Here is a 57671-nt window from a genome sequence, read left to right as displayed (position 1 = left end):
GAGCGGATCATCGAGATTCGCGACGGCGAGATTATCGCCGATTCGCGTCCGGCACCGCAGGAGAATGCGCAGGCCAAACCGCTGGCGCTGGCCGCGGCGGCGGCTACCTGGCGGCAGGTGGGCGGCCGTTTCCGCGAGGCGCTGGTGATGGCCTGGCGTGCGATGGCGGCCAACAAGATGCGCACCGCGCTGACCATGCTCGGCATCATTATCGGTATCGCCTCGGTGGTGTCGATCCTGGTGATCGGCGACGCGGCCAAACAGATGGTGCTGGCGGACATCAAATCCATCGGCACCAACACCGTCGATATTTATCCTGGCAAGGACTTCGGCGATGACGATCCGACCTACCGGCAATCGTTGAAATACGGCGATCTCGATGCGCTGCGCGAACAGCCGTACATCAGCGCGCTGTCGCCGAGCATCAGCAGCAGCATGCGGCTGCGCTTGGGCAACGTCGACGCGGCGGCCAACGTCAACGGCGTCAGCGAGCAGTTCTTCCGCGTGTACGGCATGAGCTTTACCCAGGGCGTCGGCATCGATCCGCTGCAGGTGCAGTCGCAGGCGCAGACGGTGGTGATCGACGCCAATACCCAGCGGCGGCTGTTCCCGCACCAGAAGAACGTGGTGGGCGAGGTGATCCTGGTGGGCAACATGCCGGCGACGGTGGTCGGCGTGGCCAAGGAGAAGCAGTCGATGTTCGGCAGCAGCAAGACGCTGAACGTGTGGGTGCCTTACAGCACTATGGCCAACCGATTGATGGGCAACAATTATTTTGACTCGATCACCGTGCGCATCCGCGACGGCTACGACAGCAAGGAAGCGGAACAGCAGCTGTCGCGCCTGTTGACGCTGCGCCACGGCAAGAAGGACTTCTTCACCTATAACATGGACAGCCTGGTGCAAACCGCCGAGAAAACCACCCGCACGCTGCAGCTGTTCCTGACGCTGGTGGCGGTGATTTCGCTGGTGGTCGGCGGTATCGGCGTGATGAACATCATGCTGGTGTCGGTGACCGAACGCACGCGCGAGATCGGCATCCGCATGGCGGTGGGCGCCCGTTCCGGCGACGTGTTGCAGCAGTTCCTGATCGAGGCTGTGTTGGTCTGCCTGGTGGGGGGGGCGCTGGGGATTATGCTGTCGTTCGCCATCGGCCTGGCGGTGCAGCTGGTATTGCCGGGCTGGCAGATCAGCTTCCCGCCGGCGGCGTTGCTGAGCGCGTTCCTGTGTTCCACCGGCATCGGCGTGGTGTTCGGCTACCTGCCGGCGCGCAATGCCGCACGGCTGAATCCGATCGATGCGCTGGCGCGCGAGTAAGTAAAAGGCATAAAAAATGCCAGTCACACGGCGGCTGGCATTTTTATCGCAGTACGGTCAATGCAGCGCGACGCTGCCGGAAGCGTTTAGGACAGCGCCTCGCTTTCCACCGGCACAATAAGGCTGGCATGGTTCCCTTTTGGCCCTTGATGCACGTCGAAGCTGACCTGTTGGCCCGCCTTCAACGTTCTGTAACCATCCATCTTGATGGTGGAATAATGCGCGAAAATATCTTCGCCACCGCCGGCTGGGCAGATGAAGCCAAAACCTTTGGCGTTGTTAAACCATTTAACAGTACCCGTCTCCATGCTTTTACATCCCTCGCAACGCTATTTTAAGTGAGATGAATAACTGATTTCGCACCCGCCGTGGGCGGGTAGCAGCGTGGACAAAGGGTGGTTAAAAGACCACCAGCCACGAATTTACACTCTAGAGCAAATGATCGGGCCGTCAAGGGATCGGCTTTTGTCGGCGGGGAGCAGTTCACCAAAGTTTGAAGCAGGTAACGCTATTGCCACGATTCAGTCACAATTGGCCCGTTTTTTTGCGCACGTTACAGTGCGGCGGGACAAGGCCGAAGATGATAAAATAGTAACTATCCCCCACTTTGAATAACCGAAACCTGCCCCCATATAAGAGGGCAGAGCAGAGAAGATGAGCAGCGATGGGCAATAACAACGACTGGCTAAACTTTGAACACTTGGCCGAAGAAAAACAAATCGATGCGGTAAAACCGCCGTCTATGTATAAAGTTATACTTAACAACGACGATTACACACCGATGGAATTTGTGATTGACGTTCTGCAAAAGTTCTTTTCTTATGATATTGAACGCGCAACGCAACTGATGCTCACGGTCCACTATCAAGGCAAGGCGATCTGTGGTGTTTTTACCGCCGAGGTGGCGGAAACCAAAGTCGTCCATGTGAACCGGTACGCAAGGGAGAACGAGCATCCGTTGCTTTGTACGCTGGAAAAAGCCTGAATAAGGCAATCTATTGGGGAGGTGCTTATGCTCAATCAAGAACTGGAACTCAGTCTCAACATGGCGTTCGCCAGGGCGCGTGAGCACAGACACGAGTTTATGACCGTGGAGCACCTGTTGCTGGCGTTGCTGAGCAACCCTGCCGCGCGAGAAGCGCTTGAGGCATGTACGGTGGATCTGGCCGCGTTGCGCCAGGAGCTGGAAGCCTTCATCGAACAAACCACACCGACGCTGCCCGCCGGCGAAGACGAGCGCGACACTCAGCCGACGCTCAGCTTCCAGCGCGTGCTGCAGCGCGCGGTCTTCCATGTGCAATCTTCCGGCCGCAGCGAAGTGTCCGGCGCCAACGTGTTGGTGGCTATCTTCAGCGAGCAGGAGTCGCAGGCGGCCTATCTGCTGCGCAAACACGACGTCAGCCGTCTCGATGTGGTGAACTTCATTTCACATGGCACGCGTAAAGACGAGCCGGGCCAAGCACCGAATGCGGAAAACCCGGTGAACGAAGAGCAGTCCGGAGGGGAAGACCGTATGGAAAACTTCACCACCAACCTCAATCAGTTGGCCCGTGTGGGCGGCATCGATCCGTTGATCGGCCGCGATCGTGAGCTGGAGCGCGCGATTCAGGTGCTGTGCCGTCGTCGTAAAAACAACCCGCTGCTGGTCGGCGAATCCGGCGTCGGCAAGACCGCCATCGCCGAAGGCTTGGCCTGGCGTATCGTGCAGGGCGACGTGCCGGAAGTGATGGCGGACTGCACGCTGTATTCGCTGGATATCGGTTCACTGCTGGCCGGCACCAAATACCGCGGCGACTTCGAGAAGCGCTTCAAAGCGCTGCTCAAGCAGCTGGAACAGGATCAGAACAGCATCCTGTTCATCGATGAAATTCACACCATCATCGGCGCCGGCGCGGCTTCCGGTGGGCAGGTGGATGCCGCCAACCTGATCAAACCGCTGCTGTCGAGCGGCAAGATCCGGGTGATCGGCTCGACCACCTACCAGGAATTCAGCAACATCTTCGAAAAGGATCGCGCCCTGGCGCGCCGTTTCCAGAAGATCGACATCACCGAGCCGACGGCGGAAGAGACCGTTCAGATCATCAACGGCCTGAAGGCCAAGTATGAAGCGCACCACGACGTGCGTTACACCGCCAAGGCGATCCGCGCCGCGGTGGAGCTGTCGGTGAAATACATCAACGATCGTCATCTGCCGGACAAGGCGATCGACGTGATCGACGAGGCGGGCGCCCGCAGCCGGTTGATGCCGGCCAGCAAGCGCAAGAAAACCGTCAACGTGGCCGATATCGAATCCGTGGTGGCGCGCATCGCTCGCATCCCGGAGAAAACCGTGTCGGCCAGCGATCGCGACGTGCTGCGAAATCTGGGCGATCGTTTGAAGATGCTGGTGTTCGGCCAGGATCAGGCGATCGAAGCGTTGACCGAGGCTATCAAGATGAGCCGTGCTGGTCTGGGCCACGAGCGCAAGCCGGTCGGTTCCTTCCTGTTCGCCGGGCCGACCGGGGTCGGGAAAACCGAGGTCACCGTACAGTTGGCTAAGGCGATGGATATCGAGCTGCTGCGTTTCGACATGTCCGAGTATATGGAGCGGCATACCGTCAGCCGTCTGATCGGCGCGCCTCCGGGCTATGTCGGTTACGATCAGGGCGGGCTGCTGACCGATGCGGTGATTAAGCATCCGCATGCGGTGGTGCTGCTCGATGAGATCGAGAAGGCGCATCCGGACGTGTTCAACCTGCTGCTGCAGGTGATGGACAACGGGACGCTGACCGACAACAACGGCCGCAAGGCGGACTTCCGCAACGTGATCCTGGTGATGACCACCAACGCCGGGGTGCGGGAAACCGAACGCAAGTCGATCGGCCTGGTACAGCAGGACAACAGCACCGACGCGATGGAAGAGATCAAGAAGGTGTTTACGCCGGAGTTCCGCAACCGTCTGGACAACATCATCTGGTTCAACCATCTGTCTACCGAGGTGATCCAGCAGGTGGTCGACAAGTTTATCGTCGAACTGCAGGCGCAGCTGGATGCGAAGGGTGTCTCGCTGGAAGTGAGCGACGAAGCGCGCGACTGGCTGTCGGTGAAGGGCTACGACCGTGCGATGGGGGCTCGTCCGATGGCGCGCGTCATGCAGGAGAACCTGAAGAAACCGTTGGCCAACGAACTGCTGTTCGGCTCGCTGGTGGACGGCGGTTCCGTGAAGGTCGAGCTGGACAAAGACAAGAAACAGCTGACCTACCACTTCCTCAGCGCCGCCAAACGCAAGGCGGACGAGGGCGCGGTGCACTAAGGCCGCCTATAGGCAAAGAAAAAGCGATGCTTCGGCATCGCTTTTTTTATGGGTGAGATTCACCGTACAACAGAAACGAGTGAGCCCTCTCAGTTTACCTGCGCACCTGCAACCCGTTGTGTAACGTCGCTGCGGGGGTAAACGGAAAGGGCTCCCGAGGGATTACATCCTCGATGCCGCCAGCGTGTGGCGCGCGGTGAGCCGATTAACGGCTACGGAAGACAATGCGGCCTTTGCTCAGGTCGTACGGGGTCAGCTCTACAGTGACTTTGTCGCCCGTCAGGATGCGGATATAGTTTTTACGCATTTTACCGGAGATGTGTGCGGTTACCACGTGCCCGTTTTCCAATTCAACGCGGAACATGGTGTTCGGCAGCGTATCAAGAACGGTGCCCTGCATTTCAATATTGTCTTCTTTGGCCATCGAATCCTCTAGGTCTAACTACCTTAGTTTTTAACCGGCAAGATAATGCCGAAAAACCCCCATTATGTAAAGATGTGTCGGTGAACATTGCACCGTTTCCACCAATTAGTTTACTGGAGAGGGCGGTTCAGCCGGCTGTGGGGATATGACTTGCGGCTCCCAGCACGCCGGCGCCAAAGGCCGCCGTTGAAGGGTGCTGAGCTGCTGCAAAAATTGACGGCGCGGAATTTCACGCGCGCCAAGGCGGGCAGTGTGAGCGTTCAGCACCTGGCAGTCAATCAATTCCCCGCCATAAGCGGCAAAATGGCGGCAAAAGGCCATCGATGCGCATTTTGAGGCGTTGGTGACGCGGCTGAACATCGATTCGCCGCAGAACAACGCGCCCTGCGCCACGCCGTACATGCCGCCGACCAGTTGATCATCCTGCCACACCTCCACCGAGTGCGCATAGCCGAGGCGGTGCAGATGCTGATAGGCGCGCTGTACCTCCGGGCCGATCCAGGTGCCTTCATCCGGCCGGTGGGCGCAGGCGGCGATCACCGCGGCGAAGTCGTGATTGAGCGTGATGCGAAACGGATCGTGGCGCAAAAAGCGTTTCAGGCTGCGGTTGAGATGAAACTCTGTCGGGTACAGCACCGCACGCGGATCGGGCGACCACCACAGAATCGCTTCCCCTGGCGAGTACCAGGGGAAAATGCCGCGCTCGTAGGCCGCCAGCAGTCGCGGCGCCGTCAGGTCGCCGCCGATAGCCAGCAGGCCGTTAGGGTCGCGCAGGGCGCCCTCAGGCGAGGGAAACGCCAGCGACTGGGGGGAAAGTTTAACGATGCGCATACAGGCTCTCTGCGTCCTCTACGGGCCGATTACGGCGCCAGGTTGCTGATACGGTTGCGAAAGCGGGCATAGCGGCCCTGCCGGTGCATCAGGGTGACGTGATCGCCCTGTTCGACAATCCGGCCGTCATCCATCACACAAATGCGGTCGAGATGCTCCAGGCAGTACAGACGGTGCGTCACCAGGATCAGCGTTTTGCCCTGACAATGCCGGCGCAGCAGCGCCAGGATCTGCTGCTCGGTTTCGGCGTCCAGCCCTTCGGTCGGTTCGTCGAGCAGCAGCAGCGGGGCAGGGTGCAGCAGCGCGCGGGCGATGCCCAGACGGCGCTGTTCGCCGCCGGACAGCTGCCGGCCGCCTTCGCCCAGCCAGGCGTTCAACCCGCCGTCGCTGTCCAGCAATTTGCCCAGCCCCACCTGCTGCAGCACCTCGCTCAGGCGAGCGTCGTCGGCGTCCGGCGCGGCCAGCCGCAGGTTTTCCCGCAGCGTATCGCTGAAGATATGCACCCGCTGGCTGACGACCGTGGTCATCCGACGCAGCGTGGTTTCATCATAATCCTCCAGCGGTTCGCCGTTGAGCAGAATGTTGCCGCCGTCGGTGCGCCAGGCGCGGGTCAGCAGCTGCAGCAGGGTGGACTTGCCGCAGCCGGTGCGGCCGAGCAAGGCGATGTGTTCGCCGGCCGCGACCTCGAGCGTGACGTCGCGCAGCACCGGCTGCGGCTGGTCGGGGTAGGTGAAACTCAGCTGCTGCAGGCTAAGCTGAGCCCGATCGGCGGCGGCCGGGCCGGCGGCCGGGAAGGTGACCTCCGGCTGACGATTGATGATCTGTTTGACTCGCGTGGCGGAGGCGATCACCTGGCCGAGATGCTGGAAGGCACCGGCGACCGGCATCAGCGCTTCGAACGACGCCAGCGCGGCGAAGACAAACAGCGCGATCAGCGCGCCGGGCTGGGTATCGCCGCCGATGCCGGCGGCGGTCAGCCACAGCAGCAGCGTCACCGTCAGCCCGCTGGCGAGGATCATCAACGCCTGCGCCTTACCGCTCAGCGAGGCCTGCTGCCACTGGCGCCGTTGCCACCGCTGTTCGGTGGCGTTCAGCGTCTGGCGGAAGTCGTTGACGGCACCGAACACCACCAGCTCGGCCTGCCCCTGCAGCCAGGCGGTCAGGTCGGTACGGTATTGGCCGCGCAGGGCGGTAAGCTGGCCGCCGATCGGCTTGCCGGCGCGATAAAACACCGGCGGCACCAGCAGCAACAGCAGCAACAGAATGCCGCCCAGCGTCAGGGCGAGCGCAGGATCGAGCCAGCTCAGGCCGTAGGTGACCACCAGGATCACCACCGCCGCGCTGATCAGCGGCGAGATCACCCGCAGATAAAGATGATCCAGCGTGTCCACGTCCGCCACCAGGCGGTTGAGCAGGTCGGCCTGGCGGAAGCGGGCGATGCCGCCCGGCGTCAGCGGCAGGATCTTGCTGAAGGTGAACACCCGCAGATGCGACAGCACGCGGAAGGTGGCGTCGTGGCTGACGACTCGCTCGGCATAGCGCCCGGCGGTGCGGAAGATTGCCGCGCCGCGCACGCCGGCGGCCGGCAGCATGTAGTTGAAGGTCAACAGGCCCGCCAATCCGGCCAGCGACGAAGCGGCCAGGAACCAGCCTGATAACGCCAGCAGGCCGATGCTGGCCAGCAGAGTGACAATCGCCAAAAGGATGCCCAGGCTAATCAGCAGGCTATGGCGGCGATACAACGCCAAAAACGGCAGCAAAACGCGCATGATTAAAGCTCCCCGCGGCGATGGGCGATCAGAGTGGCAAACAGGCCCGGTTGGGCGCTGAGGGTGGCGTAATCGCCCTGTTGCACGATGCGCCCGTTATCCATCACCCAAATCTGATCGTAGTCTTCGGTATCTTCCAGCTGATGCGTTACCAGCAGGGTGGTTTGCTGATGCGAAGCGGCGTTCAACGCCTGCATCACCCGTTGTTCGCTGTGGGCGTCGAGGCTGGCGGCCGGTTCATCCAGCAGCAGCAGGCGGCGCGGGCCGATCAGCGCCCGGGCGACCGCCACGCGCTGCGCCTGGCCGACCGACAGGCGAGCGGCGTTGTCGCCCACTTCGGTGTCGAGCCCCTGCGGCAGGTAAGGGAGCAGTTCGCTGACGTAGGCGAGTTCCACCGCCTGCTGCAGCTGCGCTTCGTCGGCCTGCGGGCAGCCCAACAGAATATTGGCGCGCAGGGTTTGCGCCGGCAGGTGCGGGTTCTGGCCGACCCAGCTCAGCTGCTGGCGCCAGGTTTCGGCGGACAGTTCACGCAGCTCAATGCCGTTGACGGTCAACGACCCGCGATAGGGCAGGAAGCCGAGCAGCAGATTCAGCAGCGAGCTTTTACCGGCGCCGCTTAGCCCGACCAGCGCCACGCGCTGCTGCGGTTGCAGGGTGAAACTCAGCGGCCCGGCCAGCAGTACGCCGTTCGGCGACAGGATTTCCAACGCGTTCGCCTGCAGCGTCAGCGGTTGATCGGCGGGCAGTTGCCGCGTGCCGCTGCCCATCTGTTCGCCTTCGGCGCTGAGGAAGGTTTCCAGCGCTTCCGCCGCGCCGATCGCCTGCGCTTTGGCATGGTAGAAGGTGCCGAGATCGCGCAGCGGTTGGAAAAACTCCGGTGCCAGAATCAACACCAGAAAACCGGAAAACAGCGTCACGCCGAGGCCGTAGCTGCCGAAGTTGAGTTCGCCGAGGTAGGAAAAGCCGAAGTACACCGCCACCACGGCGATGGAGATCGAGGCGAAAAACTCCAGCACGCCGGAAGAGAGGAAGGCCAGGCGCAGCACTTCCATGGTGCGGCTGCGGAAGTCTTCGGAGGATTTGGCGATCTGCGCGGTTTCGGCCTGCGCGCGGTCGAACAGCCGCAGGGTGTCCAGGCCGCGCAGGCGGTCGAGGAAGTTGCCGCTCAATCGCGCCAGCGCCACGAAGTTGCGGCGGTTGGCGTCGGCGGCGCCCATGCCGACCAGCGCCATAAACAGCGGGATCAGCGGCGCGGTCGCCAGCAGAATGATCCCCGCGGCCCAATTGATCGGGAAGACGGCGATCAAAATCAGCAGCGGGATGAACACCGCCAGATACATCTGCGGCAGATAGCGCGAGTAATAGTCCTGCATATCCTCGATCTGCTCGACGATGATGCTGGCCCAGCTGCCCGCCGGTTTGCCCTGGATCCAGGCCGGGCCGAGCTGCTGCAGCTTATCCAGCACCTGTTGGCGCATGCGCTGGCGGATCACCTGCCCACACAGGAAACCGATCCGTTCCCGCAGCCAGCTTAACAGCGCCCGCAGCGCGAACGCAGCGGCCAGCCAGATAAACGAAGGGATCAGCTGTTCGCGCGGAGTATGCTCGATGATCAGGGCGTGCAGCAGGCTGGCCAGCAGCCACGCCTGCGCCACGATCAGCAGGCCGCTGAACAGCCCCAACAGCATGGAAAGGCGCAGCCAACGCTGCGCTAACGAACTCTGGGTTTTAAGCCAACGGGTTAACTGTTGCTGTCTGGTTTTTTTCATCAGATATGCGTCTGCGTCGCCGGCGCCCGTTTGTTACGGGCTGGGTTAACGTACTGTTAAATAATAGTGTTTGACGCAATCGGCGACAAACAAGCGAGGTTTCATGTTACCTCGTCACCCGGCAGACTGAAAATAATAAAGCGGCCAAATGTTGCTATAACAGACGTGATTGGGGGGGCGCAGGATAAAGGGACAAAAAAAGCGGCCCGAGAGCCGCTTTTTGCTGGTGGCGAGAAAGCCTTAGCAGACTTCTGCGCCGGCGATGCCGTCCAGGTAACGCTCTGCGTCCAGCGCCGCCATACAGCCGGTGCCGGCGGAGGTGATCGCCTGGCGGTAGATGTGATCCATCACGTCGCCTGCGGCGAAGACGCCGGGGATGGTGGTTTGGGTCGCATTGCCGTGAATGCCGGACTGCACCTTGATGTAGCCGTTTTCCAGCTCCAGCTGGCCGCCGAAGATGCCGGTGTTCGGGCTGTGGCCGATGGCGATGAACACGCCGGCCAGTTCCAGTTCACGGGTTTCGTTTTCCGCTTTGGTACTGCGGATACGCACACCGGTGACGCCCATTTCATCGCCCAGCACCTCGTCCAGCGTATGGTCGGTGTGCAGCACGATGTTGCCGCTTTTTACTTTCTCCATCAGCCGGTCGATCAGAATCTTCTCTGAACGGAAGCTATCGCGGCGGTGGATCAGATGAACCTCGGCGGCGATGTTGGACAGATACAGCGCTTCTTCAACGGCGGTATTGCCGCCGCCGACCACCGCGACTTTCTGGTTGCGGTAGAAGTTGCCGTCGCAGGTCGCACAGGCGGAAACGCCTTTGCCCTTGAAGGCGTCTTCGGAAGGCAGGCCAAGGTAGCGGGCTGAGGCGCCGGTCGCGATGATCAGCGCGTCGCAGCTGTATTCACCGCTGTCGCCGAACAGGCGGAACGGACGCTGCTGCAGATCGACACTGTTGATGTGATCGAAGACGATTTCAGTCTGGAACTTCTCCGCGTGTTCGCGCATGCGCTCCATCAGCGCCGGACCGGTCAGGCCTTCGGCGTCGCCCGGCCAGTTTTCCACTTCGGTAGTGGTGGTCAGCTGGCCACCTTGTTCCAGACCGGTGATCAGCACCGGGTTCAGGTTGGCGCGCGCCGCGTAGACGGCGGCGGTGTAACCGGCCGGGCCGGAACCCAGAATCAGTAATTTGCTATGTTTAGCCGTGCCCATGAATAACCTCTTTATTCCACAATGGCGGATAATGAAGCCGATTGTAGGGAAAATGGCGCAGTAAAAAAAGCGCCGGGCGACGTTGTTAACGATTTGTATGATAGTTGTCGCCTATTAATGCACCCGCTGTCGGCAAAACGTACGGCGAACGCAGAAATTTAGCTTATCAAAGCCGCATTCGGTTACCGAAGCGCCAACCGTGCAAAAACGGCGCACTCTGCAACCTCAGCCGCTTCCCACCGGGGTTTATCTGCCAGCGATTCATAACCAAAAATGGGATGCAGACTTTTCATGACGGTACGTTGTTCTGATTTTGCTTCTTTTACTTTGACAATCCGCTGCGCATTTGCGAAAACATCATAGGAAGAAGAAATTATCCCCGTAACACCAGCAAATCGTACGTATTTGCGCCGCGAGGCGGCAATGCGCAGTGGATGTGCGGAGCAGGGCGCGCAAGCGTTTGCTGATTTTTTCTCGACCTAAACGTCGTTACCGGCGTCGCGCGGGGTTGGACAGACAGGCTGCGCGGCGTGGAATGATGATAGTGAAGAAGCATATGACAGGCATCGGGTCTTCGCTTGGAACGAACCCTTACACATTGACGTTGGCTAGGGTGTGGCAAGTGCACGGAAGAAAATAAGAGAGACAATAATAATGGCAGACAACAAGAAACGCCCGGGTAAAGATCTTGACCGTATCGACCGCAACATCCTGAATGAGCTGCAGAAGGATGGGCGTATTTCGAACGTCGAGCTTTCGAAGCGCGTGGGGTTATCCCCGACACCATGTTTAGAACGCGTGCGCCGTCTCGAGCGCCAGGGTTTCATCCATGGCTATACCGCATTGCTCAACCCGCATTATCTGGATGCGTCCCTGCTGGTTTTCGTGGAGATCACGCTGAACCGTGGCGCGCCGGATGTGTTTGAGCAATTCAACTCGGCAGTGCAGAAGCTTGAAGAGATTCAGGAGTGTCATCTGGTTTCCGGTGATTTCGACTACCTGTTGAAAACGCGCGTACCGGACATGTCGGCTTACCGCAAGCTGTTGGGCGAAACCTTGCTGCGTTTGCCGGGGGTCAATGACACCCGTACCTACGTAGTAATGGAAGAAGTGAAACAGAGTAACCGTCTGGTTATCAAAACACGGTAAGGTACAGGTGCAAAACCTGATTAAATTGGTTACACTCCTGTTTATTCATACAGTTTCGGCGCCGGGGAAGCTTCTCGGCGCTGTTGCTATGTCAGCTAACAGGAACCTGGAGAGCATTTCTTGAGCCAGGAATATACAGAAGATAAAGAAGTTACCCTGAAAAGACTCAGCAGTGGCCGGCGTTTGCTGGAAGCTGTGCTGATCGTGGTAGCGATTTTTGCCGTTTACCTCATGGCTGCGCTGGTCAGTTTCAACCCGTCTGACCCAAGCTGGTCGCAGACCGCGTGGCATGAGCCGATTCACAATCTGGGCGGCGGTGTTGGGGCCTGGTTGGCCGACACGCTGTTCTTCACCTTCGGGGTGCTCGCCTACGCGATACCGCCGATCATGCTGGTTCTGTGCTGGGCGGCCTATCGCCAACGCGGCAACAGAGACTATATCGACTATTTCGCGCTCTCCCTGCGCCTGATCGGCACCCTGGCGTTAGTGCTCACCTCCTGTGGGCTGGCGGCGCTGAACGTTGACGATCTCTATTACTTCGCTTCCGGCGGCGTGATCGGCAGCCTGCTGAGCAACGCCATGTTGCCGTGGTTCAACGGCATCGGCGCCACGCTGGCGCTGCTGTGCGTGTGGGCGGCGGGGCTGACGCTGTTTACCGGCTGGTCCTGGCTGGTGATCGCCGAGAAGATCGGTGGGGCGGTATTGGGCGTCGCGACGGTGATGACCAACCGCTCGCGCCGCGAAGAACGCTATTTCGAGGATGACGAGCGTTACGTTGACGACGAGCCTGAGCAGGCAGGGAAGGTCGCCGCAACCGCCGCCGGGGCCGCAGCCGCCGATGACGACGTGCTGTTCTCCGCGCCTTCGGTCACCGAAAGTGCCAAAGAGGCGGCGGAAGACGCCGCCGATCCGTTGCTCAGCGGCCTGCGAGCCGACGATGGCGAGGTTGAAGCCGACGCCGCGCCAATCGCGCCGGCGGCTTCGCCTGCACCGGCGGTGACGGCAGAGATCCACGAGCCGGTTGCTGCACCGATCGCCGCTCAGGCGCCGTCGGTCACGGTGGCGCCGGCCGCGCCGACCTCGGTCAATCAGCACCCGGTAAGCGCACCAGCGCAAGACGCCACGCCGCCGCTGTACTCCTTCGAAATTCCGGAAGAAACGCCTGCGCCTAAGGCGACGCGCCCTGTCGATCCTTATCAGGACGACGATGAGCCGCGCTTGGGCAATTGGCAAGAGCCGGCTGCGGCGCAGCCGCCGGCGCGTTCTCCCTTTGATTTTACCGCCGCGCAGCGCGACAGCGCCGACGTCAGCGGAGCGGGTGGTTTCAGCGCCACCGGCGCCAAGCCACAGCTGGATACGGCAGCCGCTGCTGCTGCAGGCGCCGCAGCGGCGACCTTCATGCCGGCCTTCACGGCCACCAGCGACGGCAACCCGCAGGTTAAGCAGGGCATTGGCCCTGAGCTGCCGCGGCCGAATCCGGTGCGAATCCCGACTCGTCGCGAACTGGCTTCTTACGGCATCAAGCTGCCTTCGCAGCGTGCCGCCGAGCAGGAACAGCGCCAGGCCGAGGCGGAGCCTCAGCAGCCGACGGCGGTGAGCCCGCAGGAAGAAGAGGCGCTGCAGGAAGCTGCGCTGCGTCAGGCGTTTGCCGAGCAGCAAAGCCAACGCTACGGCGAAAGCTACGCGCCGGAGCAAGATGACGAGAGCGCCCTGCAGGAAGCCGAGCTGAGCAAGGCGTTTGCCGAACAGCAGAGCCAACGTTACGGCGAAGGCTATCAACAGAACGACGAAGAGGCGCTGCAAGAGGCCGCGCTGCGCCAGGCGTTCGCCGAGCAGCAGCAGGCGCGCTACGGCCAGCAAGAGCCGGCCCCGCAGGCGCCGGCTGCCAGCCCGGTCGATACCCGCAATGCTTTCAGCTTCTCGCCGATGGCGGATCTGGTGGACGATGGCCCGAGCGAGCCAATGTTCACGCTGTCGCCTCAGCTTGAAGAGCGCATTGAACAGCAAAGCGAGCAAGAGGACGACGTGCCGTTCGGCCAGTTTGAGCCTGCGGCGCCGGCTGCCCAACCTCAGCAACCGCACTCGCAGCCTCAACAGTACCAACAGCCGCAGCAACAGCAGTATCAACAGCCGTCGCCACAGCAATATCAGCAGCCGCAGCAACCGGTGCAGCAGTCTCAGCAACCCCAGGCCGAACAACATCCGGCGATGGATAGCCTGATTCACCCGTTCCTGATGCGTAACGATCAGCCGCTGCAGAAGCCGACCACGCCGCTGCCGACGCTGGATCTGCTGACCGAAGCGCCGAGAGAGGTGGAACCGGTCGATTCCTTCGCGCTGGAACAGAAGGCGCGCCTGGTGGAGGCCAGCCTGGCCGATTACCGCGTGAAAGCCGACGTGGTGGACATCCTGCCGGGGCCGGTTATCACCCGCTTCGAGCTGGATTTGGCGCCGGGCGTTAAAGCGGCGCGCATTTCCAACCTGTCGCGCGATCTGGCGCGCTCACTGTCGACTTCGGCGGTGCGCGTAGTGGAAGTGATCCCCGGTAAGCCTTACGTCGGTCTGGAACTGCCGAACGCCAAGCGTCAAACGGTGTATCTGCGCGAAGTGCTGGATTGCCCGGCCTTCCGTGACAACCCGTCGCCGCTGTCCATCGTATTGGGTAAAGACATCTCCGGGGAACCGGTGGTGGCCGATCTGGGTAAAATGCCGCACTTGCTGGTCGCCGGTACCACCGGTTCCGGTAAGTCGGTCGGGGTCAACGCCATGATCCTGAGCATCCTGTATAAAGCCACGCCGAAAGAAGTGCGCTTTATCATGATCGACCCGAAAATGCTGGAGCTGTCGGTTTACGAAGGCATTCCGCACCTGTTGACCGATGTGGTCACCGACATGAAAGACGCTGCCAATGCGCTGCGTTGGTGCGTGGGTGAAATGGAACGCCGCTACAAGCTGATGTCGGCCCTGGGCGTGCGTAACCTGGCCGGCTACAACGAGCGCGTCGATCAGGCCGAAGCGATGGGGCGCCCGATCCCGGATCCGTTCTGGAAACCGACCGACAGCATGGACATCACGCCGCCGGTGCTGGAGAAAGAGCCGTATATCGTGGTGATGGTCGACGAATTCGCCGATCTGATCATGACGGTCGGCAAGAAGGTCGAAGAGTTGATCGCTCGCCTGGCGCAGAAAGCGCGTGCGGCGGGTATCCACCTGGTGCTGGCGACCCAGCGTCCGTCGGTGGATGTGATCACGGGTCTTATCAAGGCCAACATCCCGACGCGTATCGCCTTTACCGTGTCGAGCAAGATCGACTCCCGCACCATCCTCGATCAGGGGGGCGCCGAGTCCTTGCTGGGCATGGGTGACATGCTCTATCTGGCGCCGAACTCCTCGATTCCGGTGCGTGTACATGGCGCATTCGTGCGCGATCAGGAAGTGCACGCGGTGGTCAAGGATTGGAAAGCGCGCGAGCGGCCCCAATATAAAGAGGGCATTCTCAGCGGCGGCGAAGACGGTGAGGGCGGTGCCGGCGGCGGTATGGACGGTGACGAAGAGCTGGATCCGTTGTTTGACCAGGCGGTGGATTTCGTGGTGGATAAACGCCGCGCCTCTATCTCCGGCGTACAGCGCCAGTTCCGCATCGGTTATAACCGCGCGGCGCGCATCATCGAACAGATGGAAGCGCAGGGCATCGTCAGCGAGCAGGGGCACAACGGCAACCGCGAGGTGCTGGCGCCGCCGCGGCACGATTGATGGTCGTTTAGCCATTGCAATTCAATAAGAAAGGGCCGCTTAAGCGGCCCTTGTGCAAAGAAGCGTAAACCCGTTTCTTCTCGGAACATTGGCCTACCGGCCGATCGCCGGCTTCGGGTAAAGTAACCGGGTAAAGGGTTGATTTGACCCGCACGGCGTCGCCCTGCGGTTAACGCATTTCATAAGGTATCTGGAATAATGAAAAAACTGTTAGTTGCCTGCTGTCTGCTTTCGGGATTCGCTTCCACCTCCGTGTTGGCCGAGGCCGCACAGGATCTGCAAAGTCGCCTGGCGAAGGTGAACAGTTTCCACGCCAGCTTCTCACAAACCGTGACCAGCGCCGACGGCGCCGCGGTGCAGCAGGGTGAAGGCGAGCTGTGGGTGAAGCGGCCAAACCTGTTCAACTGGCACATGACGTCGCCCGATGAGAGCGTGCTGGTTTCCGATGGCCAGACCCTGTGGTTCTACAACCCGTTCGTCGAGCAGGTGACGGCGACCTGGCTGAAAAACGCCACCGGCAATACGCCGTTTATGTTGATCACCCGCAATAATGCCAGCGACTGGAAACAGTACAACGTGAAGCAAAAGGGCGATGATTTCGAGCTGACGCCGAAGTCCGCCAGCGGCAACCTGAAGCAGTTCGCCATCAGCGTGACCAACAGCGGTACCATCCGCAGCTTTGCCGCGGTGGAGCAGGATGGTCAGCGCAGTTCCTACACGCTGAAAAGCCAGCAGAACGTCGCCGCCGATCCGGCCAAATTCAAATTTACCCCGCCGAAGGGGGTGACGCTGGACGACCAGCGCCAGTGAGGTGCCAGTGAGTAATAATCTGTCGCTCGATTTTTCCCAGAACGAATTCCAGCCGTTGGCCGCGCGTATGCGGCCGACCACGCTGGCACAGTATATCGGCCAGCAGCACCTGCTGGCCGCCGGCAAGCCGCTGCCGCGCGCCATCGAGGCCGGGCAGCTGCACTCGATGATTTTATGGGGGCCGCCGGGCACCGGGAAGACGACGCTGGCAGAGCTGATCGGCCGTTACGGCCAGGCAGATGTCGAACGGATCTCCGCCGTGACTTCCGGTATCAAGGAGATCCGCGAGGCGATCGAGCGGGCGCGGCAAAACCGCGACGCCGGCCGCCGCACCATCCTGTTCGTCGACGAAGTGCACCGCTTCAATAAGAGCCAGCAGGACGCTTTCCTGCCGCACATTGAAGACGGCACCATCACCTTTATCGGCGCTACCACCGAAAACCCGTCGTTCGAACTGAACTCGGCGCTGCTGTCCCGCGCCCGCGTCTATCTGTTGAAGGCGCTGACCGCCGAAGATATCGGCCAGGTGCTGGATCAGGCGATGGGCGACAAGGCGCGCGGCTTTGGCGGCCAGAATATTGAGCTGCCGGCGGAAACGCGCCGCTTGCTGTCGGAACTGGTGGGCGGCGATGCGCGCCGGGCGCTGAATAGCCTGGAAATGATGGCGGACATGGCGGAGTTAGACGCCAAAGGCGTGCGGGTGCTGACGCCGGAACTGCTGAAAGAGGTGTCGGGCGAACGCAGTGCGCGCTTCGACAACAAGGGCGACCGTTATTACGACCTGATTTCCGCGCTGCATAAATCGGTGCGCGGCTCGGCGCCGGACGCCGCGCTGTACTGGTATGCGCGCATCATTACCGCCGGCGGCGATCCGCTCTACGTGGCGCGCCGTCTGTTGGCGATCGCCTCCGAAGACGTGGGCAACGCCGATCCGCGCGGCATGCAGGTGGCGATCGCCGCCTGGGATTGCTTCACTCGCGTGGGGCCGGCGGAGGGTGAGCGCGCCATCGCGCAGGCGATCGTCTATCTGGCCTGCGCGCCGAAGAGCAACGCGGTCTACACCGCGTTCAAGGCCGCCATGCGCGACGCCAAGGAGCAGGACGATTATGACGTGCCGGAGCACCTGCGCAACGCGCCGACCAAGCTGATGAAGGAGATGGGGCTGGGGGCGGAGTACCGTTACGCCCACGACGAACCCAACGCCTACGCCGCCGGCGAGAACTATTTCCCGCCCGAAATGGCCCATACGCGCTACTATCAACCGACCTCGCGCGGGCTGGAAGGGAAAATCGGCGAAAAGTTGGCATGGCTGGCTGACCAGGATCAAAATAGCCCGACAAAACGCTACCGCTAGCGTGGCCGTTGCGGTAAGGTTAGCGGGTATCACTCTTCTTTTATGCGGCTATAAATCAGCCGCATAGAACAACAACACTTCTTTCAATAACAACAAGCACAGGATTAGCATGCTCGATCCCAATCTGCTGCGTAATGAGCTAGACGCAGTCGCCGTCAAACTGGCTCGCCGAGGCTTTAAACTCGATCTGGATCTGCTGCGTTCGCAGGAAGAACGCCGCAAAGTTCTGCAGGTAGAAACTGAAACGCTGCAAGCGGAACGCAACTCCCGATCGAAATCCATCGGCGCGGCCAAAGCGCGTGGGGAAGACATCGAGCCGCTGCGTCGCGAAGTGAACGAGCTGGGTGACAAGCTGGATGCCGCCAAGGCGGCGCTGGATGCGCTGCAGAGCGAGATCCGCGATTACGCCCTGACGCTGCCTAACCTGCCGGACGACGCCGTGCCGGATGGTAAAGACGACAGCGAAAACCTGGAAGTGACCCGCTGGGGCGAACCGCGCCAGTACGACTTCGCGGTGCGCGATCACGTCGATCTGGGCGAAATGGCCGGCGGGCTGGATTTTGCCGCCGCGGTTAAGCTGACCGGTTCGCGCTTCGTGGTGATGAAAGGGCAAATCGCCCGCATGCACCGTGCGCTGTCTCAGTTCATGCTGGATCTGCACACCGAGCAGCACGGCTACCTGGAGGCCTACGTGCCTTACCTGGTCAACCACGCCACGCTGTACGGCACCGGCCAGCTGCCGAAGTTCGGCGAAGATCTGTTCCATACCCGTCCGCTGGAAGAAGAAGCCGACAGCAGCAACTATGCGCTGATCCCAACGGCGGAAGTGCCGCTGACCAACCTGGTGCGCGACGAGATCGTGGAAGAGGAATCTCTGCCGCTGAAAATGACCGCACACACGCCATGCTTCCGTGCGGAAGCCGGTTCTTACGGCCGTGACACCCGCGGTTTGATCCGCATGCACCAGTTCGACAAGGTTGAAATGGTGCAGATCGTTCGTCCGGAAGATTCGATGGATGCCCTGGAAGAGCTGACCGGCCACGCGGAAAAAGTGCTGCAGCTGCTGAACCTGCCTTACCGCAAGGTGCTGCTGTGCACCGGCGACATGGGCTTCGGCGCCTGCAAGACTTACGATCTGGAAGTGTGGCTGCCGGCGCAGGATACCTACCGCGAGATCTCGTCCTGCTCCAACATGTGGGACTTCCAGGCACGCCGCATGCAGGCGCGCTGCCGCAGCAAAGCCGACAAGAAACCGCGTCTGGTCCACACCCTGAACGGCTCGGGCCTGGCGGTTGGCCGTACGCTGGTGGCGGTGCTGGAAAACTACCAGCAGGCCGACGGCCGCATTCAGGTACCTGAAGTGCTGCGTCCATATATGGGCGGCCTGGAATACATCGGTTAAACGACAAACCACGAAAAAGCGCCTGCGGGCGCTTTTTTTATGTCGAGAATTCAGCCCGTAGTCAGCGTATAAGCCTGTTGAATGTAGTCCGCCAGATGCTTGCTTTTCACCTCGTCGGGCGAGTGGAGCTTGATGTGCCGCCGATACTGGCCGCTGCCTTCAAGTTGCTGATAGCGATCTTCCAGTCGGTGCCCTTGGCCGAATTCCACCGTGACGTGATTGCGGTAGGCGAAAACGCCGCAGAAAAATTGGCTATGCGAGAACATGATGCCGCCGTATTTGACCGATTCGGTGACGCCGTTGCCGCTCTCCGCAGCGATCCGCCGCACCTGCTGCACAATGGCCAGCAGGTCACCTTGCGTGCTGCCGATGTCCGCCAGCAGGGCCTCTACCACCGCATTATTTGCCTGACTCATCTTGTTTCTCCGTCGTCAAATTCGCACTGCGCTGAGCATAGCGCTTTTTCAGCCGGTTAGCCGGAAACAAATCGTGCGGTGAAATGATAAGAGGCGATTGACTTTTTTATCGCCAGTGGCATGATGCGCGCACTCTCATTGCGCGTTCGGTCACAATCTCACTATGTCCGCATACTCTCGCCCAGTGCTCTTATTGCTCTGCGGCCTCTTGCTGCTCACGGTATCCATTGCCGTTTTGAATACGCTCGTGCCTCTTTGGTTAACCCATGCTCAGCTGTCGACCTGGCAGGTGGGAATGGTCAGCTCCTCTTATTTCAGCGGCAACCTGTTGGGCACGCTGGTGGCGGGCAAACTGATCCAGCGCGTCGGCTTTACCCGCAGCTATCATCTTTCTTGTCTGGTGTTCGCCGCCGCGACCGCCGGCATGGTGCTGTCGATCGATTTTTGGAGCTGGCTGGGCTGGCGTTTCTTCGCCGGCGTCGGCTGCGCCTGGATTTGGGTGATCGTGGAAAGCGCGCTGTTGCGCAGCGGCAATCTCAGCAACCGCGGCCAGCTGCTGGCGGCCTATATGATCGTTTATTACCTCGGTACGGTGACCGGCCAATTGCTGTTGAGTATGACCTCGACGGAATTGCTGCACGTGGTGCCGTGGGTGACCGCTATCGTGATCAGCGCGATGTTGCCGATGCTGTTTGCGCGGGTCAACCGCCATGAAGACGAGCCGCAGCAGGCGGCGGTGTGGACAATGCTGAGACGCCGCAGCGCGCGCCTCGGCATCAATGGCTGCATCATCTCCGGCATCGTGCTCGGTTCGCTGTACGGCCTGATGCCGCTGTACCTCTCCCATCAGGGCATGAGCGACGCCAACGTCGGTTACTGGATGGCGCTGCTGGTCAGCTCCGGCATCGTCGGCCAATGGCCGGTCGGGCGGCTGGCCGATCGTTACGGGCGTCTGCTGGTGCTGCGCATTCAGGTGTTCGTGGTGATCCTCGCCAGCGTAGCGATGCTCGGCAACTACGCCATGGCGCCTTCGCTGTTCATCCTCGGCTGCGCCGGCTTTACCCTGTACCCGGTGGCGATGTCCTGGGCCTGCGAGAAGGCGCTGCCGCACGAGTTGGTGGCGATGAACCAGGCGCTGCTGATGAGCTACACCATCGGCAGCCTGCTGGGCCCGTCGATGACGGCGCTGCTGATGCAAAACTACTCCGACCGCGTGCTATTCGTGATGATCGCCGCCGTGGCGCTGGTTTACCTGCTGATGCTGCTGAAGAAGCAGAAGCCGGACCATCATCACACCCCATTCGCCGCCGCCTGAGCATAAAAAAACCGGCCATGAGCCGGTTTTTCTTGTGGCGTGAGCCAATCAGTAGATCACTTTGTGGCCGTAGCTTTCCAGGATGCCTTTGACGCGATCCATGGTCTCGGCCTTCGGCGGGTGCACACCGTCCAGCTTGTACTCTTCCCCCATCGCCACCCATTTGTGCTTGCCCAACTCGTGATAGGGCAGCAGCTCGATTTTCTCGATGTTGCTCATGTCTTTGGTGAATTCGCCCAGCAGGTGCGCCGATTTATCGTCGTCTGACCAACCCGGCACCACCACGTAGCGGATCCAGGTACGTTGATTGCGTTTCGCCAGGTAGCGAGCGAATTCCAGCGTGCGGTGGTTGGAGACGCCGACCAGGTTCTGGTGGATCTCGTTATTCATCTGTTTCAGGTCCAGCATCACCAGATCGGTGGTGTCCAGCAGCTCGTCGATCACCGGATCGTAGCGGCGCACGAAGCCATTGGTGTCCAGGCAGGTATTGATGCCTTCGGCGTGGCAGGCACGGAACCAGTCGCGCACGAATTCAGCCTGCAGGATCGCCTCGCCGCCGGACGCGGTCACGCCGCCGCCGGAAGCGTTCATGAAATGGCGGTAGGCCACCGCGTCTTTCATCAGCTCTTCGACGGTCACTTCTTTGCCGCCGTGGGTATCCCAGGTGTCGCGGTTATGGCAATAGAGGCAGCGCATCAGGCAGCCCTGGAAAAAGACGATAAAGCGGATCCCGGGCCCGTCGACGGTGCCGCAGGATTCGAAGGAGTGGATGCGACCAGTTACTGACATTGCGGGGTTTTCTCCAATATTGACTGTCAAACGCAGTCTAAAAATAGGCGCGTGGCCGCCGGCCAGGTATCTGCGATGCAGTGGCGGGGTGAGCCCGCCACCGGGGGTAATGATGCCTGTCGGCCGGTCAGTTGCCGGATAACTGTTTTGCCGGCTATCCATTCAGTATAGATGTCCGGCAAAACAGACTCTACGGAGTCAGGGGAGAGCGGTGGGAGAAAAGGGCCGGCAGAACCGGCCCCGACGTTGGCACCGGGCGGTTTCCCGCCCGGTTGGCGTATTACATCGTTTGAGTGAAGGTACGAGTAATCACGTCCTGCTGTTGCTCTTTGGTCAGCGAGTTGAAGCGCACGGCGTAACCGGAAACGCGGATGGTCAGCTGAGGGTATTTCTCAGGGTTTTCCATCGCGTCCAGCAGCATTTCGCGGTTCATCACGTTGACGTTCAGGTGCTGGCCGCCTTCGATGGAGGCTTCATGGTGGAAGTAACCATCCATCAGGCCCGCCAGGTTGGCTTTACGCACGTCGTCGTCTTTACCCAGCGCGTTAGGCACGATGGAGAAGGTGTAGGAGATCCCGTCTTTCGCGTAGGCAAACGGCAGTTTGGCTACCGAGGTCAGGGAGGCTACTGCGCCTTTCTGGTCGCGGCCGTGCATCGGGTTGGCACCTGGGCCGAACGGTGCGCCTGCGCGGCGGCCATCCGGGGTGTTACCGGTTTTCTTACCGTACACCACGTTGGAGGTGATGGTCAGTACGGACTGAGTCGGTACCGCATTGCGGTAGGTGCGCAGTTTCTGAATTTTCTTCATGAAACGTTCCACCAGGTCGCAGGCGATGTCATCGACGCGGGCGTCGTTGTTACCGAACTGCGGATACTCGCCTTCCACTTTGAAGTCGATGGCCAGGCCGTCTTCGTCGCGAATGGTGGTGACTTTCGCGTACTTGATGGCAGACAGGGAGTCGGCCGCCACGGACAGACCGGCGATGCCGCAAGCCATGGTGCGATAAACGTCACGGTCATGCAGCGCCATCAGCGCAGCTTCGTAGCTGTACTTGTCGTGCATGTAGTGAATGATGTTCAGCGCGGTCACATACTGCTTGGCCAGCCAATCCATAAAGTGGTCCATGCGCGCCATGACTTTGTCATAGTCCAGCACTTCATCCATCATCGGCGCTTCTTTCGGGCCGACCTGCATTTTCAGTTTTTCGTCAACGCCGCCGTTGATGGCGTACAGCATGGTTTTCGCCAGGTTGGCGCGGGCGCCGAAGAACTGCATTTGTTTACCGACGATCATCGGGCTGACGCAGCAAGCGATGGCATAGTCATCGTTGTTGAAATCAGGGCGCATCAGGTCGTCGTTTTCGTACTGAACGGAAGAGGTGTCGATGGACACTTTCGCCGCGAATTTCTTGAAGTTCAGCGGCAGCTTCTCAGACCACAGGATGGTCATGTTCGGCTCCGGAGACGGCCCCATGGTGTACAGGGTGTTCAGGAAGCGGAAGCTGTTTTTGGTGACCAGGGTACGGCCGTCTACGCCCATACCGGCCAGGGATTCCGTTGCCCAGATTGGGTCGCCGGAGAACAGCTCATCGTACTCAGGGGTACGCAGGAAGCGCACCATACGCAGTTTCATCACCAGGTGGTCAATCAGTTCCTGCGCTTGTTCTTCGGTCAGTTTGCCCGCCTTGATGTCGCGCTCGATGAACACGTCGAGGAAGGTGGACACGCGGCCGAAGGACATGGCGGCGCCGTTCTGGGATTTCACCGCGGCCAGGTAGCCGAAGTAGGTCCACTGCACCGCTTCTTGCGCGCTGGTGGCCGGGCCGGAGATGTCGTAACCGTATTTGGCGGCCATCTCTTTGATCTGAGCCAGAGCGCGATGCTGTTCAGCGATCTCTTCGCGCAGCTGGATGGTCATTTCCAGATCTTCGCCGTTTTCCAGTTTTTCCTGCAGCGATTTGAACTGGTTCAGCTTGTCGGCCATCAGGAAGTCGATACCGTACAGCGCCACGCGGCGGTAGTCGCCGATGATGCGGCCGCGGCCGTAGGCGTCTGGCAGGCCGGTCAGAACGCCGGATTTACGGCAGTTCAGGATGTCTTTGGTGTAAACGTCGAATACGCCCTGGTTGTGGGTTTTACGGTATTCGGTGAACACTTTTTTCAGCTGCGGATCCAGCTCGCGGCCGTACACTTTGCACGAACCTTCGACCATTTTGATGCCGCCGAACGGGATCAGCGCGCGTTTCAGAGGGGCGTCGGTCTGCAGACCTACGATGGTTTCCAGCTCTTTGGCGATGTAACCCGCGTCGTGAGAAATGATGGTTGAAGCAACGTTGGTGTCGAAATCAACCGGCGCGTGAGTGCGGTTTTCCAGTTTGATCCCTTCCATAACCTTGTCCCACAAGGTGGTGGTGGCTTGAGTTGCGCCAGCCAGGAAGGATTCGTCACCCTCATAAGGCGTGTAGTTTTTCTGGATGAAGTCACGAACGTTGACTTCATTCTGCCAGTCACCCTTGCTGAAACCTTCCCAAGCGTTGGCTAATTTCTCGTTAAGTTCGGTCATTGTACACCTACCTTTGATTGTGGATTTCTAACTCTGCGCGCGGTAGCTCACAGCTTAGTGCTGTTCGCGGCCCCCGCGCAGATAAATTACCCAGTAAGTCAACCCAACCAGCAGACCGCCGCCGATGATGTTGCCGATGGTGACCGGAATCAGGTTGTCGATGATGAAGTTGCTTACTGTCAGATGAGCGAATTGCTCAGGTACCGCCCCTACGGCTTGCCAGAATTCCGGCGTGGCGAAGTGTTTGACCACGATGCCCATAGGGATCATAAACATGTTGGCGATGCTGTGCTCGAAGCCGCTGGCGACAAACATCCCGACCGGCAGCACCATGGCGAGCATCTTGTCGGTCAGGGTGCGGCCGGAGTAGCTCATCCAGACCGCCAGGCAGACCATCAGGTTAGCCAAAATGCCGAGGCACACGGCTTCGATAAAGGTGTGATGCAGCTTGTGGTCTGCGGTTTGCAGGACGTTCAGGCCCCACTGGCCGTTGGCGACCATATACTCGCCGGAGAACCAGATCAGTGCCACGAAGAACAGTGCGCCGACCAGGTTGCCGAGATAAACGTTCAGCCAGTTCGCGCCCAGCTGGCCCCAGCTGATACGGCCGCTGGCCTTGGCGATGACGATGAGCACGGTAGAGGTGAACAAGTCGGCGCCCGACACCACCACCAGCATTAACCCGAGAGAGAAGCAGATGCCGCCGACCAGTTTCGCCAGGCCGAAAGGCACGCCGGCGGTGCCGGTGGTCGCCGTGATGTAGAAGACGAAGGCGATGGAAATGAAGACACCGGCGGTGATCGCCAAATAAAACGTTTTCAGCGGATGTTTGGTGGCTTTATACACGCCGGCATCTTCAGCGATTTTCGCCGTGGCCGCAGGTAAAATCAGATCGAAGGGGCTGTCAGTTTTCAAACTAACTCTCGCTCTTAAGGGTTAAAACAACGCAATGAGATACTAGCAAAGCAGTATAGGGGAAAATTTGATTTGGATCATAAGGCGGGGAAGTAGAGCGGTAAAATGGCGTGTTTTTTGTGTGGTTTTTGTGGGTAATTTTTTGATTTTTAAGTAAAAAAATTTTTTTAATGTTTGCAATTTTTTTTGAATCTACCGGGTGGATGGCGTAGGGTAAAGTTAAATTTTTAGGCATTTTGTCGCCGTCTGTCGCTGAAAGTTTAATTATCGGTTAATTATTATTTCACCGTCCGGCAACAATTGACGGTTTATTTATTTTTATGGTCGTTTAACCGCCTATCTTCCGGCGAGAAAATAAAACCGAATGCGTTGAAATAAACCGCAAAAATGAAAACGCCGCAACGGAGTGCGGCGTTTGGCAAAAGGGATACTCCCAAAGTGGCAGTATCCCCTGATGATGCTTAGGCCTTGGTCCAGTGGCGGCGTTTGGCCGCCTGCAGCTTCTCGTAGGCCGCCAGCAGCGCCTGATGGGCCGGCAGCGCCTTCAGATCGGCATCGACGGCGAACAGCCCGTTGAAGCGCTCTTCACCGCTGATGGCGGCCGAGGCGGCGTCGACCGCTTCCTGACCGTACATTTTCACGAACGCGGTATAGTACTGCGCCGCTTCGCGCTCAGGCTCCTGCGCCAGCAGCAGCAGCGTTTGCAGGCAGCGGTAGTAGTTGCTGCGCGCCGGGCTCAGCACCGAGGCGTTGAAGTCCTGCGTCCATTCGGTCCAGATCAGCGCCTGATCCAGATCGCCGCCCGCCAGCGCCAGCATCGACTTCAGCTCGCCCACGCGCAGGGTATGCCAGGCGTTGTCTTTGCCGCTGGCAATGCCCAGCAGTTCGCGTACGCGGGTGAAATCGTCCAGCCCTTCGTCGTCCAACTGCTCGATCAGCGCCAGGTACTCTTCCGGCGCCCACTCGCTGCCCGGCAGCGCCAGCAGCGTATCGCGCAGGTGCGCGCCCATGCTGTTGTTGGCCAGCAGCAGGTCTTCCGCCGGATAAATGTCGGACATGCCCGGCACGATGATGCGGCAAGCGTAGACGCCCAGGTGCTCGTAGTCGGCGATGTACACTTCCGCGTCTTCTTTGTCGAAGATGCTCATCAGGGTGGCGAACTCTTCCTGCGTGCTGCCGCTGAAGTTCCAGTCAACGAACGGGTAATCGGCGTCCTGTTTGAACAGATCCCAGGAGATCAGGCCGCTGGAGTCGATGAAGTGCGTTTCCAGGTTGGTGTGTTCCGCCACTTCTTCGTCATCGAAGGTCGGTGCGGTGAACACGTCGAGATCTTTCAGGCTGCGGCCCTGCAGCAGTTCGGTCACCGTGCGCTCCAGCGCCACGCCGAAGTCCGGGTGCGCGCCGAACGAAGCGAAGCAGGTGCCGTTGGTCGGGTTAAACAGCACCACGCAGATCACCGGGTAGTTGCCGCCCAGCGAGGCGTCATAGGAGAGGATCGGGAAACCTTCCTCTTCCAGTTTGGCGATGGCTTCCACCACGCCTGGGTAACGGTTCAGCACGTCGTCCGGGATCGCCGGCAGGCTGATGGATTCGGCGATGATGCGGTTTTTCACATAGCGCTCGAACACTTCCGACAGGCCCTGCACGCGCGCTTCGTTGGCGGTGTTGCCGGCGGACATGCCGTTGGAAACATACAGGTTGCCGATGATGTTCATCGGAATGTACACGGTTTGCTGGTCGGACTGACGGGTAAACGGCAGCGCACACACGCCGCGATCGGCGTTGCCGGACTGCAGATCGACAAGATCGCTGGCGCTCAGCTCTTGCTGCGGATCGTAGAAGGCGTGCAGGCGTTCGTCGAGGATGCCGGCCGGCAGCGCGTCGTCTTCAGGGATCGGGAACCATTTCTCATTCGGGTAGTGCACGAAATCGCCTTCGGCGATCTGCCGGCCCAGATAGAAATCGGCGAAGAAGTAGTTGGTGGACAGGCGCTCGAAATATTCACCCAGCGCGGAGGCCAGCGCGGCTTTTTTGCTGGCGCCTTTGCCGTTGGTGAAGCACAGCGGGCAATCGCGATCGCGAATGTGCACTGACCACACGTGCGGCACCGGGTTCAGCCAGGAGGCTTCTTCGATGTTGAAACCGAGATCGCTCAGTTTCTGCTGGAAACGGGCGATGGAGTCTTCCAGGGCGGCGTCTTTACCGGGGATAAAAGTTTGCGTCATTGTCTTCACTTTTTGCGCGTACTAAAAACGCGCAATGATACGGGGTTTTACGCTGGAGCTCCACGTATTCCTAAAGCGGCGGCAAAGTCACAGTTTTTTTAAGGATAAAGGCCATAATTCAGCGAGTTATCTGTCACGGAGAAATCTAATGAAATCAGTGAAACTCAGCGCGTTAACCCTCCTGTTGACCGGCTTCAGCGCCTCGGCGCTGGCGCTGCCCAACATCACTCTGCTGGCGACCGGCGGCACCATCGCCGGCGGCGGCGATTCGGCGACAAAATCCAACTATACGGCGGGCAAGCTGGGCGTCGAGGCGTTGGTCGATGCGGTGCCGGCGCTGAAAAACATCGCCAACGTGCAGGGGGAGCAGGTGGTGAACATCGGTTCGCAGGACATGAACGATCGGGTCTGGCTGACGTTGGCGAAGAAAATTGACGCCGACTGCGGCAAGACCGACGGCTTCGTCATCACCCACGGCACCGATACGTTGGAAGAGACGGCCTACTTCCTCGATCTGACGGTGAAGTGCGATAAGCCGGTGGTGCTGGTGGGGGCGATGCGGCCGGCGACGGCGATGAGCGCCGACGGTCCGTTCAACCTGTATAATGCGGTGGTGACGGCGGCGGATCCGCAATCGGCCAACCGCGGGGTGCTGGTGGCGATGAACGACACGGTGCTGGATGCGCGCGACGTCACCAAGACCAACACCACCGCCGTGCAGACCTTCCAGTCGCCAAACTACGGCCCGCTGGGGTATATCCACAACGGCAAGATCGATTACCAGCGCTCGCCGCAGCGCAAGCATGCCCGTGATACGCCGTTCGATGTCAGCAAGCTGAACGAACTGCCGAAGGTTGGCATCGTCTACAACTATGCCAACGCCTCCGATGCGCCGGCCAAGGCGCTGATCGCCGAAGGCTATCAGGGCATCGTCAGCGCCGGGGTCGGCAACGGCAACCTGTATAAAACGGTGTTCGACACCCTGGCGACGGCGGCGCACAACGGTGTGGCGGTGGTGCGTTCATCGCGTGTGCCAACCGGCGCCACCACCGAAGATGCGGAAGTGGACGACGCCAAGTACGGCTTTGTTGCCGCCGGCACGCTGAATCCGCAAAAAGCGCGCATTCTGCTGCAGCTGGCGCTGACGCAAACCAAAGACGCGAAGCAAATTCAGCAGATGTTCAATCAGTACTGATCGTTTTCTCTTCTGCGGGGGCCGACCGGGGCTCCCGCAGCCATCTTGGCTGAATACAGCATAAAACACCGCGTTAACCCGCTGAATTTCCCCATGTCGCAGGGTTTTATCGTCCAAACAATCGCGACGGCCGCAGAGCCTTTCATCACCCGGCGCGGCCGTTTGCCGCCGACGGGCGAATAAGCGTTGCAGCCATGGGGCGTGAGTGATAAAACCGATGGGTTGGTTAACGCGAGCGTTAACTTCGGGCGTCTTTTCGACAGGTCGCTTTTCTGCGGCGAACAGTGAATGTGGTGAGGGGAAATGACTCAGGTTTATAATTTTAGCTCTGGCCCGGCGATGCTGCCGGTGGAAGTGTTGCGTCGTGCGGAACAGGAACTGTGCAACTGGCACGGGCTGGGCACGTCAGTGATGGAGATCAGTCACCGCAGCAAAGAATTCATCGCCGTTGCCGAGCAGGCGGAACAGGATCTGCGCGATCTGCTGAAAGTCCCCTCCAACTATAAAGTGCTGTTTTGCCACGGCGGCGCCCGCGCGCAGTTCGCCGCGCTGCCGCTGAACCTGCTGGGCGACAAGGCTACCGCCGACTATATCGACGGCGGCTATTGGGCGCACAGCGCTATCAAGGAAGCGGAAAAGTATTGCGTCCCGAACGTCATCGACGTGAAAACCTGTATCGACGGCCTGAGCGGCATCAAGCCGATGAAAGAGTGGCAGCTCAGCGACGACGCGGCTTATGTCCACTATTGCCCGAATGAGACCATCGACGGCGTGGCCATCGATGAAACGCCGGACTTCGGCGACAAGGTGGTGATCGGCGATTACTCCTCGACCATTCTGTCCCGCCCGCTCGACGTCAGCCGTTTCGGCGTGATTTACGCCGGCGCGCAGAAAAATATCGGCCCGGCCGGCCTGACGCTGGTGATCGTGCGCGACGATCTGTTGGGTAAGGCTCGCAAAGAAGTGCCGTCGATCCTCGACTACACCGTGCTGGCCGAAAACGACTCGATGTTCAACACCCCGCCGACCTTCGCCTGGTACCTGTCCGGGCTGGTGTTCAAATGGCTGAAAGAGCAGGGTGGCCTGGTGGAGATGCAAAAACGCAATCAGGCCAAGGCCGAACTGCTGTACGCGACCATCGATAAATCCGACTTTTACCGCAGCCAGGTGGCGATCGCCAACCGTTCCTGGATGAACGTGCCGTTCCAGCTGGCCGATGCGGCGCTGGACAAGGTGTTCCTCAGCGAAGCCGAGGCCATCGGCCTGCAGGCGCTGAAGGGCCACCGGGTAGTTGGCGGCATGCGCGCTTCTATTTACAATGCCATGCCGCTGGCCGGCGTGCAGGCGCTGACCGACTTCATGGCCGACTTCGAACGTCGTCACGGTTGATCCCGTCAGCTCGCCAGGCGCGGGCTGCCTCAGGCTGTTGTCCTTTTGCATTAAAGCGGCTCCGGCATTATTCCGGAGCCGTTTCGTTTATCAGAATTGGAGAGTTTTGTTCACATGGTGGATTCCCTGACGTTACACCCGGTCGCCCTGGTCAATGGCACCGTCAACTTACCCGGCTCCAAGAGCGTTTCTAACCGCGCTCTGCTGCTGGCAGCGCTGGCGAAAGGAACGACCCGGCTGACCAACCTGCTGGACAGCGACGACGTGCGTCATATGCTGAACGCGCTGCAGGCGTTGGGCGTGAACTATCAGCTTTCTGCCGATCGCACCGTCTGCGAAGTGACCGGCGTGGCCGGGCCGCTGGTGGCCGAGCAGCCGTTGGAACTGTTCCTCGGCAACGCCGGCACCGCGATGCGCCCATTGGCGGCGGCGCTGTGCCTCGGCGAAGGCGACGTGGTGTTGACCGGCGAGCCGCGCATGAAAGAGCGCCCGATCGGCCATCTGGTGGACGCGTTGCGTCAGGGCGGTGCGCAGATTGATTACCTCGAGCAGACCGATTACCCACCGATTCGCCTGCGCGGCGGCTTCCAGGGCGGCGACGTCACCGTTGACGGCAGCGTCTCCAGCCAGTTCCTGACCGCGTTGCTGATGACCGCGCCGCTGGCACCGCAGGATACGCAGATCCATATCAAGGGCGAGCTGGTTTCCAAACCGTACATCGACATCACGCTGCACCTGATGCGCACCTTCGGTGTCTCGGTGAGCCACGACAACTACCGGGTGTTCCATATCCAGGGGCGCCAGACGTATATCGCGCCGGGTGAGTATCTGGTTGAGGGCGACGCCTCTTCCGCTTCTTACTTCCTGGCGGCGGCGGCTATCAAGGGCGGCACCGTGCGCGTGACCGGCATCGGCCGCAAAAGCGTGCAGGGCGACACCAAGTTTGCCGACGTGCTGGAGAAAATGGGCGCGCACATTACCTGGGGCGACGATTTTATCGAGTGCAGCCGCGGTGAACTGCGCGGTATCGACATGGACATGAACCACATTCCGGACGCGGCGATGACCATCGCCACCGCGGCACTGTTCGCCGAGGGGCCGACCACCATCCGCAATATCTACAATTGGCGGGTGAAGGAGACCGACCGTCTGGCGGCGATGGCCACCGAGCTGCGTAAGGTAGGGGCGGAAGTGGACGAAGGCGAAGACTACATTCACGTCGTGCCGCCGGCCAAACTGCAGTTCGCCGAGATCGGCACCTACAACGATCACCGTATGGCGATGTGTTTCTCGCTGGTGGCGCTGTCGGATACACCGGTCACCATTCTCGATCCGAAATGCACCGCGAAAACCTTCCCGGACTATTTCGAACAGCTGGCACGCATCAGCCAGCCGGCGTAACCCGTCAAATCGTTTATTTAAAGGCCCCTTTGTGGGCCTTTATCGTTTTTAACCGTTGGCGACCGGCGTTTCTTCTATACTTTTTCGCGGTTGTGCGCTTATTTTCAACAACCGGACAGTTCCAGGGTAACAGATCGCCGTAGGGCAGCGTATAATACGCCACCGTATTTGCCCCTGATTGGGCAGGTGACAGAGAGCGCGGCGCGCGGGCTTAGAGCCGAAGCGCACCGTGTCTCTGTGAGGTTTTCTACCTGAAGGAGAGAGAAATGACGGCTACAGCCCCGGTGATAACCGTTGATGGACCAAGTGGCGCAGGCAAAGGCACGCTGTGTAAAGCGTTGGCCGAGTCCCTTGGTTGGCGTTTGCTGGATTCCGGCGCGATCTATCGCGTGCTGGCGCTGGCGGCGTTGCATCATCAGGTGGATATCACTTCTGAGGAAGCGCTGGTTCCGCTGGCCGCACATCTCGATGTTCGCTTCGTTGCCCAGGACGGCAAGCTGCAGGTGATTTTGGAAGGTGAGGACGTCAGCAATGAGATCCGCACCGAAACCGTCGGCAACACGGCGTCGCAAGCGGCGGCGTTTCCGCGCGTGCGCGAGGCGCTGCTGCGCCGCCAGCGTGCATTCCGCGAAGCGCCCGGCCTGATTGCCGATGGCCGCGACATGGGCACGGTGGTGTTCCCGGACGCACCGGTCAAGATTTTCCTCGACGCCAGCTCGGAGGAGCGCGCGCACCGCCGCATGCTGCAGTTGCAGGAGAAGGGCTTTAATGTTAACTTTGAACGTCTTTTAGCCGAGATAAAGGAACGGGACGACCGTGACCGTAATCGGCCTATCGCGCCTCTGGTGCCCGCTTCTGACGCCCTCGTGCTGGATTCTACCAGCATGTCGATCGAAGAAGTGATCCGGCAGGCGTTGACGTATGCACAGAAAGTGTTGGCGTTGCCGCAGCAATAAGCGCGGCGGCGCTATTGGCTTTTTGTCATATTTGTCATAGCGGTATCGCAATATATCGGGTAAAATTTTACCCCTGTAACCTTAAACCCTGTCGGCATGGAGCCAATGGCGGGGTATGTGAAACAACCCCATTCGGCGGGACGCTAAATGGACGTTAAACTAAAGAACCCTGAAGATTAACAACATGACTGAATCTTTCGCTCAACTCTTTGAAGAATCCTTAAAAGAAATCGAAACCCGCCCGGGTTCCATCGTTCGTGGCGTCGTTGTTGCTATCGACAAAGATATCGTACTGGTTGACGCCGGTCTGAAATCTGAGTCTGCCATCCCGGCTGAGCAATTCAAAAACGCCCAGGGCGAGCTGGAAATCCAGGTTGGTGACGAAGTTGACGTTGCTCTGGATGCTGTTGAAGACGGCTTCGGTGAAACCCTGCTGTCCCGTGAGAAAGCTAAGCGTCACGAAGCTTGGATCACGCTGGAAAAAGCATACGAAGAAGCTGAGACTGTAACCGGTGTTATCAACGGCAAAGTGAAGGGTGGCTTCACCGTCGAGCTGAACGGCATCCGCGCGTTCCTGCCAGGTTCCCTGGTTGACGTGCGTCCGGTACGTGACACTCTGCACCTGGAAGGCAAAGAGCTTGAGTTCAAAGTCATCAAGCTGGATCAGAAGCGCAACAACGTTGTCGTTTCTCGCCGTGCGGTTATCGAATCCGAGAACAGCGCTGAGCGCGATCAACTGCTGGAAAACCTGCAGGAAGGCATGGAAGTTAAAGGTATCGTTAAGAACCTCACTGACTACGGTGCATTCGTTGATCTGGGCGGCGTAGACGGCCTGCTGCACATCACTGACATGGCTTGGAAACGCGTTAAGCACCCAAGCGAAATCGTCAATGTTGGCGATGAAATCACTGTTAAAGTGCTGAAGTTCGACCGCGAGCGTACTCGTGTATCCCTGGGCCTGAAACAGCTGGGCGAAGATCCATGGGTTGCTATCGCGAAACGTTACCCAGAAGGCACCAAGCTGACTGGTCGTGTAACCAACCTGACTGATTACGGCTGCTTCGTAGAAATCGAAGAAGGCGTTGAAGGTCTGGTACACGTTTCTGAAATGGATTGGACCAACAAAAACATCCATCCGTCCAAAGTTGTTAACGTGGGCGACGTAGTGGAAGTGATGGTTCTGGACATCGATGAAGAACGTCGTCGTATCTCCCTGGGCCTGAAGCAGTGCAAATCCAACCCATGGCAGCAGTTCGCAGAAACCCACAACAAGGGCGACCGCGTTGAAGGTAAAATCAAGTCTATCACTGACTTCGGTATCTTCATCGGCCTGGACGGCGGCATCGACGGCCTGGTTCACCTGTCTGACATCTCCTGGAACGTTGCAGGCGAAGAAGCAGTACGTGAATACAAGAAAGGCGACGAAATCGCAGCGGTTGTTCTGCAGGTTGACGCAGAGCGCGAGCGTATCTCCCTGGGCGTGAAGCAGCTGGCTGAAGACCCGTTCAATAACTACCTGTCTATGAACAAGAAAGGTGCTATTGTTACTGGTAAAGTCACTGCAGTTGACGCCAAAGGTGCTACAGTTGAATTGGCAGGCGGCGTAGAAGGGTACCTGCGTGCATCTGAAGCCTCTCGCGACCGCATTGAAGATGCAACTCTGGTTCTGAACGTAGGTGACGAAGTTGAAGCTAAATTCACCGGCGTTGACCGTAAGAACCGCGTTGTAAGCCTGTCCGTACGTGCTAAGGACGAAGCTGACGAGAAAGACGCCATCGCAACTGTTAACAACAAACAGGAAGAAGGCAACTTCTCTAACGCAATGGCTGAAGCTTTCAAAGCGGCTAAAGGCGAGTAATGACGGGGGGCGGTTTTTGACCGCCCCGATACGGTAGTTTAGCTGCAAAGCTTGGAGGTACTATGACCAAGTCTGAACTTATTGAAAGACTTGCTGGCCAGCAATCTCATATTCCGGCGAAGGCCGTTGAGGATGCAGTGAAAGAGATGCTTGAGCACATGGCCGCAACGCTGGCCGAGGGCGAACGCATTGAGATCCGCGGATTCGGCAGTTTTTCTCTTCACTACCGTGCCCCGCGTGTAGGCCGCAACCCGAAAACCGGTGACAAAGTTGAGCTGGACGGCAAGTACGTTCCTCACTTCAAGCCAGGTAAAGAGTTGCGTGACCGCGCCAATATCTATGGCTAGTCGCTGACTGCTCATAGCGTTGTTGCTTGTAAAGAATATAAAACGGTGCCTTTAAGGCGCCGTTTTTTTTCGCCTGCGATTCTCTGCGAGCCGCTTGTGAATTGCGTACTGCACCGCATATGCGGTGTGGCTGCTGCATAGGCCTCTCTTATCCTGCCATGCTCACCGCATCTTCGTTAAAGCCTGCTGGCGGCGACATATCACCTCAACGATCCTGCTTGCTTGCCGTGACGCGTTTTTGCTCATGGTGGAGCCGATGGGAGAAGAGCGATCAAAATTTCGCTGGATCTGGCGATATTCGCCGTTATCTGCGGCATCCTGCCGCTGCTGGTTTTACCGCGGTTGCCAGAGCCATGGCTGCTGTGGCCGATGCTGTTTGTCGCTGGTTTACTGCTGCGCACCCGTTGGCCGGTCTGCCGTTATTTGGCCTGTCTGGGTTTTGGATTCATATGGGCGGTTTTCAACGCCGGAAGCCTGCTTGGGCAAATGGAGCGCCTAAGCCGCATGCCAGATGTAACGGCGGTGGCGCAGGTAAGCAGCGTCGCACTGAAGCCTGCCGCCAGTAAGCAGACGCTGATGCGCATCGAACGAGTCGACGGCCATTGGTTGGTGCCTGCACTGGCGTTTACCACGACGTGGGCCCCAGAACGGCAGCGGCTGTGCGCCGGGCAGCGTTGGCAGTTGAAACTGCGTTTGCGGCCGGTGCATGGCAAGCTCAATGAAGGCGGTTTTGACAGTCAGCGTTGGGCAATCGCACAGCGCCAACCCTTGACCGCGCAGGTCAGGCAGGCTCGTTTGCTGGATGGCGATTGCGGCCTGCGCCAGCGGATAATCAGCCATGCGGAAACCAACATCGGTGAATTGCGTTACAAGGCGGTGTTGCTGGCGCTGGCGTTTGGTGAGCGAACCGCACTGGAACAGGCTTTGCGCACGCTGATGCTGAAAACCGGCATTGCACACCTGATGGCCATTTCGGGGCTACATGTGGCGATGGTCGCTATTTTGTTTTGGGCGGTGCTGCGTGTGCTGCAGTTTTTTCTTCCCGCCCATCTGATTGGTTACCGCTTTCCGCTGGTCGCGGGCTGGGTGGCGACGCTGATCTATGTTTGGTTGGTGGGCGCCCAACCGCCGGCGGTACGCACCGCGCTGGCGATGACGCTGTGGATGCTGCTGCGCTTGCGCGGCGTTCATTGTTCTTCCTGGCAAGTGTGGCTGTGGTGCGTCGGGCTGATTTTGCTGTGCGATCCGCTGGCGGTATTGTCAGACAGTTTTTGGCTGTCGGTGCTGGCCGTGGGCTGCCTGATTTTTTGGTTCGAATGGGCGCCGCTCGGCGAGCGATTTCGTTCGGCCTGGTATTGGGCGCCGGTACGCTGGCTGCATATTCAGCTGGGCATGACGCTGTTGCTGGTACCGATGCAAGTTGCGCTGTTTTTAGGCCTGACGCTGACCTCGCTGCCGGCCAATCTTTGGGCGGTGCCCATCGTTTCATTGGTGACGGTGCCGTTGATTTTGCTGGCGGTGATCGGCGGCGTCTTCCCCTCGCTAAGTTACGGGCTTTGGTGGTTGGCCGATTTCACGTTGAGCTGGGTGTTTGTGCCGTTGCATTACCTGCAGCGCGGCTGGGTGGATTTGGGGGCTGCCTCGTTGCTGGCCAGCGTAGGGGGCTGGCTTATCGTTATCTGTTGGCGCTTTCATTGGTGGTGGCGCTACGCGCCGGGGCTGGCGACGATAGCGATATGCTGCGTGCTGTGGCGGGGAAAAGACCCTGGATACCGATGGCGCGTCGATATGCTTGATGTCGGGCACGGCCTGGCGATGGTGATAGAGCAAAACGGCAAAGGCATATTGTATGACACCGGCGATCGTTGGCCTGCAGGCAACGCCGCCGAGCGGCATATTTTGCCGATGCTGAAATGGCGAGGCATTGAACTGGAACAGATCATTATCAGCCATGCTCATCTCGATCATATCGGCGGGCTGCCGACGGTACGGAGCGCGTTTCCACAGGCGACGGTGCGCAGCCCGATACGCGGCGAGGGACACTTGCCCTGCATCGCAGGCGAGCGTTGGCGCTGGCAGTCGTTGCAATTCGAGGTGCTGTGGCCGCCGAAAACGCTCAAAAGGCCGGTCAATGACGACTCCTGCGTGATTCGCATCGACGACGGGAAATACAGCCTGCTGCTTACCGGCGACGCGGAAAAGAAGGCGGAGGCACAGCTGATTCGATTGCGCCGCGACCGTTTAGCGGCCACGGTATTGCAGGTGGGGCACCATGGCAGCAGAACGTCTTCGACGCCGCCGTTTCTGCGCGCGGTCAATCCTGAGGTGGCGCTGGCGTCAGCATCTCGTTACAACAAATGGCGATTGCCGGCGCGTAAGGTGGTCGCCAGATACCGGGCAAATGGCATTACATGGCGTGATACGACGCGCTCCGGCCAGTTATCGGTACTTTTTTTCGACAACGATTGGCAAATTAAAGGCTTTCGCGAACAATTAATGCCCCGTTGGTACCATCAGCGGTTTGGCGTAGAGGGTGATAATGAGTAAAATAGGCCGCTATTTCTTCCGATGCTGGTATTTGCATGATGAATGATAAAGATCTCTCGACCTGGCAGACGTTCCGTCGACTCTGGCCGATGATCACTCCTTTTAAGACCGGGCTGATTGTGGCCGCCATTGCGTTGATTATGAACGCAGCGGGGGACACGCTGATGCTGTCTCTGCTTAAACCGCTATTGGACGATGGGTTTGGAAAAACCGACAGCAGCGTGCTGGTGTGGATGCCGCTGGCGGTGATTGCGCTGATGCTGATGCGCGGCGTGACCAGCTTTGTTTCAAGCTACTGCATTTCCTGGGTTTCCGGCATGGTGGTGATGCAGATGCGCCGCCGCCTGTTTGGCCACATGATGAGAATGCCGGTGGCCTTCTTCGATCAGCAGTCCACCGGGACGCTGCTGTCGCGCATTACCTATGATTCCGAGCAGGTGGCTTCCTCCTCTTCCAGCGCGCTGGTGACCGTGGTGCGTGAAGGGGCTTCGATTATTGGCCTGTTCATCATGATGTTCTACTACAGCTGGCAGCTGTCGGTGATCCTGATCGTGCTGGCGCCGATCGTTTCCATCGCCATTCGCCTGGTGTCCAAGCGTTTCCGCAACATCAGCAAGAACATGCAGAATACCATGGGGCAGGTGACCACCAGCGCCGAACAGATGCTGAAAGGCCATAAAGAAGTGCTGATCTTCGGTGGCCAACAGGTGGAAACCGAGCGCTTTAACTCGGTCAGCAACCGCATGCGTCAACAGGGCATGAAACTGGTCTCCGCGTCTTCGATTTCCGATCCGATCATTCAGCTGATCGCTTCGCTGGCGCTGGCGTTCGTGCTGTTTGCCGCCAGCTTCCCAAGCGTGATGGAAACCCTGACCGCCGGGACCATCACCGTGGTGTTCTCGTCGATGATCGCGCTGATGCGTCCGCTGAAGTCGCTGACCAACGTGAATGCCCAGTTCCAGCGTGGGATGGCGGCCTGCCAGACGCTGTTCTCTATTCTGGATATGGAACAGGAAAAAGACACCGGCACCCGCGAAGTGAAGCGTGCGAAAGGCGATATCGAATTCCGCAACGTTACCTTCTACTACCCGTCCAAGGAAACGCCGGCGCTGCGTGATATCAACCTGAAAATTGCCGAAGGCAAGACCGTAGCACTGGTGGGGCGCTCGGGTTCGGGCAAATCCACTATCGCCAACCTGCTGACGCGTTTCTATGATATCCAGGAAGGCGAAATCCTGATGGACGGCCACGATCTGCGCGAATATACCCTGGCCTCACTGCGTAATCAGGTGGCGCTGGTCTCGCAAAACGTGCACCTGTTTAACGACACCATCGCCAACAACATCGCCTATGCGCGCGAGAGCGAATACAGCCGCGAGCAGATTGAGAAAGCGGCCGAAATGGCGTACGCGATGGACTTCATCAACAAGATGGAGAACGGCCTGGATACGGTGATTGGCGAAAATGGCGTGATGCTGTCAGGCGGCCAACGCCAGCGTATCGCCATTGCGCGCGCGCTGCTGCGCGACTGCCCGATCCTGATACTCGACGAGGCGACTTCTGCGCTGGATACCGAGTCCGAGCGTGCCATTCAGGCCGCGCTGGACGAACTGCAGAAAGATCGCACTTCGCTGGTGATCGCGCACCGTCTGTCTACGATTGAGAAGGCGGACGAGATCCTGGTGGTGGAGGACGGCCGCATCGTTGAACGCGGCGAACACGCCGCACTGCTTGAACAGCAGGGCGCTTATGCGCAGCTGCATCGTATGCAGTTTGGCCAATAATGATTGAGCGCATCTGGTCCGGCGGTTCGCTGCTTTATCTGGCGCTGCTGCCGCTCTCCTGGCTGTATGGCCTGTTCAGCTGGCTGATTCGTCTCAGCTATCGCTGTGGCCTGCGCAAAAGCTGGCGCGCGCCGGTGCCGGTGGTGGTGGTGGGCAACCTCACCGCCGGTGGCAACGGCAAAACGCCGATGGTGATCTGGCTGGTGGAACACCTGCAGCAGCGAGGCTATCGTGTTGGCGTGGTCTCACGCGGCTACGGCGGCAAGTCGGCGGTCTATCCCCTGGTGCTCAATCAGAATACCTCGACCCGCGAGGCGGGGGATGAGCCGGTGCTGATTTATCAGCGCACCGGCGCGCCCGTGGCGATCGCACCCAAGCGAGCCGAGGCGGTGCAGGCCTTGCTGCAACAACAGCCGCTGGATGCGATCATCACCGACGACGGTTTACAGCATTATGCCTTACAGCGTGATTTTGAGCTGGTGGTCATCGACGGCGTGCGTCGTTTCGGCAACGGCTGGTGGTTACCGGCCGGGCCGATGCGCGAGCGTGCCGCGCGGCTTGGCAGCGTCGATGCGCGCGTCGCCAATGGCGGCGTGGCGCAGGCCGGGGAGATCGCCATGCGCCTGCAGGCGCGTGATGCGGTAAATCTGCTGAGCGGTGAACGTCGCCCGGCGGCCGAGCTGCCGCGCGTGGTGGCGATGGCGGGCATCGGTCATCCGCCGCGTTTCTTCGCGACGTTGGAAAAGCTGAACGTTGAGGTGGTGCAGGAAGTGGCGTTTGCCGATCATCAGGAATATCAGCAGGCGCAGCTGACGGGGCTGGTTACCGCAGAGCAAACGCTGCTGATGACGGAGAAGGACGCGGTGAAGTGCCGCGCCTTTGCCCAGCCTAATTGGTGGTATTTACCGGTTGATGCGGTGCTACCGTCCGCTCAGGCTGAGCAACTGCTGCAGGATATCGAATCTCTGCTGACCAAGTAACCTCAGGATGCCAGCGTGACAAGCCCCAGGGCTTGCGCGCAGGCTTCCAGCGAACGCTGCTGGGTTTGCTGATACAGCGCCAGCTCGTCGATCACCTCACTGCCCAACGCTTGTTCAAACGCAGCCCGGCTGGAAGCGGCGTTGTACTGTGCGTGGCGGCTGTCCCCCAGATTTGACTGGAAAATCCCCGCTGCGCTGACCGGCAGAAAATCTTCATACACCAGCGGCTGGAAGCGAACGTGTTCTTTCTCGAGCAGTTGCTCCAGGGTACTGTGTTTATCCAGCGTCTCTTTGGCCGCCAGGCCGCATTCGGTCGGGAAATAGCGGAACCAGGCCAGCTGTTGCTCGCGCAGCGTGGCGTAATCATCAGGAAACGCCCGGAAGTTTTCCTCCAGCAGTTGATAGTAACGCTCGGCGTTCTTCTCGCTTGGCGGAGCCTGCAGCGCATCGTTGGTCGCCTGCAGCAGGCGGTCGTAGAGTGCGCGTCCTTTAGGCGTCAGTGCCACGCCGCGCTGTTCGATCTCGCCGAAGCGCGCGGTATGGTGACCAGCAACGGCGTGGCCGTCGCGCTCAACGAAATCGACGCTTTCTTCCAACGCCTTGAAGCTGGTCTGGCGCAGCAGGATCGCACGGCGGCGGCGCGGTGGGCCTTCGATGACCGCCTTGGGCGTAATGCCGCGGCCGGGCATCGCCTGTTGAACGCGATCGATATCCAGCGTGCGCGGTGTCAGGTGGTTGATATGCGGCCCTTTAAACGCCACGACGTCGGCGATCAATCGATGCTGATCGTGCAACTGCCGGTATTCTTCGGCGCTGACTGTCGCCTGATTGTGCCAGCGGAAGGTTTCCAGCGCTTGTTCGACAAATTCCTGCGCCTGCGCTTCATTCAATCCACCTTGCGCTTCCTGCAGCGCGATCAGTTCCAATGCGCGATCGGTAAAGATGCGGCGGCGCGCCAGCAAGCGCTCGGCCAGCTCACGCAGAGCGGGATCTTCTATCAGTTCCAGGCGCAGCAGGGAGGTGAACACGCGGAAAGGACTGATCTGCAGCGCGTCTTCATGTACGGCGCGAAAAGCGGTGGAGTGCACCGGAACGCCCGCTACCGACAGGTCATAGTAACCGACCGGCGCCATGCCCATCACCCGGAACAGGCGGCGCAGGGTGGCCAGCTCGCCTGCAGTGCCGACCCGGATTGCGCCGTGGCGCTCCATGGCGAGGCGTTCTATCTCGCCGGTGATTTGCAACTGATGAGCCAGAGCGGCATCTTCGCGCAGAACCTGTCGATTGGTTTCCGCCACCAACTCCAGCAGATCGCCGTACAGCGGTACCTCCTTTTGGTACATGTCCGACATCGCGTGGGAGAATCTGGCGCGGATTTCATTAGGTGAAACGAACTGCTGGGCGGTCATGCGCATAGCTCCTTGATTCAGCATAATCTGAAAAATCGTGTTTTTAGCGGCAAAAGTGCTGGCGAAAAAGTCGTCTGCCTTGTTTTCCCCTCAAGTTTAGCCATCTGATTTGGGATTTGTTATAGAGGCGCCAAGCATATTAGAGTTTTATGCGTTAGCTCTCATTTGCAGCGCACAGACGGACAAATGATGCGCCGGCCTGGGGGAAGAGGCGGTGGATGGGCTGCGAAGAACGGTAAATTAATTCATGTGTATTCAGGGGGATAAAAATAAATTCGGCGTAATGGCGAATTTAATGCAATAAACCTCTTGTGCATTCACCAGATTTATGAGTAAATGCAAATCGGCCTGTAATCCAGACCTACTTTATGTTCGAGTTTAGAGTTAAGCAGTTCCTCCAAAAACGTTATCATCCGATTCCGCTTCAAAGACGAACCTTCTAAGTACCTCCCATAAGTAATGTTTCTGAAATGGCCCCAATTGCCTCTTATGGCAGGTTTTGTAAATATATTTAAAGGTAAATGTAATGTCTAAGAAGACTGGTCAGGTTAAGTGGTTCAACGAAAGCAAAGGTTTTGGTTTCATTGAGCAGAACGACGGCGGCAAAGATGTATTCGTACACTTCTCCGCAATCATGACCGACGGTTTCAAGACCCTGGCTGAAGGCCAGCGCGTCGAGTACACCATCCAGGACAGCCCGCGCGGGCCGGCTGCCGCCAACGTAGTTGCTCTGTAAGATTACAGGGAACGCGTATAAGAGATCTTAATACAACCATGGTGACGCTTTAGCGCCGAGTCATGCGGAAGATATTAAGTTCAACAAGCCCGCCTTAGTGCGGGTTTTTTATTTTTTTTGCTCACGAGAGGTTTGTTACGAAAAACTTTAGGATGGGCTGGTAGCGTCCAGACAATATAAAAAATGACGTTGTCAAGGATGCTCAAGTAAAAGGATATAAGTTATGTTTAAAAATACTGTGTTAAAAATGGGCCGCGTGAAATGGTTTAATCAGGCCGAAGGCTATGGTTTTATTTCACCGGTAGATGGCAGCGACGAAATCTATGTCAATCGCAACGCTATCGCCAACACCAAAAATAAGTCGTTGAACGAAGGTCAGAACGTTGAGTTCTCGATCTATCGCAGCTCGCATGGGCTGTCCGCGGCAGACGTTATCGCGTTCTGATCGCATCCTCCTTCCTCGCCAGTGCCGGTGTCGCCACCCGCAAGCACTGGCGAAGATAAATCCCTCGATATCCACTATTATCAGGCCACTGCCTACTTGCCACGGATATCAGGATGACCACCCCGATAATTTCCCTTACCGCTGCTCGCGCGCTGCACCTTGCCGCCCAGGGGCTGCTTTCTCCGCTTAAACGCCAGGCTAAGCCCGATGACGTCGTGAGCGCGATCCAGCGCATGGGGCTGTTACAAATCGATACCATTAGCGTCGTCGCCCGCAGCCCGTATCTGGTGCTGTTCAGCCGTTTGGGCGCCTATCAGTCGGAGTGGCTGGAGCAGGCGCTTGCCGGCCGCAAGCTGTTCGAATATTGGGCGCACGAAGCCTGTTTCCTGCCGATTGAGGATTTTGGTTTGCTGCGGCACCGCATGCTGGCGCCTCATGATATGGGCTGGAAATATTCAGCCGACTGGGTGCAGCAGCACCAGGCGGCGATGGACAGCCTGCTGCGGCACATCGAACAACAGGGGCCGGTGCGCTCCGCCGATTTCAGCGCCGAGAAAAAGGGCAACAGCGGATGGTGGGACTGGAAACCGGAGAAACGACACCTGGAGATCCTGTTTACCGCCGGCAAGCTGATGGTAGCCGAACGCCGCAACTTCCACCGGGTTTACGATCTGACCGAAAGATTGCTGCCGGCCTGGGACGATGCGCGTCATACGCTGCCTGCGGAGCAGGCGCGCAGGCAGATGCTGCGCCGCACCTGCCGCTATCTGGGTATCTTTCGCGCTGAATGGTTGGCAGATTACTATCGGCTGAAACGCGTGGCGCCAAAAGCCTTGCTGGCAGAGCTGCAGGAGCAGGGGGAGATTACGCCAGTGCAGGTAGAGGGGCTGGAAGGGCCGTTCTATGTGCATGAATCTCTGGCGGAACTGCTGCCGCTGGCGGAACAGGGCAAACTCAAATCGACGGTCACCAGCCTGCTGTCCCCCTTTGACCCGGTGGTATGGGATCGGCGCCGGGCGCTGGAGCTGTTCAACTTTGACTATCGGCTGGAGTGTTATACGCCGAAAGAAAAACGCCGCTATGGGTACTTCACCCTGCCGGTGCTGCACCGCGGTGAGCTGGTGGGGCGCATTGACGCCAAGGCGCACCGTCGCCAGGGGGTGTTCGAGATCATCAGTTTCCATGCGGAGCCGCAGGTGCGCTTCGGCAAACAGCGGGCGCAGGATATCCGGCAGGCCATCGCGCGTACGGCCAAATGGCACGGTGCGCAACGCGTCGCGCTGGGCGACATTCCGGCGGCGTTGGCCGCTGAATGGGGGGCCGGCTGGGAAGTGGGATAACGAACGACGCCGTCGGTGGGTAAAACGAAGTTCAGCGCCGCTCGTTACAAAGGGGCTCAGTGGCTGAAGTTAGCGAACAGAGCGATGATTTTATGCAGACGTTTGATCACGTATCACGGCCTTTTTTGTGATTTACATCACAAAATTCTACGCCGGGATGCGCCCCAGTTCAAGCTGTTGCCCCCGCGCGATGAGGAAATATCGGTGGGTTGGCGCCACCGATGATTAACCTGAGGCCGGGCGTTATGCTATCCTCACAGCCTTTCCCAGATGACCTATCCCCTTACGGAGGATGCATGGACCACCGTTTACTCGAAATCGTTGCCTGCCCGGTATGCAACGGCAAACTCTATTTCAATAAAGAAAACCAGGAACTGGTGTGCAAAGCGGACGGGTTGGCTTACCCGCTGCGCGACGGCATTCCGGTGCTGTTGGAAAATGAAGCGCGTGCGCTGTCGCTGGATGAGAAGCACGCATGAGTTTTATCGCTATTATTCCCGCCCGCTACGCCTCGACCCGTTTGCCGGGTAAACCGCTGGCCGATATTCACGGCAAGCCGATGGTGGTACACGTGATGGAGCGCGCCCGCGAGTCCGGCGCCAGCCGCGTCATCGTGGCGACCGATCATCCTGAAGTCGCCAAAGCGGTGGAAGCCGCCGGCGGCGAAGTGTGCATGACCAGCCCGGATCACCATTCCGGCACCGAGCGGCTGGCGGAAGTGATCGCGCACTACGGCTTTGCCGACGACCAGATCATCGTTAACGTGCAGGGCGACGAACCGCTGATCCCACCGGTGATCGTGCGTCAGGTGGCGGAGAACCTGGCGGGCAGCCAGGCCGGCATGGCGACGCTGGCGGTGCCGATCGAGAGTGTCGAAGAGGCTTTCAACCCCAACGCGGTGAAGGTCGTGATGGACGCGCAGGGCTACGCGCTCTATTTTTCACGCGCCACCATTCCGTGGGACCGTGAGCGTTTCGCCGCGTCGAAAGAGAGCATCGGCGACAGTCTGCTGCGTCATATCGGCATCTACGCGTACCGCGCCGGCTTCGTGCGTCGCTACGTCAGCTGGGCGCCGAGCCAGCTGGAACAGATCGAGCTGTTGGAACAGCTGCGCGTGCTGTGGTACGGTGAAAAAATCCACGTGGCGGTCGCGAAAGCGATCCCGAGCGTGGGGGTCGATACGCCGGAAGATCTCCAGCGCGTGCGCGACAGCATCCAACCCTGAGCCTGAGTTCGTCGGCGCGCCGCGCAACGCGCCGACGATGCAATCCCCATGATTGTTCCCCGTTTTGTTGATCTGCGTTGAAGAATTTTTCCGCTCACCGTTCGATGATGTTACATCCCCCCTTATTAGCCTGAGGTGAATGCCTTATGGAGCAGTTACGCGCCGAACTGAGCATTGTGCTGGGTGAGTCCATCAGCCGGCTGGAGCGGGTGAGCGAGCAGCCTTATGCGCATATGTATTCGCTGTACGATCGGCAGGGCAACGCGATCCCGCTGATGGCGAAAAGCTTTATCTGTCAAGGCATCGCCCAGCAGGAGGCTTACAAGCTGTCGATGCTGGCGCGCGACGGGGATATTCGGCTGCCCACGGTGTACGGCGTGGTGTGTACTCAACAGACGCCGTATAAGGAAATCCTGCTGATCGAGCGCCTGCGCGGCGTGTCGGCTGAAGCGCCGACGCGCTCGCCGGATCGCTGGAACATGCTGATGGAACAGATCGTTGACGGGATATTGGCCTGGCACCGCATCGACAGCCACGGCAGCGTCGGCAGCGTTGACAGCACGCAGGAGAACGACTGGTTTTGCTGGTATCAACAGCGGGTCGAAGTGCTGTGGGCGACGGTAGTCAATCTCACCACCCCGCAGCTGACCATGGCGGATCGGCGTTTGTTGTACCGCACGCGCGAAACGCTGACCCATTTCTTCGTCGGCTTCGACGATCCCTGTGTTCTGGTGCACGGTAACCTGTCGCTGCGCAGCATGCTGAAGGATCCCAAAAGCGATCAGCTGCTGGCGATGCTTAATCCCGGCGTGGTGCTGTGGGCGCCGCGTGAATACGATCTTTTCCGCCTGTGCGAGGCGGGTATGCCCAGCCAACTGCTATTCCGCTATCTGCAGCGCGCGCCGGTCGCCGACGCTTTCCTGGCGCGGCGCTGGCTGTATGTGGTGTGGGAAGCGGTAGGGCGCTTGGTTCATACCGGCAAGCTGGAGCGGCGGCCGTTCGACTATGCGTCGCAACAGCTGCTGCCCTGGCTGGCCGGTTGAACGGGCCTTACTCGGCGCCGGCGCGATCCGCGCCTTTCAGCCACTGCCACAGGCTGCCCAGCGTTTCATACCAGGCACGTTCGGTATGGCCGAGGAACATCGAGGACGGTGTGGCGCGATCCCAGATATTCAGCGGCGAGTCGATCGCCAACTGGTTGGCCGGCGCCGGGATCGGGTGCAGGCCTTTCGCCTCGAAGAAGCGCATGGCGCGCGGCAGATGGTTGGCAGAGGTCACCAGAATGAACGGTTGCTCGCCGACCAACTTGGCGACCTGAGCGGCTTCTTCCTCGGTATCGCGCGGTTCCCTCAGGATCACCATATCGCTGCGCGGCACGCCCAGGCTTTCGGCCACCAGCGCCGCCGTGGCGGCGTTGCTTTGCATGCTTCCGGCGGATGCGCCGGTAAACACCATTCTGGCGCCGGGATGTGCAAGGTAAAGCCGCACGCCTTCCGTCACGCGCGGCAGGCTGTTGCCGAGCAAATTCGAGCTGGGCGCCCAATCGGGATTGTAGGTATAGCCCCCGCCCAACACCACGATGTAACTGACCGGATCGTTGCCGCGATAAGTCTGGTATTGGGCTTCGATCGGCCGCAGCAGCCGGTCGGCCACCGGCTGCAGGCTGAAAAGCAGTAAAAACAGCCAGCTCAGCGTAAAAATCGTCTTACCGCTTTTTTGCCAGCGGGTGAACCACAGCAGCAGCAGCGCCAGCCCCATCAGCAGCATCAACAGCGGCAGCGGCATCAGCATGGCGCCAAAGAACTTTTTCAGGTTGAACAGCATCGAAAATCAGATCCTTTTGGGTGAAAAATCGGCATCCAGGCATAAACCGGCCGCAAGAAGATACATTCTAAGCCAGTCTGTGCCAAAATAGCAGGTTTGAATAGGCGTGCGCTTTGCCGCCGACAAGAATGAGATCAGCGGAGCTGTTGTCCATGCAGGATCGCAATTTTGACGATATTGCTGAAAAATTTGCGCGTAATATTTACGGCACCACGAAAGGAAAAATTCGCCAGGCGGTGGTTTGGCAGGATCTGACCGGGTTGCTGGCGCAGTTGCCGCAGCGGCCGCTGCGCATCCTCGACGCCGGGGGCGGTGAAGGCCATATGGCCTGCCAGCTGGCAGAATTAGGACATCAGGTGTTGTTGTGCGATCTTTCTGGTGAGATGATCCAGCGCGCCGCGCAGCTGGCTGAGCAGAAAGGTGTGAGCCAGAACATGCAATTCGTACAAAGTTCTGCGCAGGATATCGCTCAACATTTGGAACAGCCGGTTGATCTGATATTGTTTCATGCAGTGCTTGAATGGATCGCCGAGCCCGAAGCGGCGCTGCAGGCGTTGTATGACTGCCTGACGCCGGGCGGCGCGCTGTCGCTGATGTTCTTCAACGCCAACGGCCTCTTGATGCGCAACGTGGTGTTGGGTAATTTCCAACTGGTGGATCCCGAGGTCAGGCGGCGCCGCAAGCGTTCGCTGTCGCCGCAATATCCGCACGATCCGCTATTGGTCTACGGTTGGCTGGAACAGCTGGGCATGCGCATCGGCGGCAAAACCGGCGTGCGGGTGTTCCACGACTATCTGCAGAGCAGACAGCTGCAAACACAAAAATTTGAAGAGTTACTGGCGCTTGAACAGCACTATTGCCGGCAGGAGCCGTACGTGAGTTTGGGGCGCTATATTCACGTCATGGCGCATAAACCAAACCTGAAGGACGAACTATGAGTGAATTTTCCCAGACAGTACCCGAACTGGTCGCCTGGGCACGGAAAAATGATTTCTCTATTTCGCTCCCTACGGAGCGTCTCGCATTTCTGCTCGCCATCGCCACCCTGAACGGCGAACGGCTGGACGGCGAGATGAGCGAAGGTGAGCTGGTTGATGCATTTCGCCATGTCAGCAAGGGTTTTGAACAGACGCATGAAACGGTGGCGATGCGCGCCAACAATGCGATCAACGACATGGTGCGCCAGCGCCTGTTGAACCGCTTTACCAGCGAACTGGCGGACGGCAACGCGATTTACCGCCTCACGCCGCTGGGTATCGGCATTACCGATTACTATATTCGCCAACGCGAATTCTCCACGCTGCGTCTGTCGATGCAGCTGTCGATCGTGGCGCAGGAACTCAAGCGCGCCGCCGACGCCGCCGACGAGGGCGGCGACGATTTCCATTGGCACCGCAACGTGTTCGCGCCGTTGAAATATTCGGTGGCGGAAATCTTCGACAGCATCGACATGACCCAACGCGTGATGGACGAGCAGCAGCAGAGCGTGAAAAACGACATCGCGGCGCTGCTGAGCAAAGACTGGCGGGCGGCGATCTCCAGCTGCGAGATGCTGCTGTCGGAAACCTCGGGCACCCTGCGCGAGCTGCAGGATACGCTGGATGCGGCGGGCGATAAGCTGCAGGCCAACCTGCTGCGTATCCAGGACGCGACCCTCGGCAACGTGGAGCTGGGCTTTGTCGACAAGCTGGTGTTCGATCTGCAAAGCAAGCTTGATCGCATCATCAGCTGGGGCCAGCAGGCGATCGACCTGTGGATCGGCTACGATCGCCACGTACATAAATTTATCCGTACCGCTATCGATATGGATAAAAACCGCGTGTTCGCCCAACGCCTGCGCCAGTCGGTGCAAACCTATTTCGACCACCCGTGGGCGCTGACCCATGCCAATGCCGATCGCCTGCTGGACATGCGCGACGAAGAACTGGCGCTGCGCAGCGAGGAAGTGACCGGGGAACTGCCGCCGGATCTGGAGTTCGAAGAGTTCAGCGAAATTCGCGAACAGCTGGCGGCAATGATCGAAGAGGCGCTGAAGGTGTATCAGGAACAGCAGATGCCGCTCAACCTTGCAGCGGTGATGCGCGATTATCTGGCGCAATATCCGCGTGCGCGTCATTTCGACGTGGCACGCTTAGTGGTCGACCAGGCAGTGCGCCTCGGTGTGGCTGAAGCAGATTTCTCAGGGTTGCCGGCGGAATGGCAGGCAATCAATGATTACGGAGCCAAGGTCCAGGCCCATGTCATCGACAAATATTGAACAAGTAATGCCAGTCAAGCTGGCCAAGGCACTGTCCAACTCGCTGTTCCCGGCGCTGGACAGCCAACTGCGCGCGGGTCGTCACATCGGTATCGATGAGCTGGACAACCACGCCTTTTTAATGGACTTCCAGGATGAGCTGGAAGAATTTTACACCCGTTACAGCGTCGAGCTGATTCGGGCGCCGGAAGGTTTCTTCTATTTGCGCCCGCGCTCCACCACGCTGATCCCGCGTTCGGTGCTGTCCGAGCTGGATATGATGGTCGGTAAAATCTTGTGCTACCTGTATCTCAGCCCCGAGCGCCTGGCGCATGAGGGCATTTTCAGCCATCAGGAGCTGTACGACGAGCTGCTGAGCCTGGCCGATGAGAACAAGCTGCTGAAGTTCGTCAACCAGCGCTCCACCGGCTCGGATCTCGATCGGCAGAAGCTGCACGAAAAGGTGCGCACCTCGTTGAACCGCCTGCGCCGCCTCGGCATGGTCTACTTCATGGGCAATGACAGCAGCAAGTTCCGCATTACCGAGGCGGTGTTCCGCTTCGGCGCCGACGTGCGCAGCGGCGACGATCCGCGTGAAGCGCAGCTGCGCATGATTCGCGACGGCGAGGCGATGCCGGTTGAAACCAGCCTGTCGCTGAACGATGAGAATGAGGCTGAGGATCAGCAGGTTGATAACGCTCCTGACGGTGCAGAGGATGAACAGGAATGATTGAACGCGGTAAATTTCGCTCGCTGACGCTGGTTAACTGGAACGGCTTCTTCGCCCGCACCTTTGATCTGGATGAGCTGGTGACCACGCTGTCCGGCGGTAACGGGGCAGGGAAATCCACCACCATGGCGGCCTTCGTCACCGCACTGATCCCCGATCTGACGCTGCTGCACTTCCGTAACACTACCGAAGCGGGCGCCACCAGCGGCTCGCGCGATAAAGGCCTGCACGGCAAGCTGCGCGCCGGCGTGTGTTACTCGACTCTTGACGTCGTCAACTCGCGCCACCAGCGCGTGGTGGTGGGCGTGCGTCTGCAGCAGGTGGCGGGGCGCGATCGCAAGGTCGACATCAAACCGTTCACCATCCAGGGCCTGCCGACCGCGGTGCAGCCGACCGAGCTGCTGACCCAGACCGTGGGTGAGCGCCAGGCGCGCGTGTTGTCGCTGCAAGAGTTGAAAGAGCGCGTGGAAGAGATGGAGGGGGTGCAGTTCAAACAGTTCAACTCCATCACCGATTACCACTCGCTGATGTTCGATCTGGGCGTGATCCCGAAACGCCTGCGTTCGTCCGCCGATCGCAGCAAATTCTACCGTCTGATTGAAGCGTCGCTGTACGGCGGTATTTCCAGCGCCATCACCCGCTCGTTGCGCGATTACCTGCTGCCGGAAAACAGCGGCGTGCGTAAGGCGTTCCAGGACATGGAAGCGGCGCTGCGCGAAAACCGCATGACGCTGGAAGCGATCCGCGTCACCCAGTCGGACCGCGACCTGTTCAAGCATTTGATCTCCGAGGCCACCTCGTATGTGGCGGCGGACTATATGCGCCACGCCAACGAACGCCGCATCCACCTGGATGGCGCGCTGGCGCTGCGCAGCGATCTGTTGGGCAGCCGCAAACAGCTGGCCGCCGAACAGTATCGCCATGTGGAAATGGCGCGTGAGCTGAGCGAACAGAGCGGTGCCGAATCCGATCTGGAAACCGATTACCAGGCCGCCAGCGACCACCTGAATCTGGTGCAGACGGCGATGCGTCAGCAGGAGAAGATCGAACGCTATGAAGCCGATCTGGAAGAGCTGACCTACCGTCTGGAAGAGCAGAACGAAGTGGTGGCCGAGGCGAGCGAGCAACAGGCCGAAAACGAAGCGCGCGCCGAAGCGGCCGAGCTGGAAGTGGATGAGCTGAAGAGCCAGCTGGCCGACTACCAGCAGGCGCTCGACGTGCAGCAGACCCGCGCCATTCAGTACCAGCAGGCGCTGCAGGCGTTGGAGCGCGCACGCGCCCTGTGCCAACTGCCGGATCTGACCGCCGATAACGCGGAACAGTGGCTGGACACCTTCCAGGCCCGCGAACAGGAAGCGACCGAAGCGCTGCTGATGCTGGAACAGAAGCTGAGCGTGGCCGACGCCGCGCACGGCCAGTTCGAGCAGGCCTACCAGCTGGTGGGGAAAATCGCCGGCCAGGTCAGCCGCAGCGAAGCCTGGCAGTGCGCGCGCGAATTGCTGCGCGACTGGCCTTCGCAGCAGCACCTCGCCGAGCGCGTTCAGCCGCTGCGCCTGCGCCTGAGCGAACTGGAACAGCGCCTGCGCTCGCAGCAGGACGCCGAGCGCCTGCTGCAAGAGTTTTGCAAACGCCATGGCCAAGAGTACCAGCCTGACGATCTCGATATGCTGCAGCAGGAGCTGGAAGAGCGCCTGGAAGCGCTGTCGCAGAACGTCAGCGAAGCCGGCGAACGTCGCATGGAGATGCGCCAGGAGTTGGAGCAGATCCAGCAGCGTATCCGTGAGCTGACGGCGCGCGCGCCGGTGTGGCTGGCGGCGCAGGACGCCCTGGGCCAGCTCAGCGATCAGAGCGGAGAGCCGCTGGAAAACAGCCAGCAGGTGACCGAATACATGCAGCAGCTGCTGGAGCGCGAGCGTGAAACCACCGTCGAGCGCGACGAAGTGGCGGCCCGCAAACGTGAAGTGGAAGCACAGATCGAGCGTCTCAGCCAGCCGGGCGGCGCGGAAGATCAACGCCTGGTCACGCTGGCCGAACGTTTCGGCGGCGTGCTGCTGTCGGAAATTTACGATGACGTCACCATCGACGACGCGCCTTACTTCTCGGCGCTGTACGGCCCTTCGCGCCACGCTATCGTGGTGCCGGATCTGTCGCTGGTGCGCGAGATGCTCGAAGGGCTGGAAGATTGCCCGGAAGATCTTTACCTGATCGAAGGGGATCCGCAGTCGTTCGATGACAGCGTGTTCGCCGTCGAAGAGCAGGACAAAGCGGTGGTGGTGAAGATCGCCGATCGCCAGTGGCGTTACTCCCGTTATCCGGAAGTGCCGTTGTTCGGCCGCGCGGCGCGCGAAAACCGTCTGGAAGTGCTGCATGCCGAGCGTGAAACGCTGGCGGAGCGCTACGCCACGCTGTCGTTCGACGTGCAGAAAACCCAGCGTTCGCACCAGGCTTTCAGCCGCTTTATCGGTACCCATCTGGCGGTGGCGTTCGACGCCGACCCGGAAGCGGAGATCCGCGGCCTGAACGCCCGTCGTGGCGAGATCGAACGCGCGCTGAACAATCACGAAGCGCAGAACCAGCAGCAGCGTCAGCAGTACGAACAGGCCAAAGAGGGCATTTCCGCGCTCAACCGCCTGATGCCGCTGGTGTCGTTGCTGAACGATGAAACCTTGCAGGACCGTGTCGACGAGATCCGCGAAGAGCTGGAAGAGGCGCAGGACGCCGCGCGTCATATTCAGCAGCACGGTGTGTCGCTGACCAAGCTGGAACCGCTGCTGTCGGTGCTGCAGAGCGATCCGCAGCAGCATGAACAGCTGCAGCAGGATTACGCGCAGGCGCAAAGCGTGCAGCGTCAGGCTAAACAGCAGGCGTTCGCGCTCACTGAAGTGGTGCAGCGTCGTGCGCACTTCAGCTACACCGATTCTGCCGGCATGCAGAATGCCAACAACGATCTGAACGATAAGCTGCGCCAGCGTCTGGAGCAGGCGGAAGCCGAACGCGCCCGCGCCCGTGAGCAACTGCGTCAGTATCAAACCCAGTTCACCCAGTACAGCCAGGTGCTGGCTTCGCTGAAAAGCTCGTACGACGCCAAGCGCGACATGCTGAAAGAGCTGAGCCAGGAGCTGGTGGACATCGGCGTGCAGGCCGACGCCAATGCCGAAGCGCGCGCCCGCGCGCGTCGCGACGAACTGCATGCGGCGCTGAGCAACAACCGCGCTCGCCGCAATCAGCTGGAGAAACAGCTGACCTTCTGCGAAGCCGAAATGGACGGCCTGCAGAAGAAACTGCGCAAGCTGGAACGCGATTATCATCAGCTGCGCGAGCAGGTGGTGACCGCCAAGGCGGGCTGGTGCGCGGTGATGCGCCTGGTGAAAGACAACGGCGTGGAACGCCGCCTGCATCGCCGCGAGCTGGCGTATATGGATGGCGACGAGCTGCGCTCGATGTCGGATAAGGCGCTCGGTGCGCTGCGTCTGGCCGTGGCGGATAACGAACACCTGCGCGACGTGCTGCGCCTGTCGGAAGATCCGAAGCGGCCGGAGCGTAAGATTCAGTTCTATATCGCGGTGTACCAGCACCTGCGCGAGCGCATCCGTCAGGACATCATCCGCACCGACGATCCGGTCGAGGCCATCGAACAGATGGAAATCGAGCTGGGCCGTCTGACCGAAGAACTGACTGCGCGCGAGCAGAAGCTGGCGATCAGTTCGAAAAGCGTGGCCAACATCATTCGCAAAACCATTCAGCGCGAACAGAACCGCATTCGCATGCTGAACCAGGGGCTGCAGGCCGTTGCCTTCGGCCAGGTGAAGAGCGTGCGCCTGAACGTCAATGTGCGCGAAGCGCACGCCACCCTGTTGGACGTGCTCTCCGAGCAGCAGGAACAGCATCAGGATTTGTTCAACAGCAACCGTCTGACCTTCTCCGAAGCGTTGGCCAAGCTGTATCAGCGCCTGAATCCGCAGATCGACATGGGGCAGCGCACGCCACAGACCATCGGCGAGGAGTTGCTGGACTACCGCAACTACCTGGAGATGGAAGTGGAGGTATACCGTGGCTCCGACGGCTGGCTGCGTGCGGAAAGCGGCGCGTTGTCTACCGGTGAAGCCATCGGTACCGGGATGTCAATCCTGGTGATGGTGGTGCAGAGTTGGGAAGAAGAATCCCGCCGCCTGCGCGGTAAAGACATCTCGCCGTGTCGCCTGCTGTTCCTCGATGAAGCGGCGCGTCTGGATGCCAAGTCGATCGCTACGCTGTTCGAACTGTGCGACCGTCTGGAGATGCAGCTGATCATCGCGGCGCCGGAAAACATCAGTCCGGAGAAGGGCACCACCTATAAACTGGTGCGTAAAGTGTTCCAGAACCACGAGCATGTGCACGTGGTGGGGCTGCGCGGTTTCGCCGGCGAGCCGCCGGCGCTGGGTACTGCGCCGGTTGAAACGCCGTAACGCAGAAAAACGCCCTAAAAATCCGAAAATAGCCGCCGCAGGGTGGCTATTTTTTTGTGCGCGTGGATGATAGTCCTGCTTTTTTATCCGTTGAAAAGCGGTTAGTTTAATCACATAAACAGTTATTCGACGCCTGCAGGGCGAAACGGCCTTTCTGTTTGTATACTGAAACTATATGCAGTTTTTGACGTTTTTTTTGTGAGCATACAGGGGGCAAGGGATGTTGCTTAAAAAGGGAAACTCTCTACGACGTTTGGCGCTGAGTGGCGCTATCGCCTGTAGTCTTGTGTCGTCGTTTTCCGCATCGGCTACCGTCACGGCGTTGCCGGTGGCATCAGCAGGCATGTCCGTTGCGCAGAGCCGTTCTGAGCTGCTGGCCGCGTTGCCGCGCGGCATGGATTTGCACTACCTTTCCACGCTGGCACCGCTGTATGCGGCGAATCACATGCAGCCGATGTGGCAGGATCGCGAAGCCGTTCAGCAGTTTCAGCAGCAGCTGGCCGAACTGGCGATGTCCGGCGTGCAGCCGCAGTTTACCCAATGGGTGAAAATGTTGACCGATCCGGCGCTCAGTGAAGCGGGCCGCGATGCGGTGCTGTCCGATGCGATGCTGGGCTATTTACAGTTCGTCTCTGCCATCGGTGCCAACGGCAACAACTGGCTGTACAGCAATATTCCCTACAAGCTTGGCTTGCCGCCCACCGCGGTGATCAACCAATGGCAACTGGCGGTGCGCCAGGCGCGTACCCTGAGCTATGTGAATTCGCTCGCGCCGCAGCATCCGCAATACGCCAAGATGCATCAGGCGCTGCGCGACATGCTGGCGGACAATCGTCCGTGGCCACAGGTGGGCAGCGGCCCGAGCCTGCGCCCAGGCCAAATGAGCAACGATATCCCGGCGCTGCGTGAGATCCTGACGCGTACCGGCATGCTGGCTGCCTCGGCGCCGGAAGCGGAGCCGGAACCGGCGGTGGTCTCGGCGAAGAGCAATGAGCCCGACGATGGCGGGCTGACGGTAGACGAAGAGAAAAGCCGCGTGACGGTCAGCCCATCGGCGGCGCCGGTAACGGAGTTGACTGCGGAGCAGACGCCGCCGCAGATTGGCAGCGTGGTGAGCGACAATCTTTATACCAATGAGCTGGTGGAGGGCGTCAAGCGCTTCCAGAAATGGCAGGGGTTGACGGCGGACGGCGTGATCGGCGTGCGCACCCGTGAGTGGCTCAACGTGTCACCGAAAACCCGCGCCGCGCTGCTGGCGCTGAATATCCAACGCCTGCGAATTTTACCGGGGCATGTCGGCACCGGCATTATGGTGAATATTCCCAACTACTCGCTGACCTACTACCAGAACGGCAATGAAGTGCTGTCTTCCCGCGTGATCGTCGGGCGGCCGAGCCGTAAGACGCCGCTGATGAGCAGCGCGTTGAACAACGTGGTGGTCAACCCGCCGTGGAACGTGCCGACCACGCTGGTGCGCGAGGACATTGTGCCGAAGGCGATGCGCGACGGTAATTACTTCCAGAAACACGGCTATACGGTACTGTCGGGTTGGAGCAACGATGCGGAAGTGATCAACCCGGCGATGATCGACTGGAGTATGGTTTCTGCGCGCAACTTCCCGTACCGCGTCCGTCAGGCGCCGGGTGCCACCAACTCGCTGGGGCGCTTCAAGTTCAATATGCCGAGCTCGGACGCCATCTACCTGCACGATACCCCGAACCACAGCCTGTTCCAGAAAGATATCCGCGCACTCAGCTCCGGCTGCGTGCGGGTGAATAAGGCTTCCGATTTGGCGAATATGCTGCTGCAGGACGCCGGCTGGAACAACAGCCGCGTGTCTTCCACGCTGAAAGAGGGGAATACCACTTATGTGAATATTCGCCAGCGTATTCCTGTAAAACTGTATTATCTGACCGCCTGGGTTTCGGATGACGGCCAACCGCAATTCCGTACAGATATTTACAATTATGATAATACGGTGCGATCGGGCGCACAAATTTTGGCTCAGGCCAAAAAATTAATGCAGTAAATGCAGTAATTATAAATAAATAACGGTCAGAATGTTTGGCTATACCGCAGGCCCTCGTCGCCGGGGGCCTGTAAACCTAGGCGTATCGCGGGTTGACTCAGCATACGCAGGCGGTTATGGTTCGGACAGTGCGCTGCTTTGTGCATTTATTTTGACATTCTTGCCGGGTTTAATAGAGTCATGGACAAAATTGATCATCACCGCCGTAAATGGCTGGCGCTAGGTGGCGCCGCTATGGGCATAGCGCTGCTTCCAGGGCAGGCGTTTGCCAGTCTTTCCACCGCTCGACCGCGTATTTTAGTGCTGAATAACCTGAATACCGGTGAATCTATTAAAGCCGAGTTCTTTGACGGCAAAGGTTACAATAAAGAAGAGTTGGTGCGGCTAAATCATCTGTTCCGCGATTATCGCGCCAACAAGGTTAAATCGATCGATCCCCGCTTGTTTGATCACCTCTATCGCCTGCAGGGGCTGCTGGGCACCAGCAAGCCGGTGCAGCTGATCTCCGGATACCGTTCCGTAGATACCAACAACGAACTGCGTGCGCATAGTCGCGGCGTGGCCAAGCACAGCTACCACACCAAAGGCCAGGCGATGGATTTCCATATCGAAGGCATCCAATTGAGTAATATACGTAAAGCGGCGTTAAAAATGCGCGCCGGTGGTGTAGGATATTACCCACGTAGCAACTTCGTACACATCGATACCGGCCCGGTTCGGACCTGGTAATCGCTGTGCCATCAGTGAATAACGCCGCCCCTTGCGGACGCGGCGTTATTGTCGTTGGAGCCTTATGAAATACCATCTTATTCCCGTTACCGCCTTTAGCCAGAATTGCAGCCTGATTTGGTGCGAAAACACGCAGCAGGCGGCGTTGGTCGATCCCGGCGGTGAAGCGGAGAAAATCAAAGCGGAAGTCGCGCGGCAGGGGGTGACGATCACTCAGATTCTGCTGACGCACGGCCATTTGGATCACGTCGGTGCGGCGGCGGAGCTGGCGGACCATTATCAGGTGCCGATCTACGGCCCGGATAAAGAAGACGCGTTTTGGCTGGACGGTTTGCCGGCGCAGAGCCGGATGTTTGGACTGGAAGAGTGCGCGCCGCTGACGCCGACCCGCTGGCTGTCGGAAGGCGATGAGATGCAGGTGGGTGAGATGACGCTCAAGGTGCTGCACTGTCCAGGGCATACACCGGGCCACATCGTCTTTATCAATGAGCAGGCGCGTTTGGCGCTGGTGGGCGACGTGCTGTTTAACGGCGGCGTGGGGCGCAGCGACTTCCCGCGCGGTGACCATCAGGCGCTGATTGCCTCTATTCGTACCAAACTGTTGCCGTTGGGCGACGACATGCGTTTTATTCCCGGCCACGGCCCGATGTCGACCTTCGGTCACGAGCGCCAGACCAACCCGTTCCTGCGCGAAGAGCCGGCGGTGTGGTAACGATTATTTCCCGGCAGTGACTAGTCCTGCTATAGGTTGACACTTTTCA

At 59.4% G+C, this 57671-nt stretch carries 45 protein-coding genes (1 of these 45 running past the window's edge); 31 read left to right on the top strand and 14 right to left on the bottom strand.

All coding sequences use genetic code 11. The features are described from left to right. Positions 1–1317, top strand: the 3' portion of a protein-coding gene (macB, locus tag HMPREF3138_RS19490; protein WP_038880742.1) for a macrolide ABC transporter ATP-binding protein/permease MacB. The gene continues 630 nt to the left of window position 1, outside the view; only the last 1317 of its 1947 coding nucleotides appear in the window; its start codon lies beyond the left edge, outside the window; the stop codon is at positions 1315–1317. 86 nt (positions 1318–1403) lie between these two features. Here macB and cspD read toward each other — a convergent pair whose 3' ends face one another. Continuing rightward, positions 1404–1625, bottom strand: a complete 222-nt coding sequence (cspD, locus tag HMPREF3138_RS19485) for a cold shock-like protein CspD (protein WP_004928349.1) — start codon at positions 1623–1625, stop codon at positions 1404–1406. Positions 1626–1981: 356 nt separating this feature from the next. On the opposite strand from cspD, the gene clpS reads away from it, so the two are divergent. After that, the gene (gene clpS / locus HMPREF3138_RS19480) at positions 1982–2302 is read left to right on the top strand and encodes an ATP-dependent Clp protease adapter ClpS (RefSeq protein WP_004928347.1); all 321 of its coding nucleotides are present in this window, start codon (positions 1982–1984) and stop codon (positions 2300–2302) included. Between the two features lie 27 nt (positions 2303–2329). Then, positions 2330–4609: an ATP-dependent Clp protease ATP-binding subunit ClpA gene (gene clpA, locus HMPREF3138_RS19475; RefSeq protein WP_038883249.1), complete on the top strand. Its 2280-nt coding sequence runs from the start codon at positions 2330–2332 to the stop codon at positions 4607–4609. A 205-nt stretch (positions 4610–4814) separates the two neighbouring features. Here the strand turns inward: clpA and infA are convergent, their stop codons facing one another. From infA to trxB, 5 genes are all read right to left on the bottom strand, one after another. Beyond that, the gene (gene infA / locus HMPREF3138_RS19470; RefSeq protein ID WP_002211347.1) at positions 4815–5033 is read right to left on the bottom strand and encodes a translation initiation factor IF-1; all 219 of its coding nucleotides are present in this window, start codon (positions 5031–5033) and stop codon (positions 4815–4817) included. Between the two features lie 105 nt (positions 5034–5138). Continuing rightward, positions 5139–5864 carry a leucyl/phenylalanyl-tRNA--protein transferase gene (gene aat, locus HMPREF3138_RS19465; RefSeq protein ID WP_070559243.1) on the bottom strand — a complete coding sequence of 242 codons (726 nt, stop codon included), beginning with the start codon at positions 5862–5864 and terminating at the stop codon, positions 5139–5141. A gap of 29 nt (positions 5865–5893) precedes the next feature. Then, the gene (cydC, locus tag HMPREF3138_RS19460; protein ID WP_038880753.1) at positions 5894–7633 is read right to left on the bottom strand and encodes a heme ABC transporter ATP-binding protein/permease CydC; all 1740 of its coding nucleotides are present in this window, start codon (positions 7631–7633) and stop codon (positions 5894–5896) included. A 2-nt stretch (positions 7634–7635) separates the two neighbouring features. After that, a complete protein-coding gene (cydD, locus tag HMPREF3138_RS19455; protein ID WP_038880755.1) occupies positions 7636–9402 on the bottom strand; it encodes a heme ABC transporter permease/ATP-binding protein CydD in 1767 nt (588 codons plus the stop codon). Positions 9403–9642: 240 nt separating this feature from the next. Beyond that, positions 9643–10614, bottom strand: a complete 972-nt coding sequence (trxB, locus tag HMPREF3138_RS19450; protein WP_070559241.1) for a thioredoxin-disulfide reductase — start codon at positions 10612–10614, stop codon at positions 9643–9645. Between the two features lie 654 nt (positions 10615–11268). Between trxB and lrp the strand changes: the two genes are divergently transcribed. The 5 genes from lrp to serS all read left to right on the top strand — a co-directional run bounded on the left by lrp (position 11269) and on the right by serS (position 19082). Continuing rightward, positions 11269–11763 (top strand): leucine-responsive transcriptional regulator Lrp, encoded by a 495-nt coding sequence (lrp, locus tag HMPREF3138_RS19445; protein ID WP_004928318.1) that lies wholly within the window; start codon positions 11269–11271, stop codon positions 11761–11763. A 120-nt stretch (positions 11764–11883) separates the two neighbouring features. Beyond that, positions 11884–15516 carry a DNA translocase FtsK 4TM domain-containing protein gene (locus tag HMPREF3138_RS19440; RefSeq protein WP_038880757.1) on the top strand — a complete coding sequence of 1211 codons (3633 nt, stop codon included), beginning with the start codon at positions 11884–11886 and terminating at the stop codon, positions 15514–15516. Between the two features lie 198 nt (positions 15517–15714). After that, positions 15715–16326, top strand: coding sequence for an outer membrane lipoprotein periplasmic chaperone LolA (gene lolA / locus HMPREF3138_RS19435; protein ID WP_038880761.1), 612 nt, complete (start codon positions 15715–15717; stop codon positions 16324–16326). Between the two features lie 67 nt (positions 16327–16393). Beyond that, complete coding sequence (locus tag HMPREF3138_RS19430) at positions 16394–17680, top strand: replication-associated recombination protein A (protein ID WP_070559252.1); 1287 nt, start codon at positions 16394–16396, stop codon at positions 17678–17680. Positions 17681–17789: 109 nt separating this feature from the next. Next, positions 17790–19082: a serine--tRNA ligase gene (gene serS, locus HMPREF3138_RS19425; RefSeq protein WP_038880767.1), complete on the top strand. Its 1293-nt coding sequence runs from the start codon at positions 17790–17792 to the stop codon at positions 19080–19082. A gap of 50 nt (positions 19083–19132) precedes the next feature. Here serS and HMPREF3138_RS19420 read toward each other — a convergent pair whose 3' ends face one another. Continuing rightward, entirely contained in the window at positions 19133–19498 is a 366-nt protein-coding gene (locus tag HMPREF3138_RS19420) for a DUF1801 domain-containing protein (protein ID WP_038880770.1), read from the bottom strand. Positions 19499–19661: 163 nt separating this feature from the next. Here HMPREF3138_RS19420 and HMPREF3138_RS19415 point away from each other — a divergent pair, with 163 nt between their 5' ends. Next, complete coding sequence (locus HMPREF3138_RS19415) at positions 19662–20813, top strand: MFS transporter (protein ID WP_033637849.1); 1152 nt, start codon at positions 19662–19664, stop codon at positions 20811–20813. A gap of 48 nt (positions 20814–20861) precedes the next feature. Here the strand turns inward: HMPREF3138_RS19415 and pflA are convergent, their stop codons facing one another. From pflA to ycaO, 5 genes are all read right to left on the bottom strand, one after another. Then, positions 20862–21602 (bottom strand): pyruvate formate lyase 1-activating protein, encoded by a 741-nt coding sequence (gene pflA, locus HMPREF3138_RS19410; RefSeq protein WP_038880773.1) that lies wholly within the window; start codon positions 21600–21602, stop codon positions 20862–20864. 280 nt (positions 21603–21882) lie between these two features. After that, entirely contained in the window at positions 21883–24165 is a 2283-nt protein-coding gene (gene pflB, locus HMPREF3138_RS19405; RefSeq protein ID WP_016928324.1) for a formate C-acetyltransferase, read from the bottom strand. A 54-nt stretch (positions 24166–24219) separates the two neighbouring features. Next, a complete protein-coding gene (gene focA, locus HMPREF3138_RS19400; RefSeq protein WP_019454548.1) occupies positions 24220–25080 on the bottom strand; it encodes a formate transporter FocA in 861 nt (286 codons plus the stop codon). 1 nt (position 25081) lies between these two features. Next, on the bottom strand, positions 25082–25315 hold the full coding sequence (locus HMPREF3138_RS26455; RefSeq protein ID WP_139145166.1) for a hypothetical protein: 234 nt from the start codon (positions 25313–25315) through the stop codon (positions 25082–25084). Between the two features lie 226 nt (positions 25316–25541). After that, positions 25542–27305 (bottom strand): 30S ribosomal protein S12 methylthiotransferase accessory factor YcaO, encoded by a 1764-nt coding sequence (gene ycaO, locus HMPREF3138_RS19395; RefSeq protein ID WP_038880777.1) that lies wholly within the window; start codon positions 27303–27305, stop codon positions 25542–25544. A 148-nt stretch (positions 27306–27453) separates the two neighbouring features. Here ycaO and ansB point away from each other — a divergent pair, with 148 nt between their 5' ends. From ansB to lpxK, 9 genes are all read left to right on the top strand, one after another. Next, a complete protein-coding gene (gene ansB / locus HMPREF3138_RS19390; protein ID WP_038880780.1) occupies positions 27454–28500 on the top strand; it encodes an L-asparaginase 2 in 1047 nt (348 codons plus the stop codon). Positions 28501–28803: 303 nt separating this feature from the next. Next, positions 28804–29889, top strand: a complete 1086-nt coding sequence (gene serC / locus HMPREF3138_RS19385) for a 3-phosphoserine/phosphohydroxythreonine transaminase (protein WP_038880783.1) — start codon at positions 28804–28806, stop codon at positions 29887–29889. A gap of 114 nt (positions 29890–30003) precedes the next feature. Continuing rightward, the gene (gene aroA / locus HMPREF3138_RS19380; protein ID WP_038880785.1) at positions 30004–31290 is read left to right on the top strand and encodes a 3-phosphoshikimate 1-carboxyvinyltransferase; all 1287 of its coding nucleotides are present in this window, start codon (positions 30004–30006) and stop codon (positions 31288–31290) included. Between the two features lie 266 nt (positions 31291–31556). Then, positions 31557–32246 carry a (d)CMP kinase gene (cmk, locus tag HMPREF3138_RS19375; RefSeq protein ID WP_004928270.1) on the top strand — a complete coding sequence of 230 codons (690 nt, stop codon included), beginning with the start codon at positions 31557–31559 and terminating at the stop codon, positions 32244–32246. 184 nt (positions 32247–32430) lie between these two features. Next, positions 32431–34104, top strand: coding sequence for a 30S ribosomal protein S1 (rpsA, locus tag HMPREF3138_RS19370; protein WP_004928267.1), 1674 nt, complete (start codon positions 32431–32433; stop codon positions 34102–34104). A gap of 62 nt (positions 34105–34166) precedes the next feature. Beyond that, positions 34167–34451 carry an integration host factor subunit beta gene (ihfB, locus tag HMPREF3138_RS19365; protein WP_004928264.1) on the top strand — a complete coding sequence of 95 codons (285 nt, stop codon included), beginning with the start codon at positions 34167–34169 and terminating at the stop codon, positions 34449–34451. 276 nt (positions 34452–34727) lie between these two features. Then, positions 34728–36998: a ComEC family protein gene (locus HMPREF3138_RS19360; RefSeq protein WP_080213334.1), complete on the top strand. Its 2271-nt coding sequence runs from the start codon at positions 34728–34730 to the stop codon at positions 36996–36998. 35 nt (positions 36999–37033) lie between these two features. Continuing rightward, positions 37034–38782 (top strand): lipid A ABC transporter ATP-binding protein/permease MsbA, encoded by a 1749-nt coding sequence (msbA, locus tag HMPREF3138_RS19355; protein ID WP_038880790.1) that lies wholly within the window; start codon positions 37034–37036, stop codon positions 38780–38782. Next, positions 38782–39762 (top strand): tetraacyldisaccharide 4'-kinase, encoded by a 981-nt coding sequence (gene lpxK, locus HMPREF3138_RS19350; protein ID WP_038880794.1) that lies wholly within the window; start codon positions 38782–38784, stop codon positions 39760–39762. Before msbA ends, lpxK begins: the two co-directional genes overlap by 1 nt. A 2-nt stretch (positions 39763–39764) precedes the next feature. Here the strand turns inward: lpxK and HMPREF3138_RS19345 are convergent, their stop codons facing one another. Beyond that, positions 39765–41171, bottom strand: a complete 1407-nt coding sequence (locus HMPREF3138_RS19345; RefSeq protein WP_038880797.1) for a 2-oxoadipate dioxygenase/decarboxylase HglS — start codon at positions 41169–41171, stop codon at positions 39765–39767. 526 nt (positions 41172–41697) lie between these two features. On the opposite strand from HMPREF3138_RS19345, the gene HMPREF3138_RS19340 reads away from it, so the two are divergent. From HMPREF3138_RS19340 to HMPREF3138_RS19315, 6 genes are all read left to right on the top strand, one after another. Further along, a complete protein-coding gene (locus HMPREF3138_RS19340) occupies positions 41698–41907 on the top strand; it encodes a transcription antiterminator/RNA stability regulator CspE (RefSeq protein ID WP_019454537.1) in 210 nt (69 codons plus the stop codon). A gap of 223 nt (positions 41908–42130) precedes the next feature. Continuing rightward, positions 42131–42352: a cold-shock protein gene (locus tag HMPREF3138_RS19335; RefSeq protein WP_004928241.1), complete on the top strand. Its 222-nt coding sequence runs from the start codon at positions 42131–42133 to the stop codon at positions 42350–42352. A gap of 113 nt (positions 42353–42465) precedes the next feature. Continuing rightward, positions 42466–43692 (top strand): winged helix-turn-helix domain-containing protein, encoded by a 1227-nt coding sequence (locus HMPREF3138_RS19330; RefSeq protein WP_038880800.1) that lies wholly within the window; start codon positions 42466–42468, stop codon positions 43690–43692. A gap of 296 nt (positions 43693–43988) precedes the next feature. Continuing rightward, positions 43989–44171: a Trm112 family protein gene (locus tag HMPREF3138_RS19325; RefSeq protein WP_004928237.1), complete on the top strand. Its 183-nt coding sequence runs from the start codon at positions 43989–43991 to the stop codon at positions 44169–44171. Continuing rightward, positions 44168–44917 carry a 3-deoxy-manno-octulosonate cytidylyltransferase gene (gene kdsB, locus HMPREF3138_RS19320; RefSeq protein WP_038880803.1) on the top strand — a complete coding sequence of 250 codons (750 nt, stop codon included), beginning with the start codon at positions 44168–44170 and terminating at the stop codon, positions 44915–44917. The genes HMPREF3138_RS19325 and kdsB overlap by 4 nt, the downstream gene beginning before the upstream one ends. Before the next feature lie 146 nt (positions 44918–45063). Beyond that, positions 45064–45960: a YcbJ family phosphotransferase gene (locus HMPREF3138_RS19315; protein ID WP_038880806.1), complete on the top strand. Its 897-nt coding sequence runs from the start codon at positions 45064–45066 to the stop codon at positions 45958–45960. Positions 45961–45967: 7 nt separating this feature from the next. Here HMPREF3138_RS19315 and elyC read toward each other — a convergent pair whose 3' ends face one another. Next, complete coding sequence (gene elyC / locus HMPREF3138_RS19310) at positions 45968–46741, bottom strand: envelope biogenesis factor ElyC (RefSeq protein ID WP_038880809.1); 774 nt, start codon at positions 46739–46741, stop codon at positions 45968–45970. Positions 46742–46893: 152 nt separating this feature from the next. Between elyC and cmoM the strand changes: the two genes are divergently transcribed. The 7 genes from cmoM to HMPREF3138_RS19275 all read left to right on the top strand — a co-directional run bounded on the left by cmoM (position 46894) and on the right by HMPREF3138_RS19275 (position 57622). Beyond that, positions 46894–47679, top strand: a complete 786-nt coding sequence (gene cmoM / locus HMPREF3138_RS19305) for a tRNA uridine 5-oxyacetic acid(34) methyltransferase CmoM (RefSeq protein ID WP_015377334.1) — start codon at positions 46894–46896, stop codon at positions 47677–47679. After that, positions 47676–48998, top strand: a complete 1323-nt coding sequence (mukF, locus tag HMPREF3138_RS19300) for a chromosome partition protein MukF (RefSeq protein ID WP_004928228.1) — start codon at positions 47676–47678, stop codon at positions 48996–48998. The genes cmoM and mukF overlap by 4 nt, the downstream gene beginning before the upstream one ends. Beyond that, positions 48979–49707: a chromosome partition protein MukE gene (gene mukE, locus HMPREF3138_RS19295; RefSeq protein WP_033637863.1), complete on the top strand. Its 729-nt coding sequence runs from the start codon at positions 48979–48981 to the stop codon at positions 49705–49707. Before mukF ends, mukE begins: the two co-directional genes overlap by 20 nt. Then, complete coding sequence (gene mukB, locus HMPREF3138_RS19290; protein WP_038880813.1) at positions 49704–54152, top strand: chromosome partition protein MukB; 4449 nt, start codon at positions 49704–49706, stop codon at positions 54150–54152. The genes mukE and mukB overlap by 4 nt, the downstream gene beginning before the upstream one ends. Before the next feature lie 220 nt (positions 54153–54372). Then, positions 54373–56181: a L,D-transpeptidase gene (gene ldtD / locus HMPREF3138_RS19285; RefSeq protein WP_071605332.1), complete on the top strand. Its 1809-nt coding sequence runs from the start codon at positions 54373–54375 to the stop codon at positions 56179–56181. A 180-nt stretch (positions 56182–56361) separates the two neighbouring features. Then, positions 56362–56910 carry a peptidoglycan L,D-endopeptidase MepK gene (locus HMPREF3138_RS19280; RefSeq protein WP_025302289.1) on the top strand — a complete coding sequence of 183 codons (549 nt, stop codon included), beginning with the start codon at positions 56362–56364 and terminating at the stop codon, positions 56908–56910. Between the two features lie 64 nt (positions 56911–56974). Then, entirely contained in the window at positions 56975–57622 is a 648-nt protein-coding gene (locus HMPREF3138_RS19275) for an MBL fold metallo-hydrolase (protein WP_038880818.1), read from the top strand. Positions 57623–57671 lie beyond the last annotated feature (49 nt).

It is taken from the genome of Serratia sp. HMSC15F11 (assembly GCF_001808215.1).
In the GTDB taxonomy this organism is placed as follows: Bacteria; Pseudomonadota; Gammaproteobacteria; order Enterobacterales; family Enterobacteriaceae; genus Serratia; species Serratia nevei.
The sequence above is the reverse complement of the archived record's forward strand: the minus strand, read 5'-3'. Positions and strand labels throughout refer to the sequence as shown.

Coding starts and splice junctions, on each gene's coding strand:
- clpS (WP_004928347.1), top strand. CDS start 1,982: ATGGGCAATAACAACGACTGGCTAAACTTTGAACACTTGGCCGAAGAA.
- ihfB (WP_004928264.1), top strand. CDS start 34,167: ATGACCAAGTCTGAACTTATTGAAAGACTTGCTGGCCAGCAATCTCAT.
- infA (WP_002211347.1), bottom strand. CDS start 5,033: ATGGCCAAAGAAGACAATATTGAAATGCAGGGCACCGTTCTTGATACG.
- trxB (WP_070559241.1), bottom strand. CDS start 10,614: ATGGGCACGGCTAAACATAGCAAATTACTGATTCTGGGTTCCGGCCCG.
- pflA (WP_038880773.1), bottom strand. CDS start 21,602: ATGTCAGTAACTGGTCGCATCCACTCCTTCGAATCCTGCGGCACCGTC.
- mukF (WP_004928228.1), top strand. CDS start 47,676: ATGAGTGAATTTTCCCAGACAGTACCCGAACTGGTCGCCTGGGCACGG.
- cydC (WP_038880753.1), bottom strand. CDS start 7,633: ATGCGCGTTTTGCTGCCGTTTTTGGCGTTGTATCGCCGCCATAGCCTG.
- clpA (WP_038883249.1), top strand. CDS start 2,330: ATGCTCAATCAAGAACTGGAACTCAGTCTCAACATGGCGTTCGCCAGG.
- aroA (WP_038880785.1), top strand. CDS start 30,004: ATGGTGGATTCCCTGACGTTACACCCGGTCGCCCTGGTCAATGGCACC.
- lolA (WP_038880761.1), top strand. CDS start 15,715: ATGAAAAAACTGTTAGTTGCCTGCTGTCTGCTTTCGGGATTCGCTTCC.
- HMPREF3138_RS19330 (WP_038880800.1), top strand. CDS start 42,466: ATGACCACCCCGATAATTTCCCTTACCGCTGCTCGCGCGCTGCACCTT.
- aat (WP_070559243.1), bottom strand. CDS start 5,864: ATGCGCATCGTTAAACTTTCCCCCCAGTCGCTGGCGTTTCCCTCGCCT.
- HMPREF3138_RS19315 (WP_038880806.1), top strand. CDS start 45,064: ATGGAGCAGTTACGCGCCGAACTGAGCATTGTGCTGGGTGAGTCCATC.
- cmk (WP_004928270.1), top strand. CDS start 31,557: ATGACGGCTACAGCCCCGGTGATAACCGTTGATGGACCAAGTGGCGCA.
- ldtD (WP_071605332.1), top strand. CDS start 54,373: ATGTTGCTTAAAAAGGGAAACTCTCTACGACGTTTGGCGCTGAGTGGC.
- cspD (WP_004928349.1), bottom strand. CDS start 1,625: ATGGAGACGGGTACTGTTAAATGGTTTAACAACGCCAAAGGTTTTGGC.
- cmoM (WP_015377334.1), top strand. CDS start 46,894: ATGCAGGATCGCAATTTTGACGATATTGCTGAAAAATTTGCGCGTAAT.
- ansB (WP_038880780.1), top strand. CDS start 27,454: ATGAAATCAGTGAAACTCAGCGCGTTAACCCTCCTGTTGACCGGCTTC.
- HMPREF3138_RS19275 (WP_038880818.1), top strand. CDS start 56,975: ATGAAATACCATCTTATTCCCGTTACCGCCTTTAGCCAGAATTGCAGC.
- mukE (WP_033637863.1), top strand. CDS start 48,979: ATGTCATCGACAAATATTGAACAAGTAATGCCAGTCAAGCTGGCCAAG.
- lrp (WP_004928318.1), top strand. CDS start 11,269: ATGGCAGACAACAAGAAACGCCCGGGTAAAGATCTTGACCGTATCGAC.
- HMPREF3138_RS19420 (WP_038880770.1), bottom strand. CDS start 19,498: ATGAGTCAGGCAAATAATGCGGTGGTAGAGGCCCTGCTGGCGGACATC.
- HMPREF3138_RS19345 (WP_038880797.1), bottom strand. CDS start 41,171: ATGACCGCCCAGCAGTTCGTTTCACCTAATGAAATCCGCGCCAGATTC.
- pflB (WP_016928324.1), bottom strand. CDS start 24,165: ATGACCGAACTTAACGAGAAATTAGCCAACGCTTGGGAAGGTTTCAGC.
- HMPREF3138_RS19340 (WP_019454537.1), top strand. CDS start 41,698: ATGTCTAAGAAGACTGGTCAGGTTAAGTGGTTCAACGAAAGCAAAGGT.
- elyC (WP_038880809.1), bottom strand. CDS start 46,741: ATGCTGTTCAACCTGAAAAAGTTCTTTGGCGCCATGCTGATGCCGCTG.
- HMPREF3138_RS19415 (WP_033637849.1), top strand. CDS start 19,662: ATGTCCGCATACTCTCGCCCAGTGCTCTTATTGCTCTGCGGCCTCTTG.
- mukB (WP_038880813.1), top strand. CDS start 49,704: ATGATTGAACGCGGTAAATTTCGCTCGCTGACGCTGGTTAACTGGAAC.
- HMPREF3138_RS19335 (WP_004928241.1), top strand. CDS start 42,131: ATGTTTAAAAATACTGTGTTAAAAATGGGCCGCGTGAAATGGTTTAAT.
- rpsA (WP_004928267.1), top strand. CDS start 32,431: ATGACTGAATCTTTCGCTCAACTCTTTGAAGAATCCTTAAAAGAAATC.
- HMPREF3138_RS26455 (WP_139145166.1), bottom strand. CDS start 25,315: ATGCCTAAAAATTTAACTTTACCCTACGCCATCCACCCGGTAGATTCA.
- cydD (WP_038880755.1), bottom strand. CDS start 9,402: ATGAAAAAAACCAGACAGCAACAGTTAACCCGTTGGCTTAAAACCCAG.
- kdsB (WP_038880803.1), top strand. CDS start 44,168: ATGAGTTTTATCGCTATTATTCCCGCCCGCTACGCCTCGACCCGTTTG.
- serC (WP_038880783.1), top strand. CDS start 28,804: ATGACTCAGGTTTATAATTTTAGCTCTGGCCCGGCGATGCTGCCGGTG.
- HMPREF3138_RS19430 (WP_070559252.1), top strand. CDS start 16,394: ATGCGGCCGACCACGCTGGCACAGTATATCGGCCAGCAGCACCTGCTG.
- lpxK (WP_038880794.1), top strand. CDS start 38,782: ATGATTGAGCGCATCTGGTCCGGCGGTTCGCTGCTTTATCTGGCGCTG.
- ycaO (WP_038880777.1), bottom strand. CDS start 27,305: ATGACGCAAACTTTTATCCCCGGTAAAGACGCCGCCCTGGAAGACTCC.
- msbA (WP_038880790.1), top strand. CDS start 37,034: ATGATGAATGATAAAGATCTCTCGACCTGGCAGACGTTCCGTCGACTC.
- serS (WP_038880767.1), top strand. CDS start 17,790: ATGCTCGATCCCAATCTGCTGCGTAATGAGCTAGACGCAGTCGCCGTC.
- HMPREF3138_RS19280 (WP_025302289.1), top strand. CDS start 56,362: ATGGACAAAATTGATCATCACCGCCGTAAATGGCTGGCGCTAGGTGGC.
- HMPREF3138_RS19325 (WP_004928237.1), top strand. CDS start 43,989: ATGGACCACCGTTTACTCGAAATCGTTGCCTGCCCGGTATGCAACGGC.